The sequence below is a fragment of the Nisaea denitrificans DSM 18348 genome (genome assembly GCF_000426505.1).
In the GTDB taxonomy this organism is placed as follows: Bacteria; Pseudomonadota; Alphaproteobacteria; order Thalassobaculales; family Thalassobaculaceae; genus Nisaea; species Nisaea denitrificans.
The window spans coordinates 115,344-173,014 of record NZ_AUFM01000019.1 but is presented as its reverse complement, the minus strand read 5'-3'; the positions used below and the strand labels follow the sequence as shown (position 1 = coordinate 173,014).

The following is a 57,671-nucleotide window of genomic DNA, read 5'->3' as shown; positions in this document are numbered from 1 at the left end:
TCGCGCCGACACTCTCGCCCAGGCGCAACCCGTCCCCGGTATTTCCGGGAGGGGCTGGACTCAGATGCTCATGGCCCGACGGGGCGTGCGGAAAGAGCGCGGCGCGACGCCGGACATCCTGAGGAAATCCGCCAGCGGCCAACACGACGCCCTTGCTGGCCATAACCTCGACCCGGCCTTCGGGCGTTTCCACGACGGCGCCGACAACCCGGCCCGCATCGTCCTGCAGGATCTCGCGCACCGGTGCGCGTGTGCGGATCTCAACGCCCTTGTCGAAACAGGATTTCGCCAGCCGGGCGACCAGCGCATTGCCGTTCATCAGGCGCATGGAGCGGCCATGGAACAGCACGTCGCGCATATACTTGCAGAACAGCACGGCGACGAAGAAAGCGGACACAGGCGAGCGTGTCACGTTGAAGAAATGCAGCAACTCCTTGCCCGTGCCGATCATCATGCCGAGGAAGGTGATTTCCTTCAGCGGTTTTCGCAACCGCTTGATCTCCGGACCTAGCGCGCGGCCGTCGAAGGGCCGGGCGACGATGGACCGGCCGCCATCAAGGCCGCCCGGTGCACCCGGGTGATAATCGGCGAAGGTCGGGCCAAGATCGAATTGCAGGCTGGTCTCGCTCTCGAAGAACTCGACCGCCGTCGGGCCGGCATCGAGGAAAGCATCCACCCGTTCCGGGTCGTAGAACTCTCCGGCTTCGTGCTTGAGATAGGTTTCCGCCAAGGCGCGGCTGTCCTCCACCCCGGCGCGCTTCGCCGGCGCATTCACCGGAATCCACATCCAGCCGCCGGACCGGGCCGTGGTTCCACCGAACACAGGCTCTTTCTCAACCACCAGAACCTTGAGCCCGCGATGCGCCGCCGACACGGCACTGGCTAATCCACCTGCACCGGATCCAACCACCAAGACATCGACATTTTCCTGTCGCCCCGCCTGCCTTTTCATTCCCCGCCCTCCCGTTACGCATTTTTTCTTTTGACTCTACCCCCTTCCCTGCACCGGTCCATCGCCGTAATTGTCAAAGGGCTATTCGTGGCAGGGGAGGAATAGAATGATCGACGGTAAACTGGCGCTCGTCACCGGGGCCGGGCAAGGGCTCGGCGCCGCCATCGCAATCGGGTTCGCGAAGAACGGCGCCCGGGTGGTCTGCGCGGATATCGACATGGAACGCGCCCGCACAACGGTGCACGCCATCGAAGCAGACGGCGGCATCGCATACCCGATGCAACTCGATGTCTCCGACCGCGCGGCAGCGGATCGCGTCGCGGCAGAAACCGAGACGAAGCACGGCCCGATCGACATTCTGATCAACAATGCCGGGATCTGCCCGCGCAACCGGATCGACAGTCCGGACGTGGAGGAGACTTGGCGCCAGGCAATGGCCGTCAATCTCGACGGCACCCTGCACATGAGTCTGGCATTCGTGGCGCAGCTTCGTGAAACCCAAGGCACGATCGTGAACATGGCCTCGGTCGCAGCCTTCGTCTCGACCGCCACCTCGCTGGCCTATTCGACGTCAAAGGCAGGGGTGAAAATGCTGACCCAGAGTCTCGCCCAGGAACTCGCCGCAGACGGCATCCGGGTAAACGCCATCGCGCCGGGGCCAATGAAGACGGATATCACCCTGCCGACCCGTGAGGACCCGGAGCGATACAAACAATTCCTGACCCGGATTCCGCTCGGCCGGTTCGGCGATCCGGAGGAACTGGTCGGCCCCGCCCTGTTCCTCGCCTCGGGCATGTCGAGCTATGTCACCGGAACCACGCTGGTAGTCGATGGCGGGTATCTCGCGGTTTAGCCCAAGTCCGCTTTTTTAAACCGAAACTGCTTCACCCAGCTCGGTGGCCGCCTGATCGATAGCCGCGTCGATAGCTTTCTCCCAGTCTACCGCGCTGGCGGTATCGCCGCTGGCCGGAAACAGGATGCCGCGCGAGGAGCTGACGATCCCGCCTTCGAGGCCGTTCGGGCCTTTGACAAAGCCGTTCACGGCCGCAGCCGCACTGCCGCCCTGCGCGCCATAGCCCGGCACCAGGAAGATTGTGCGCGGCATGATCTGACGAATGCGCTCCGCTTCTCCGGGATAGGTCGCGCCGACAACGACGCCGAGGGAGGACCAGCCGGTCACCCCCCCTGTCAGCGCCTCCGCCTGGCTGTTCAGCGTGTCCGCGACAGTCTCGGCGAGGCTGCGGTTGCCGATCTTCAGGTCCTGAAAGTCCCCCGACCCCGGATTGCTGGTTTTCACCAGGATGAAGAGACCGCGCCCATGCGCCTGTGCCGTCTTGAAGAACGGCTCCAGCGTGTCCATGCCGAGATAGGGATTGAGGGTCAGGGCGTCAGCCGGGAGCGGCGCGTCATCCGTCAGATAAGCCCCGGCATAAGCATCCGCCGTACTGCCGATATCGCCGCGCTTGGCATCGAGCAGAACCAGCATGCCGAGCTTGCGAGCATGAGAGCAAACCTCCTCCAGCGCCCGCAGACCGCGCCAGCCCATCCGCTCGAAGAAGGCAATCTGCGGCTTCACCACCGCCGTCTTGCCTGCGGCCCGATCCAGCACCGCCTTCAGGAAGGCTTCCACGGCAGGTGCTGTCAGCGGATTGCCGGGCGACATGTCGCCGTCTCGAAACAGGGGCGGGATACGGTCGAGATACGGGTCGAGGCCAACACAAAGCGGGGTGCCGAGCGCGCGCACGCGTTCGATCAGGGCATCGCCAAAATGCTGCATGGAAATCTCCGGAGAAGTTTCCAGCTTGTAAAGCAAACCCATCCGCCTTGTCCAGAGGGTGCGGGCTCAGATAATGCGTTCAACCCGAAGCACGTTGGTCGATCCAGGCGTGCCCATCGGGACACCGGCCGTGATCACGATCTTGTCTCCCGCAGCGCCGAATTCCTCAGATTTCGCCACCTCAAGCGCCCGCTTCACCACCGCCGAGAAACGCTGCTCCTGCTCGACATGGACGGCGTGCACGCCCCAGGCCATGGCCAGGCGCCGGGCCGTCCGCTCGTTCGATGTCACGCAGAGGATCGGCACCGCCGGCCGTTCGCGCGAGGCGCGGACCGTGGTCGAACCGGACGTCGTGTAGGTAACGATGCAGGAGGCGTTGACCGTCTCGGCCACTTGCCGCGCCGCCAGCGTGATCGCGTCGGAGACCGTCGGCTCCGGCTCGTCATGGCTGGCATTGATGATCTGCCGATAGTTCTGGTCGCCTTCGACTTCGCGGATGATGCGGTTCATCATCTCGACCGCCTCGACCGGATACTCGCCTGCCGCCGATTCCGCCGACAGCATGACTGCATCCGCGGAATCATAGACCGCGGTCGCCACGTCCGAGGCTTCGGCCCGGGTCGGGGTCGGGCTGGTGACCATGGAATCCAGCATCTGCGTCGCCACCACCACCGGTTTGCCGAGCGCGCGGCAGAGCTTGATGATGCGTTTCTGCAGCATCGGCACCTTTTCCGGCGGCATTTCAACGCCAAGATCGCCGCGCGCGACCATGACACCGTCCGTCAGCTCGCAGATTTCCTGCAGCCGGTCGATGGCCTGGGGCTTCTCCAGCTTGACGATAATAGAGGCCTTGTCGCCGATCAGCTTGCGCGCCTCGGCAACATCTTCCGGACGCTGCACGAAGGAAAGCGCGACCCAGTCGACGCCGATACTGAGAGCAAAGGACAGGTCCGTCCGATCCTTCGCGCTCAGCGGCGAGAGCCCAAGCATGACGTTCGGGACATTGACTCCCTTGTTGTTGGAGAGCGGCCCCCCGGTGATCACCTTGGTCTCGGCGAACCCGTCACCACATTTGGTCACGGAGAGACGGATCTTGCCGTCATCTAGCAGCAGATCCGTGCCCTTGTGGATCGCCTCGAAAATCTCGGTATGGGGTAGGCAGACCCGCTTCTGGTCACCCGGAGCCCGGTCGAGATCGAGGCGGAACTTGGCCCCTGGCTTCAATTCGATCTTGCCGTCGGCAAAGCTTCCGATCCGAAGCTTCGGGCCCTGCAAATCCGCCATGATCGCAATTGGACGCCCGGTCGCCCTCTCAAGCTCCCGGATCACCCGCAAACGCTCAGCGTGATCCCGGTGGGATCCGTGACTGAAATTCAGGCGGAAAACGTCCACCCCGGCCCGGAAGAGCTCTTCAATGCGCTTCTGGGTTGAGCTCGCCGGCCCCAAGGTCGCGACGATCTTCGTGTTTCTATATCTTCTCATGACACCAGTTAAACGCGACCACGGTTACAATTCAAATCGTCATTCACGAGGATTGCCGGACGGTCGCTCCGGTCACTCGATCAGGATGGCGCGAAAATCGTTCACATTCGTCAGGGTCGGCCCCGTCATGACCAGACCGCCGGCCTTCTGGAAGAAGCCATATCCGTCATTGTCGGCGAGATAGGGCTTCGGATCGTCGAGACCATCTTCCAGACGATCGAAAATCTCGCCGCTCATGATACAGCCCGCATTGTCTTCCGTCCCGTCGATACCGTCTGTATCGCAGGCAAGCGCTGAGATCCTGTGCCGGCAATCGGGCATCCGGTCCTGCAAGGTGACGAGCAGCGAGAGCAGGAATTCAGCATTGCGCCCACCCCGGCCGGAACCGCGCACGGTCACCGTCGTCTCGCCGCCGGAAAGCAGCACCAGAGGCGCGCCCGCAGGCTGGCCATGCCGGGCGACCTGGGCCGCGATGGCCGCATGCATTTTCGCCACCTCCCGGCTTTCCCCCTCGATGGCATCGCCGAGAATAAGCGCGCCATATCCCCTTGCCGCCGCATGCTCGGCCGCCGCCTCGAGGGAGCGTTGCGGTGCCGCGACCAGATGGGTTTCGGTCCGTTCGAACGCCGGATCGCCGGCTTTCGGGGTTTCGGAGGCCGCATCCATCAACAATGCCGCGACATGCTTGGGAAGATCGATGCTGTATTTCGCCAGGATCGCCCTGGCCTCCGCCAGAGTGGACGGGTCCGGCACGGTCGGGCCCGAGCCGATCACGTCAAGATCGTCGCCCGGCACATCGGAAATCGCCAGAGTTACCAGCCGGGCCGGGGCAGCGGCCGCCGCCAGCCTGCCGCCCTTGATGGCGGAAAGATGCTTCCGGACACAGTTCATCTCGTGAATGGTGGCGCCGGATTTCAGCAGCGCCCCGTTCAACGCCTGCTTCTCCTCAAAGGAAAGGCCGTCCGCCGGCGCTGTCAGCAACGCCGAGCCGCCGCCCGAAATCAGACAGACGGCGAGATCGTCGGCATTGAGCGTTCCGGCAAGCTCCAAAATGCGCGCGGCCGCTGCACGCCCCTGCTCGTCCGGCACCGGATGGGCGGCCTCGACGATCTCGATTTTCTCGCACGGAACGGCATGATCGTAACGGGTGACGACAAGCCCTTCGAAGGCACGTCCCGGCAAGGCTTCGATGAGATAATCCTCCACCGCCTTCGCCATCGCGCCGCTAGCCTTGCCCGCGCCGAGGATGACGATACGGCCCTTTACCGGCTCCCCGAACACCCGGTCGAGGAACGGCGGCAGACAGCGGACCGGGTCCGCCGCAGCGACGGCCGCGTCGAACAATTCTCTCAAAAACGCGACCTGCGAACCCATATTCTCTCCCCGAATAAGAGGCCGGAGTCTAGTCGGGCAATCTGCGCCGTACAAGCATACGCATGTACTTGTCAGCGCGCAGTAAAGGAGCTAGATCGCAACGACAAATATTTTCCTGCTCCGGATTATCATGACCGCCATCCTGACTGACAGGGATCCTTGCGCCTTCGGCGAACGCAATTCCGATGGTCGCTCGCCTATCCTCTTCATCTCGGATCATCAACGGAACCGTGTCCCGGCCTCGCTCAATAATCTGGGTCTGTCGGAAGAAGAATTGGCGCGCCATATCGGCTACGACATCGGCATTGCCTGGATTGCGGAATATCTTTCAGACCGGTTCGACGCACCACTCGTCCACACGAATTTTTCCCGTCTGGTGATCGACTGCAACCGGGTGCCGGGAACGCCCGATGCTTCCCCGGCCATCGCGGACGGCACCCGGGTTCCCGGAAACGAGGGCCTGAGCGAGGCCGGGCTGGACGCCCGCCGGACCGAACTTTTCGCGCCGTACCATTCCGCAATCCGCGCCCGCATGGACGTGATGGAGGCGGATGGCCGCAACCCGGTAATCGTCGCCTTGCATAGCTTCACCCCGATGATGAAGGATCGCGGCACACCGCGCCCGTGGGAAATCGGCATCATCTGGAACGAGGACGACCGGCTCGCACGGCCGGTAATCGAAGCCTTGCGCCAGAACCGGCAGTTGACCATCGGCGATAACGAGCCCTATTCGGGTCGCGATGGCGGTTTCTCGCTCTATGCCCACCCCGAGGCGCGCGGACATCCCCATATCGGGGTCGAGTTCCGTCAGGACCTTGTCGCATCCGAAGCAGACGCGCACAGATGGGCGGAGATTTTCGGAAACGCACTGGAAATCGCTGTTTCGTCGCTTACTCTCTGAGAAGAGAACGGAACCGTCAGGACCGAGGGAGAAGACATCATGGGTAATCCGGCAGACAAATTCGACGACCAGACACGGCTTGAGCTGGAAGCAGCGGCTTTCCGGCGGCTGCTGGCGCACCTGGACGAGCGCAAAGACGTGCAGAATATCGATCTGATGAACCTCGCCGGGTTCTGCCGCAACTGCCTTTCGAAATGGTATCTGGCTGAAGCCGAGGCCAAGGATCTGGAACTCGATTACGGCGCGGCCCGTGAAATCGTCTACGGCATGCCATACGACGAATGGAAGGCGAAGTATCAGTCCGAGGCCAGCGGCGAGCAGAAAAAGGCCTTCGACGCCGAGATGGCGAAACAAAATCACTGAAGCCCGATGCGGCGCTTGATGGGATCGAGCGCCGCGACTATTGTCCGGGCGATTTTCCTTCTATTGACGAGGATATTCCATGACCGAAGTCGGCGGCATCGCTGCGGAGCAGCTTGTTTCCTATATTGAACGGATTGAGCGGCTCGAAGAAGAAAAGGCCGCTCTCTCGGCGGACATCAAGGATGTCTTCGCCGAAGCCAAGGGCAACGGCTTCGACGTCAAGACGATGCGTCAGATCCTGAAGCTTCGGAAGCTGGACAAGGACGACCTGCAGGAGCAGGAGCACCTGCTCGAGCTTTACAAGCGCGCCATCGGCCTAGAATAGGGTTCAGTCTAGGACCGCATGATATCCGAGGATACGGCTGATCTCGTTTCCGTCCTCGGATATCGGCACGAACGCGACTTCGAGATTTATCTCAACCAGCTTAGCCGTACGGGCCTTGTCCCAGAGTCCATGCACCGGCTTCTTTGACTCAACACAAAGCTTCAGGGCATCCAGAAGCGCGTCCCTGGTTTCGGGCGCACACTCGACTTGCGACACGATTTGCCGTGTCACCAGTCCGTAAAGCTTCGCGAGGCCGGTGCCGATAAGGCTGAATTCGAAATCCGCGCCGCCGTTGATCACCTTGATCATTGAGATGTTCGGCAGGAATTCGAACAGATCCAGCGGATCGACTTCTCCCCTTTTCGGCGCCACCCGGCCCTGGCGAAGAGTCTCCCAATGGGAAACCAGCCGCTCAACAACCGGGCTGTCAAATACGGTTGTCTCGTCAATCGCCGCGTTGCTTCTTCCGGAATCCGTCGACGTCACTTTGTCGCCATCTCGCAATTATATAGGTTGATAAAAAATCGTCTGCATATAGCACCGCACGATAACGGCAACAGAGCGCACAGCCAAGATTGCATTTTATAATAAAACAGCAGTTTACGCCCAGCCGTCAGATCCAGTCCGAGACCATGACCGGTTTGCCGGCGCAAAAGGTTGCCTTCACCGTCGCGCGCCCGCCGTCCGGTGGTGCCACGAGAAGGAAGTCGGCACGCTTGCCAACTGCAATTTCCCCGCGATCGTCCAGACCGGCCGCACGCGCCGGGTTGCGCGAGACAAGATCCCAGGCCTCTGCCAACGAAGCATCACCCGCCTCGGCGAGGATGAACGGTGCCTGTGGCAAAGCAGGGTAGTAATAATCAGAGACCAGCGCGCTGCAGCGGCCGGCACGAACCTCATCGGCTGCACGAATGCCGCCATCCTTCATATGGCTGCCGCCGCGTAGCACGTTCGGCGCGCCGAAAATCGCGGTACTCCCGAGCTTACGGCTCTCCTCCGCCGCATCCAGCGTCAGCGGAAACTCAGCGATACCGCAGCCTAGCGCGTTGAAACGCCGGCGCTCATCCGGCGTGCGATCGTCGTGAGACGCCATTGGAATGTTATTCGCCCTGGCAATCTCCGCCAGCCGGCTCACCGTCGGTGCGACTTCATCCGTGCGAGCCTCTAGGCCGCGCACCAGGGCGAGGAAATCCTCCTCGGAAAGGCCTGTACGGCCGGTATAGGTACCCATCGGATCTCCGCGGTCCGCCTTGCGCAGGATTGGCGCCATATGTTCGTTGAAAGCCAGCAGATCGACCCGGCCGCGCTGCATCCAGTCCGCCACCTCGTCCGCGACATCCAGATTGTAGAGCTCAAAGCGTAAATGAAAACGCGAGTCGGCCAGCAGCCGCGGCCGGGCTTCCTCCAGCCCATCCACAATCGCGACCACGGTATCCCGCCCGCGCAAGCCCGGCTCCCAGGAATAGGTGACGGCATGATAGGCGGTCGTGATGCCATTGGAGATCAGTTGTCTGTCGGTATCCGCGAAGGCCACCTGCATCGGGAAATGCACGCCGGGGCGCGGCATGATCTGACGCTCGAAGGCGTCCCCGTGCAGATCGACGATACCGGGCAGAAGCAGCAGACCGCGTGCATCTACGAGCCGATCTCCCGGCCCGGCATCGACACCGACGGCCGCGATCTTGTCGCCTTCGATCAGCACATTGGTCTCAACCAAACCCGCGCCCGGGACCAGCACCCGCGCCCCCTGAACCAACGCCCCCAACGCACTTCTCCAAAAGCCAGCACCATGCCATAAGAGCCCGACTATACACGGTCGGCCTGACAGTATGATGACCCTTTCGGAGCCAATCAGATCATGACCAGCAACTCGCCCCAGTTCCCGGCATTCGGTGCGGCCACCAACCCGGACGGTCCGCGCTATGCGATTTATTTCGCACCGGACAGCGACACACCGCTGCACCGTTTCGGCTCAGGCTGGCTGGGCCGCGATGCAGTGAGCGGCACGGCGCTGGATCAGCCCAAGCTCGATGAAATCACCGCCGCTCGGCAGGCCGAACTGACGGCAACGGCGAACAATTACGGTTTTCATGCCACACTGAAGCCGCCGTTTCATTTGAGGGATGGGAATACCGCTGACCAGTTGCTCGAAGAGGCATCTTCTTTTGCCGCAGCGCGCGCACCTTTCGAGATACAGCTGGTGGCCCGGGACCTTTCCGGCTTCCTCGCGCTGATGCAGAAGGAAAGCAAGGCGGAGATGCGGGAACTTGCCGCCGATTGCGTCCGCCAATTCGATCCACTACGTGCCCTGCCCGGCGAGGCGGAGCTTGAGAAGCGGCGGGCCGCCGGACTCTCCGCACAGCAGGAACAGATGCTGCAGCGCTGGGGTTATCCCTACGTTATGGGAGAGTTCCGCTTCCACATGACCCTGTCGAAGCGGATCAAGGATGAGAGCGAGCGCGAGGCCCTGATGCAGGAAATCCTGAAACACGGCGCCGAGGCACTGGCAACACCGATCGCGGTCGACGCCATCTCGGTCTTCCATCAGGAAAACAAGAAGGCGCCCTTTACCCGTCTCGGACGCTTTGCTTTCGGTGGCTGACCGGGTTAACCGGCCAGCACGTCTTTCAGGGCCGTGAGAAAGCCGTCTGTATCCTCATCGCTGCCGACGGTGACCCGGATGTAATTCTCGTATCCCGGATGCATCAAGCGTCCGATCATGACGCCCTTCTCCAGAAGCGCCGCAACGATATCCGCCGCCGGCCGATCCATCTTCGCGGTGACGAAGTTCGCAACCGTCGGGAACGGTTCCGCACCAAGCGCCGTCAGGCCCGCAACCAGACGTTCCCGCTCGATCCGGGTTTTCTCCAGCAGCATGTGGCGATGATCCTTGTCATGCCATGCCGCCAGCGCGCCTGCCTGGGCGACCGCGTTGACGTTGAACACACTGCGCATCTTCTGGAAGGCGTTCGCGATCTCGTCCGATCCGGCCAGGATATACCCAACCCGAATGCCGGCAAGGCCGTAGGCCTTGGAGAAAGTACGGAACACGGCCCAGGGGCCGCTGCGTTTCGCCATCACGGCCAAATGGTCCTCGCCTCCGTCATGGATGCCGAACTCGTAATAGGCCTCGTCCAGCACCAGCAGCGCCGTATCGGGAATGCCAAGGGCAAGCCGCTCGACCTCTTCCGAGCTCAGGACGTTGCCGGTCGGGTTATTCGGAGAAGCGGCGAAGACGAGACGGGTGCGGTCCGTCGCCGCCGCGATCATCGCGTCGACATCGTTGCTGCCGTCAGCCTTCAGCGGCACCGTCACAAGCGTGCCGCCGTTGACCGCGGCCGCATTGTTGTAGCTCGGGAAAGACGGGATCGGCACCAGCACTTCGTCGCCCGGCGAGACGGACAGGCGACCGGCGGAGACAATCGCCTCGTCGCTGCCATTGCCCATGACAATCCGGTGCTGCGGGATACCGGACTCTTCCGAGATCGCCGACGTCAGCGCACGCCATTGCGGATCGGGATAGCGGTTCACCCGGGTGCACGCTTCCTGCATCGCCGCGATGGCTTTCGGGGACGGCTGGATAGGCGATTCGTTCAGGTTCATCCGCCGGATCACCAGATCCGGATTGTTCCGCGTGATATCCGCCTCCACCGGAGGCCGTCCCGGGCTGGGCAGCGCCCGCAGCGCGGGTTTCGGGATGGTCGGCTCATTAGAATTATCGGCGGAAAATTCAGCCATTGGATGGCTCCCGGACGTCACGCAAAGGGAATAGGGAACGCGCTGCATTCCCGAAAGGATATCTGATCCTATGGTCAATCAGAGAAGCCGTACAGACGGTTTTCAGCTCTGATTGTCACCATGCCCGGACGCCTTCTTCAGCGCCTCGGTCGCCCGCGCCAGGCAGTCCAGCGTTTGCTCCGACAGATGATGCTCCAGCCCTTCCGCATCGGCTTCCGCGATATCGGCAGGCACCCCGATCGTATGCAGGAAATCGAGAACCATGTGATGCCGCTGACGGGCATGCTCCGCGACGGCCCTCCCCTTGTCCGTCAGGAAAATCGAACGGTAGGGTTTGCTCTCGACATAGCCTTCTTTCTGCAACCGCTGGATCGTGTTGTTCACGGTCGGGCGGCTGACCCCGAGCAAGTCCGCCAGATCGACCAGCCGGGCCTCTCCGTTCGTCTCGATCAGGTCTGCGATCAGCTCGACATAATCCTCGGCAATCTCGACGCTATGGTCGCGCCGGATACGTTCGAACAATGCCGCTCGCTTGCCGGAATCCTGCAGGTCAATGACCGGCATATCCCGGTCTTCCGCCATCTTGCTGTTCCGACTTCTGCCCAAAACACCGACCCTTCACCCGATTAAATGCGCATCGCAAACTTAGCATAGGCTAAATTTATATTGACCCACTAATAAAATGAGCCATATCTGTTTTACGTTTATCGTAGCACGTACCGCCTGAATAGCCTGCCCCGTCTCGCAGGCTGCCCTTGGGAGTTGATCGAAGAATGAACACCGGCAAACGCCTTCTGGCACTGGCCGCGGTTTGCGGCGTCCTGATTTCCGGAGCGGTGCTCGCCTCCCCGGTCGCGGCCAAGATGAAGGTCGTTACCACCTTTACCGTCCTCGCTGACATGGCGGCAAATGTCGCTGGCGATTCGGCGGAGGTTGTCTCGATTACCAAACCGGGCGCGGAAATTCACGGCTACGAGCCGACGCCGAGAGATATTGTACGGGCCAGCGGCGCGGATCTGGTGCTCTGGAACGGAATGAATCTGGAACTCTGGTTCGAGCAGTTCCTCTCCCACCTTGGCGACAAGCCGTCGGCCACCCTGACGGACGGCATCGTGCCCATCTCGATTGCCGCCGGTGCCTACGAAGGCAAGCCTAACCCGCATGCCTGGATGGGACTGAACAACGCTCTCGTCTATATCGACAACATTGCCGGCGCATTCTCCAAGTACGATCCGGCGAATGCGTCGACCTATGCCGCCAATGCCGCTGCCTACAAGGACAAGCTGCGCGCCACAATCGAGCCGCTTCGGGTCCGGATCGCCGGCATCCCGGAATCCGCGCGATGGCTGGTGACATGCGAAGGCGCCTTCAGTTACCTCGCACGGGATTTCGGCCTGAAAGAGCTCTACCTCTGGCCGATGAACGCCGACCAGATGGGCACGCCGCAGCAGGTCCGTAAAGTTATCGACGGCGTTCGCGACAACAATATCCCGGTCGTGTTCTGCGAAAGCACCGTGAATACCGCACCGGCAAAACAGGTCGCGCGGGAGACCGGCGCCAGATATGGCGGCGTTCTCTATGTCGACTCGCTGAGCGAGCCGGATGGACCGGTGCCGACCTATCTCGACCTTCTGACCGTCACCGCCAAGACCGTCGCGGACGGCCTTACCGCCGCCACCGCGAACTGAAACCGGATCGCACCATGCTCGCTCGCACTGATCAGAAAAACAGCCAGGACAAGGATCGGGACAACGCCGGCGGTATCTACGCCCACGACGTGACCGTGACCTACCGCAACGGTCACACGGCTCTCTACGACGCCAGTTTCGAGATCCCGCGTGGCACGGTGACCGCACTCGTCGGGGTCAACGGCGCCGGGAAATCAACCCTGTTCAAGGCCATTATGGGCTTCGTGCCCACCGCCAAGGGCGAGATCCGCTTGCTTGGCCGGACCGTCAAGGAAGCGATGCGCGAGAGCCTGGTCGCCTACGTGCCGCAATCCGAGGATGTCGACTGGGGCTTCCCTGTCCTGGTCGAGGATGTGGTGATGATGGGCCGCTACGGCCATATGGGCTTCCTGCGCCGGCCCTCTGCCGCCGACCATGAAGCGGTCGAGCTAGCGCTGTCACGGGTCAACATGCTGGACTATCGCAAACGCCAGATCGGCGAGCTTTCCGGCGGTCAGCGCAAACGCGTGTTCCTTGCCCGAGCCCTTGCCCAGGACGGCCAGGTCATCCTGCTGGACGAGCCCTTCACGGGCGTCGACGTGAAGACAGAAGATCAGATCGTCGCCCTGCTTCGGGAGCTGCGGGACGAGGGCCGGGTCATGCTGGTCTCGACCCACAATCTCGGCTCGGTCCCGGAATTTTGCGACCGTACCGTCCTGGTGAAAGGCACCGTTCTGGCCTATGGGCCGACTGAGACGACCTTCACCCGGAAGAATCTCGAGCGGGCCTTCGGCGGCGTGCTGCGCCACTTCACCCTCGGGGGCGAAGTAATACACGAGGATGGCGACCCGCGCGAAGTCACCATCTTCACAGACGACGAACGGCCGTTCGTACATTTCGGCGAGCCGCCGGAGCGCGAAGAGGACAAGCCGTGATCGCTTATCTCCTCGAGCCGTTCGGTTATGGCTACATGACCAACGCCATGTGGGTCTCGGCCCTGGTCGGCGGGGTCTGCGCCTTTCTGTCTTCCTACCTGATGCTCAAGGGCTGGTCGCTGATCGGCGACGCGCTGTCCCATTCCGTTGTGCCCGGTGTGGCCGGGGCCTACATGCTTGGCCTGCCTTTCGCCCTCGGAGCCTTTATCGCCGGCGGGCTCGCGGCCGGTGCCATGCTGTTTCTCTCCGAACGTTCCGGCCTGAAGATCGACGTCATCATCGGCCTGATCTTCACCTCCTTCTTCGGCCTCGGCCTGTTCATGGTTTCGATCAATCCGATGGCCGTCAGTATCCAGACCATCACCATGGGCAATATCCTCGCCATCACGCCGGAGGACACGCTGCAACTCGCCCTGATCGGGTTCATCTCGCTGGCCGTGCTGCTGGCGAAATGGAAAGACCTGATGGTCACCTTCTTCGACGAGAACCACGCCCGCTCCATCGGGCTCCGGCCCGGCCTGCTGAAAGCAGTCTTCTTCGTCCTGCTGTCCGCCTGCGTGGTCGCGGCGATGCAGACTGTCGGCGCCTTTCTGGTGATCGCCATGGTGGTGACACCGGGGGCGACGGCCTACCTGCTGTGCGACCGGTTCCCCCGCCTGATCATGACCTCCGTCGCCATCGGCACGCTGACCAGCTTCCTCGGTGCCTATGCCAGCTATTTCCTGGACGGCGCGACGGGCGGCATCATCGTCACCCTGCAGACCCTGATCTTCCTGGTGGTCTTCGTCTTCGCGCCCAAGCACGGTCTGCTGGCGGCAAAACGCAAGGCAGCCGAAGCGCTCAATCGCGGAAGCGGCCGTCCGGCGGGAAAGGCAGCCTGATGGATCTGTCCCTCGACACCCTGCTGATGCCGTTCAAGTTCGGCTTCATGCTGAACGCTTTCTACATCTCCCTTCTGGTTGCCGTGCCGACGGCGCTGCTCTCCTGCTTTCTGGTGCTGAAGGGCTGGGCCCTGATGGGGGATGCGGTCAGTCACGCGGTGCTGCCCGGGATCGTGCTGGCCTATATTCTCGGCTGGCCGTTGATCATCGGCGCTTTTCTGGCCGGCATGACCTGCGCGCTCGCCACCGGCTATCTCTCACACAACAGCCGGGTCAAGCAGGACACGGTGATGGGCGTGGTGTTTTCCGGCATGTTCGGGATCGGCATCGTGCTCTACGTCTCGATCAAGACGAACGTGCATCTCGACCATATCCTGTTCGGCAACATGCTCGGGGTCGATGCGGGCGAGCTATGGACGGCCGGTCTGATCTCGCTAGCCGTTTCCGGCGCCATTGTCCTGAAATGGAAGGATCTGCTGCTGCACAGCTTCGATCCGGCGCAGGCGCAGGCCATCGGCCTGCCGGTCTCCTGGTTGCATTATGGCCTGCTGGCGGCACTGTCGCTGACCATCGTCGCCACGCTCTCCGCCGCCGGACTGATCCTGGCCATCGGGCTGCTGATTTCCCCCGGCGCCATAGCTTTCCTGCTGGTGCGCCGGTTCGGCGCCATGCTGGTGGTCGCGATCGGCGTCTGCATGCTCTCCATGCTGCTCGGCACCTATCTCAGCTTCTTCATCGACAGCGCTCCCGCGCCGACCATTATCCTGATCCTGAGCGGGCTGTTCGTGATCGCCTTCGTCCGCCGGATGGTGCTGACCCGTCAGGCATCTCAGAGAAAACCTGCCTGAACGCCTAGTGTGCCAGCGAGGCTTCATATTCGGGCCGAAGGATGCCCATGATCCAATCGTCATGCCTTGCGCCATCGACGAAGGCAGACTCGCGTTCGGTCCCCTCGTGCCGGAACCCGCAGGCCCGATAACACCGGATGGCACGCTCGTTAAAGGAAAGCACGCGTAGGTCCACGCGATGCAGTCCCATGTCGCCGAATGCCTGATCCAGTACCAGACGGACCGCCGCCCGCCCTATACCGCGCCCGAGACTGCGGTCGCTGAACAATCCGATTGCCATTCTGGCCCGTTGATCCTGCCGATTGATGTTGTCCAGCCTCGCCTCGCCGGCAAGTGCACCGTCCACCTCGATGATCCAGCCACAGGGATGATCCGCGAGCTTGCGGTACCAGGCGGAAGCCTGCTCGCGGGTCATGTCCGTATGAGTTCCGGCACTGCCGCCGAACATACGGTTGATTTCCGCTGAATATCCGAGTGCAAGCCGGGCATCTATGTCCGATGGAAGCGGCGCACGTAACGTTACTGAATGCTCTGGCGTCATGGCGATGTAGCGAAAATCATGCTGAAAAACAAAAAAGGACGCTCGAAAGCGTCCTTTACAAACCTTGTTTGCGCCAGACTTCAGTCAAGCCAGTTGGCAATCACATAGGGTGCGCGATCAACCGAAACTTCCGGATGATGATGGCGATAAACCGCAACGGCGGAATTGAAGCAAATCTGCTCCTTCTGCCCCAGCATTTTCATCTGACTATAGGCCGTAATCACGGCCCTGTAACAGGTGTCCGTCGGCCCGCAGCCCAGTTCTTCGTCACATGAGCTCATGATCTGATCCACCAAAAACCACCGTTCGAATACACCGGCAGGATATGATTCCGCCTCCCGAACGCAAGGAAAATCTTTTGTCTTTCAACATTCTAGAACCATTCTAAGAATCAATCTGTGAAGTTGAAAACACGATAGAGGCCTAAAATGGTCTTATTTCAATGCATTATACTGCAGTTACTAATCGTGCGCGCTGTCCGTCCATCACCTGCTCCATGATGCCCTGCATATCGTATTGCAGGTTCCAGTCCGGGAAATGGTTCTTGAACTTTGAGATATCGCTGATCCACCAGATATGATCGCCGACGCGATTCTCTTCCGAATAGGACCAGTTGAAGGCCTTGCCAGCGATCTCTTCCGCCATGGAGATGGCTTCCAGCATCGAGCAGTTGGCGTGTCGACCACCACCGATATTGTAGACCTCGCCCGCGCGCGGTGCCTGAAAGAAGTGCCAGAAAGCATTCACCAGATCATGGGAATGAATGTTGTCCCGGACCTGCTTTCCCTTGTAGCCGAAGACCGTATAGGCCCGCCCCGTGAGAGCGCATTTGGCGAGATAGGCGAGGAAGCCGTGCAGTTCCGCCCCCGAATGACCGGGCCCGGTAAGGCAGCCGCCCCGGAACACACCGGTCTTCAACCCGAAATAGCGGCCATATTCCTGCACCAGCACGTCGGCGGCCACTTTCGAGGCACCGAACAGGGAATGCAGGGTGCCGTCGATGCTCATGCTCTCGTCGATACCATCGGCATAAAACGGATGGGACTGGTCGATTTCCCAGCGTGTCTCCAGCTCGACGAGCGGCAGGCGGTTAGGCGTATCGCCATAAACCTTGTTCGTGCTGGTGAAGATGAAGGCCGCCTCGGGGCAATGCTTGCGGGTGAGTTCCAGCAGGTTCAGCGTGCCGTTGGCGTTCACGGTGAAGTCGGTGATCGGCTCCCGCGCCGCCCAGTCGTGAGACGGCTGCGCCGCCGTGTGCAACACCAGGGCGATATCGGACCCGTATTCCCGGAACACCGGCTCCAGCGCATCAAGCTCGCGGATATCCGCCATGAAATGCCGGTACTGGCTCTTCAGGCCTGTCTCGAGCTGCTCCCGGCTCCAGTCCGTGCTGGCTTCCGCGCCGAAAAAATAAGCCCGCATATCATTGTCGATACCGACAACATCAAGACCTTTTTCTGCCAGAAAACGGACAGCTTCGGCGCCGATCAGGCCTGCCGATCCGGTTACGAGTGCAATCGCCATATCTCATCCAAGCATACCGCGTTTGCCGCGGCTCATGATTTAGAATTCAAAGCTCTCACCGAGGCTTCAAGCGCCAGCAGCATGGAGCTGTGCCGGTTGGTCAGAGATCGCGCGGACTGCAATAAGCCAAGTTCCGCAAAACTTCCACTGGGAACCGGACCGTCCTCTTTCAGCATCGCGCGCATTTCGTCGCGGGCCTGCTCAATTTCGGTGGGCGAACAACCGACAATCGAGCTCGCCAAGATGGACGCCGCGGCAGAGCCGAGCGCACAGGCATCGACTTTCTGCGCATAGTCGACGATCAGCCCGTCTTCGAGTTTTAGATAAACACTGATTTCGCTGCCGCAGGCCCGGCTGACAGCTTCCCCTTTGTGAGTCGCGTCCGGCAACTTACCAAGTCGCGGGATGTTACCCGCGTATGCGAGGATCTTGTCCTGATAGATCGCATCGATACCACTCAAGGGACTGGCCTCTATCCGCCAGCGGCGGCGCGCGCCTCGGCCTTGATCTTGTTCAGCATGGCGCCAAGACCATTCTTGCGGGTTGGGCTCAGGTGCTCCTCAAGACCTATCTCGCGGATGAAATCAGGCTCCGTCGCCAGGATTTCCTCCGCAGTCCGGTTGCTGTAAATGCGCAGAATTATGGCGATAAGGCCGGAGACGATGGCCGCGTCGCTGATTGCCTTGAAAACCAACCGGTCGCCGTGTCGCTCACCCACCAGCCAGACCTGGCTCTGACAGCCCTTCAACTTGAACTCGTCACGCTGGAATTCCTCATCCAGCGGCCGCAGCTTGCGCCCGAGATCAATCAGATACTGATAGCGGTCCATCCAGTCGTCGAAGAAGGCGAACTCGGAAATCAGCTCTTCCTGTTCCTCGGCGATGGAGTGTTCCGGAGCCGGCATGTCAGTCTCAGCAACCATGTCTCTTCCTGTGTTCTCGATCTGGTTTCGACTTGGCGCGGAACCGGGAGGATGTCAATGCTCAGAGCCTATCGTGCACCTATCTGCCGGCAAAGACCTGCGGAAAATCCTCTTCCGCACGGTCGAGGTCCTGATGCTGGCCGATGTCACGCCAATACTCCCGGATCGGAAAGGCGCTAATGGTTTCACCGCCCTCGATCATGCGAGAAAACAGATCGGGCATATCGAGTGTTTTCCCCGCTTCGATCCGGTCCAGCACGCCTGGTTCGAGGATGTAAATCCCCGCGCTGATGAAGAAATTATGAGTCGGCTTCTCACGGATCGCAACCAACCGGTCACCTTCGAGCTCCACGACACCATAGGGGATATCGATTCCCTTCTCGAAAACAGCAACAGTCGCCGTAGCCCTGCTTTCCCTATGAAAATCGAGCATGTGCCGGAAGTTAATGGAGGTCAGGATATCTCCGTTCATGACAAAGAACGGTGCTTCGGGACGGTTCGACATCAGCGACAGAGAGCCTGCCGTGCCAAGCGCATCCGTCTCTCTCAGATAGCCGATTTCAGCGCCGAACCTGTAGCCGTCACCAAAATGCGCCTCGATGGCTTCGGCCCGATAGTTCACAGAGAACTCAAAGCGATAGAAGCCTTGATCGACAAAGGACTGAACCAGAGTTTCCAGCAACGGCCGCCCTCCAACCGGCAACATTGGCTTCGGCACCGTTTCCGTCAGGGGACGCAACCTCTTGCCAAGACCGCCCGCCATCAACACGACCTTGTTTTCGAGCCGGTCGGCTGCAACGAAGGTGTCGATCGTGCGCAAGGCAACGATCCGTCCCTCTCCGTCGACGATCGGCACTTGATGAATTACTTCCCGGCGCATTAGAGCCTGAATCTCGTCGTCGGACACGTCCACCGAAACGAGTTTGGGACTCCGGTTCATGATCTTCTCGACGGTATCGTCCAGAGTCACGCCGGCTAGCAGCCCACGGCGGACATCTCCGTCCGTCACCACACCGATCACGCGCCTCTCAGCATCAACAATGATCGCGAGTTGAGACGAACCGGCATCAATTTGCGTCAACGCATCACGGACGAGCGCGTCCTCGGGGAGCAGAATGGAGTCGAGCATTTTCACCGAACAATTGCCTCTTTGACGAAGCCCGCGAGAATAGGGGGTGCGGTCACTTCAGGAAATCTAAATCCGTCATCCGGCTTCCGGAGACGGCGACAGACCGAATGTCTGCAACAACCGATCGGCGGCTGCGCTCGCGGTTTGGCGATTGCCTGCGACATCCGCTTCAAGATCGGCCACAAGCGCGCGAACGGCCTCATCTTCCTCGAAGCGTGCCATCAGTCGATCCCGAACCATGGACCACATCCAGCGCACCTGCTGGTTCTGGCGTTTTGCCTGAAACTCGCCTGTGGTGCTGAGCGTCTCGCGATGTCGCACGATCTCGGCGAGAATATCCTCGAGCCCGACCTTGCCAAGCGCGCTGCAGGTGGTCACCGGTGGCTGCCAGTTTGGGCTGGCGGGGGTCATGATCTCCAGCGCGCGTCGATACTCCGCGGCGGCCCGCCGGGCGCGCGACTTGACCTCGCCGTCCGCCTTGTTGACCGCGATCATGTCCGCGATCTCCAGCACGCCCTTCTTGATGCCTTGCAGCTCGTCCCCGGCGCCGGGCAGCATCAGGACGAGGAAGAAATCCACCATCTCGGCGACAACCGTCTCCGACTGGCCAACGCCGACCGTCTCCACCAGCACATGGTCGAAACCGGCAGCCTCGCAGATCACCATGGTCTCGCGGGTCGCACGGGCCACACCGCCGAGCGTGCCCGCCGACGGGCTTGGCCGGATATAGGCATCGGGATCGCGCCCGAGTTCCTGCATCCGGGTCTTGTCGCCAAGAATCGAGCCGCCGGTGCGGTTGCTCGACGGATCCACCGCCAGCACCGCGACCTTGTGGCCGGAGCCCGTCAGCATCTTGCCGAAAGCCTCGATGAAGGTGCTTTTACCGACCCCCGGCACGCCGGTGATACCGATCCGCCGTGCGTCACCGGAAAAGGGGAGAAGCGCCTGCAAGACGTCCTGCGCCTGCCTCCGGTGTGCCGGATTCCGGCTTTCGATCAGGGTAATGGCGCGCGCCAGCACGGCGCGGTCGCCCGCACGGACGCCGGAGACATAATCCTCTACGCTCATCTGGCGTCGCTTCGTCACCGCGACGGTTTGCTGAGAAGTCATCTAATCCACGCGAACTGGGTGAAGGCTCACGCCGCCTCGACCGAATGGCCGAGCACTTCGCCGATCTTCGCGATCAGGTCCACCGCCGCATCGCTGATCACGGTGCCCGGCGGGAAGATCGCCTTGGCGCCGGCAGCATAGAGTGCATCGTAATCCTGCGGCGGCACCACGCCTCCGACGACAATCAGGATATCCTCGCGTCCAAGCTTCTCCAGCTCCGCTTTCAGGGCCGGAACCAGCGTCAAGTGACCCGCGGCAAGCGAGCTGGCACCGATCACATGCACATCGTTTTCCACCGCCTGCCGCGCCGCCTCTTCCGGGGTCTGGAACAGCGGGCCGATATCGACATCGAAACCTAGATCGGCGAATGCCGAGGCGATCACCTTCTGACCCCGGTCATGGCCGTCCTGACCCATCTTGGCGATCAGGATACGCGGGCGTCTGCCTTCAACCGCCTCGAAGGCATTGACTGCTTTCAGCACCCGTTCCACGGATTCCGCACCTTTGCCGACTTCACTCGCATATATGCCTGACACGGTCTTCACCTCCGCGACATGCCGTCCATAGGTTTTCTCAAGCGCATCGGAAATCTCCCCGACCGTCGCCTTCGCCCGCGCGGCATCGACCGCGAGTTCGAGCAAGTTGCCTTCGCCGGAGGTGGCGGACGCCGTCAGCCGGTCCAGCATGCGCCGTGTCTCGCTCTCATCCCGCTCTGCCCGCAGGCGTTCCAGCTTCTCGAGCTGCTGGCGCCGGACTGACTGGTTGTCGACCCGCAGCACTTCGACATTGTCGGGCTCGTCCGTGCGGTACTTGTTCACCCCGACGATGGTTTGACGGCCACTGTCGATCCTAGCCTGGGTGCGGGCGGCGGCTTCCTCGATCCGCATTTTCGGGATACCGGCCTCGATTGCCTTTGCCATGCCGCCGAAGCTCTCGACTTCCTCGATATGCGCCCAGGCACGCTGTGCCAGGTCGTGGGTCAGCCGTTCGACATAATAACTGCCGCCCCATGGATCGATGACATTGCAGGTGCCGGTTTCCTGCTGGATCAGCAGCTGGGTATTACGGGCAATCCGGGCGGAGAAATCCGTCGGCAGGGCCAGCGCTTCGTCCAGCGCGTTTGTGTGCAAGGACTGGGTATGCCCATGCGTGGCGGCCAGCGCCTCGACACAGGTCCGCACCGCATTGTTGAACACGTCCTGCGCGGTCAGCGACCAGCCGGAGGTCTGGCAATGGGTCCGCAAGCTGAGGCTTTTCGGGCTCTTGGGATCGAACTGCTTCATCAGCCGGGCCCAGAGCAGGCGCGCGGCCCGCATCTTGGCGACTTCCATGAAGAAGTTCATACCGATGGCCCAGAAGAAGGAGAGCCGTGGCGCGAACGCATCGATGCCGAGCCCGGCTTCCATGCCCGCGCGGGCGTACTGCACCCCGTCCGCCAGCGTGTAGGCCAGCTCCAGGTCAGCCGTCGCTCCCGCTTCCTGCATGTGGTAGCCGGAGATGCTGATCGAGTTGAAACGCGGCATGTTCGTCGAGGTGTAGCCGAAGATATCGGAGATGATCCGCATCGAGGGCGATGGCGGGTAGATGTAGGTGTTGCGGACCATGAACTCCTTCAGAATGTCGTTCTGAATGGTGCCGCTGAGCTTTTCCGGGGAAACGCCCTGTTCTTCCGCCGCAAGGATATAGAGCGCCATGACCGGCAGCACGGCGCCGTTCATGGTCATCGACACACTCATCTGGTCGAGCGGGATGCCATCGAAGAGTTGGCGCATGTCGAGAATGCTGTCGATCGCGACCCCGGCCATGCCGACATCGCCGACGACGCGCGGATGATCGCTGTCATAGCCCCGGTGGGTTGCCAGATCGAAGGCCACCGAAAGCCCCTTCTGACCGGCCGCGAGATTGCGGCGGTAGAAAGCATTCGACTGCTCTGCCGTGGAGAAACCGGCATATTGCCGGACCGTCCAGGGCTTGTTCACATACATGGTCGGGTAAGGCCCGCGCAGGAACGGCGGCAGGCCCGGCCAGGTCTTCAGGAAGTCGAGGCCTTCGATATCCTCCGCCGTGTAGAGCGGCTTGACCGCAATACGCTCCGGGGTCTCCCAGACGGCGCCGTCCGCAGCAGGTCCGCCAGTCGCGGGTTTGCCGAGAGAGACGGTCGAGAAATCGGGTATCGTGCTCATTGTTCGATCACTCCCAATCCGGCTGCCAGATCGCGAAGGGTAGCGAGTGTCTGGTCACCGACATAGATGAAACCGTCGATCCCCGCTGCCCGCCAGGCATCTTCGTTATCGCCGGGACGGCCCGCCAGAAGAATGCGCTCCGCACCGGATTTCTTCAGGACTTCGGCAGTTTCCACCGCAGCTTCGCCGTAGATTTTATCAGACGAGCAGAGAACCGCAAAACGGCAGCCGCTCTTTTCAAAAGCGGCTCCCAGATCACCACCGCTGGTTTCCGCCGGAGTGCTTTCGATACCGCCTGCTGCGAAATAGTTCTGCGCGAAGGTTCCCCGCGCCGTGTAATCCGCCGGCGTGCCGAGATTGAGCTGGAAGATCCGGGGACGTGCGCCTGATTTCTCAAGCGCCGCATCGCTCGCGGCCCGCAGGGCTTCAAACCCTTCGCCGAGCGTGTGCCGGGCCAGCGGCGCCATCTCCACACCGGCTTTCGCACGGTCCGGCAGAGCGCCTTGACCAAGGGCGGCGCGCAGCGGATCCCGGTCACACACAACGCCTGCCGCCGTTTCCTCACTCAAGTTCGGGAAGGTGCTGACGCCAGTGACCTCGTCCTTGCGACGGGCGAGGTTCCGTTCCCGTTCGGCCCAACCATCGGCAACCATCGAAGCAACCCGGCCAGAGGCAAGCGCGGCGACCATGCCGCCATCAGCCTCTATGGATTGCAGGATATCCCATGCCCGGACCGCATATTCGTCGCTCAGATGTTCGACATACCAGGACCCGCCCGCCGGATCGGTCACGCGATGCAGGCCGGACTCTTCCATCAGGATGATCTGGGTATTGCGGGCAATGCGGCGGGCGAAGCCATCCGGCAAGCCGACCGCATGATCGTAAGGCAGCACCGTCAGACTGTCCGCCCCGCCGACACCGGCGGCAAAGGTCGAAACAGTAGCGCGCAGCATGTTGACCCAGACATCCCGCCCGGCAATCGCCCGCTCCGCCGTCACCACATGCAAGCTCATCGGCGCGGCGACCGGATCGGCCCCGGACACTTCCAGCACCCGTGCCCATAGGCGTCGGGCTGCGCGCAGCTTGGCGATGCCCTGAAAGACATCAACGCCGAGCGCGAAGGTGAATTCGATCTGCTTTGCGGCTGAGGCGACATCAAGTCCGGCTGCGGTTAGCGCACGCAGATAAGCAATGCCGGTCGCCATCGCGAAGGCCAGATCCTGCACTTCGTTGGCGCCCGCTTCGTAATACGGTGCGGTATCGACCGCTACGGATCGCACCTTCGGGTGGCTTGGCGCCGTCCGTTTGGCAATCTCCGCCATTTCCGCAAGAGCATCTTCCGCCCTCTTCGGCAGCCAGCCTTCCCGGGTCAGCGTGCCCAGAGGATCGATCCGAAAACTGCCGGAAACCTCTCCCGCATCGCAGCCGCGGCGGGCCCAAAGAGCTTCCAGCATGGAGGAGACAGCAGGCGCATAAGCGCCCGCGTCGAGCGCGACCGGCGCCATGTTCAGATGAACGCCGGCAAGTGCCTTGTCGAGATCGTCAACGGAACCGATGACCACGCCATCCACGCCGGGCCGGTCAATTCTCAGCAGAACCGACGTCGCGCCGCGCTCCAGATCCTGCTTTGCCGTCTTGGCAACTTCCGCCGGATCGCCATGCGCCTGCATTTGCCGCACATCCCAGCCGGCCTCAGTCCGGTCGCCGCCCGGAGTTGGCGCCGTTCTTCCGGCCGGTACATCCTCACCGGTATAGATCGGCTGCAGCGTCAGTCCTTCATAGGTCTGACGGGTCAGAACCTTGTCGAAAGACGCGCCTTTCAGCACCGTATCGACAGCACTCATCCAGGCATCGCGAGACGTTTCGGGAAATTCCTCCGCGAGCGTCATCAAGGTTTCTTCATCCAGGGTCTTCATCGCCATGGTCGCCTCTTTGTCACGCTATTGCGTTTGTCCTACTGGGTTGCAGCGGCTTCGGCAAGAAACTCCGGCTGCGGGTTCTGCCGATCCTGACAGAGGTCAATTTACCGCCCCGCACCGATTCCCGATTGTTTCGGACGCGCGCCTCGGCTAAGGCGTGGCATCTCCGGCACGCAAAGCCGGCGCGCAAGGAAAGCATCGACGCATGCCAACCGTGATCAAAGACGACACCCGCCCCTACTTCCTGTGGCTCCTCCTCGCCGTCGCGGCACTGACCGCGCTCCGGCTGGCGGTTCTTGCGGGCAGCGGGCTCGGCCTGCATGGCGACGAGGCACAATACTGGTCCTGGAGCCGCGATCTTGAATGGGGCTATTATACGAAGCCGCCGCTGATCGCCTTCATCATCGCCGGGGCGCAGTCGCTGTGCGGCGATACAACAGCCTGCATCCGCGCGCCGTCGCCCCTGCTGCATGCGGGAACGGCACTTGCCATCTACGGTATCGCCGAAACCCTGACAGAGAGCAGGAAAGCCGGGTTCTGGTCCGGGCTGAGTTTCGCGACGCTTCCGGCTGTCTCTCTCTCCAGCTTGCTGATCTCGACCGACGTGCCGCTGCTCTTTCTCTGGGCCGTGGCCATGCTGGCCTTCGTCCGCAGCCTGAAAAGCGATGCACCCGGATGGCCTCTGCTGCTCGGCCTCGCCCTCGGTGCCGGGTTCCTCGCCAAATATGCCATGGCCTATTTCATCCTCGGTCTGGTCCTGTTCACACTAATCACGCCCGCATACCGGTCCTGGCTGACAAGCCGGAAGCCGCTGGTCGCGCTCGTCATCATGCTTGCCGTGTTCGCGCCGAACCTGATCTGGAATTTCGAGTCCGGCTGGGTGACCTTCACGCACGTCAAGGACAACACCAACCTGAAGGGCGACCTGTTCCATTTCGGCAAGATGCTGGAATTTGTCGGCAGCCAGGCTGGCGTCTTCGGGCCGGTGCTTTTCGCTGCTCTACTCTGGCGGCTTGCCGTGCTACGCCGGGATCCGGCGGCACAAATGGAAAAGCTGTTGCTGTGCTTCTCCCTGCCGGTGCTGCTGATCATCACCGGCCAGTCCTTCCTCAGCCGGGCAAACGCAAACTGGGCGGCTACCGCCTATGTCGCGGCAACAATCCTGGTTGTGTGTTGGCTGCTCAAGCGTGACCGCCTGAAGCTGGTTGTCGCCGGTATCGGCATCAACCTCACCGCCGCCGCCGTGCTTGGCTTCTTCTTCCTCGACCTGCCCGGCGTTGATGTGCCGCTGAAGAAAGATCCGCTACGCCGCCTGCGCGGATGGGATCAGGTAGCGGACCAGCTACGCCCAGTCCTCGCGGCACATCCGGAAGCCATCTGGCTGACCGAAGACCGCAAGACCATGGCCTCCCTGCTCTATGCCCTGCGCGATCTCGAGCGCCGCCCGAAGATGTGGGACTATGACGGCCACCCGGACCATCACTACGAGCTGACGGAACGCTATCTGCCAAAAGCGGGCGCAACGGTGCTGCTGGTGTCAAAATGGGACAAGCCGTTTCCGATCCTGGAGCGGTTCGGAGAAGTTACGGAGCTGTCCCCAATCGAAGTGCATACAGGCGAAAAGACGACACGCCGCCTGCACCTCTTCTACCTGATTGAACCCAAAATCAATTGAGACCAGATCAGCCTAAAGATGCATGAGCATCGTCGGTGCCAATTCTCGTAAATGCTTCTGGAAAATCGCCGGGAATAGCAACAGCCTCAAATCCCGTGAGCCGCTCGCTGATCTGGGCGGCAAGAGCCGGAACGAGCGGGATATATATCGACGATGCCTGTTGGGCATCCGAAGGGTCTGCGATAGGTCGATCAAAGAACGTGCAGCCGACACGCGAGCGATCTTCGTCCAGATAAAAATCGACCCTGCGCTCAAGATTGGATGATGCCCACGCCGCCGAGATGGACGAGCCAAATATCCCGAACACGCCGTCACCGAAAACTTCCATCGATTGCCTGACCGTCCCAAGCCAATCCAGCGCAGCCCGAAGACCGCAAACAGTCGCACCGGCATCAACAGACGATGCCCGCCAGTTTCCCGCTCCCGGGCGGGCCACAACCGTTATCTCCCGTTTCAATACATCTACCCGTAAGGCTTCAATGTCGTAGCCAGCGCTTGCAACAACAGACGCAATACTCGCCTGCGTGAAATGGCTGCTGTGATCCGCAATCATCAGGTCAAACGGGTTGTGAGGAAAATAAGGGACCTGAATGAACAGGCGTCCCTTGGTCGGGTGAAGCAGCCTGCGAATGTCGCGAATGACCTTCGCCGGTGAGGGAATATGTTCGAAAACGTGAACGAGCGTAACGAGATCAAAGTGCTTGTCGATATCTTCGAGACGCTCATAGAGCCCGTCGACCGTCTCTATCTCGGAAAGAACATTAACGTCTTTGACGTTCGGGTCGTATCCATTGAGCCGCCAACGCGGCAGCTCCTGTGCAAAGGCCTTTAATGTTGATCCCGTTCCGCATCCGAAATCGAGCAAGAGACCATCGTCGTCCAGTTTCAGTGCCCCGCGCATCCAGTCGATCAGGTGGACAGACCTCGATTTTAGACCAGTCTCACCTGCGATCAGTTGCTCAACGCCAGACCGGGATTGATGGTAGAGCACATAGCTCTCGTAGATTCTGTCCGCTTCCCGGGACCACTCATCCGTAATCGGTTTCTGAACCAGACCGCATGCGCCACAAACAGCCAACGCGCCGCCTTTGGTCCAGCTGCGGCTATCCGACGTGACCCGGCACCAATCAGAATAACCCTCCACCGTTTCGAGTCTGGCGGAATCGCAATGGTGACAGGAAACAGAAGTCATCAAGATTCTTCTTTCTGATAGACGACCGGAAAACGCTGGTTAATCACAACCTCCCCAGCCTCCAACTCCCTGAGCCGATCCTGCTCAGCTGCACCAGATTTTGGCCGGCCGGGCCGAGAATTCTTTCCTAATTTCCCCGCTCAACAACTTATCGAAACTGATTGAATCATAGACCGAAAATCAGTCGACACTATCGTCCCGCTGATGGCTGAGTGCGTAAGTTATACGCGCGAATTGTTTTTCCCGGAAGGCAATGAAACTGTGATACGCTTTGCACGTCTTTAAACAATTGAATCAATCAGATGCAGGCATCAGCGAGAGATAAGATCAAACCTATCTCCGAACTCTCTGAGATAGCGGAGAAAATTAGGTCGTCTGGGCAGAAAATCGCTCATGCCCACGGCACCTTCGATTTGCTGCATATGGGGCATGTCCGACACCTTGAGCAGGCCCGCCGTGAGGGCGACGTACTGATTGTAACCGTGACCGCCGACGAGCATGTTCATAAGGGGCCGGGCCGTCCGGTCTTCACCGATCAACTCCGGGCGGAGATGCTGGCCGCGCTCGAATATGTCAGTTGGGTCGGGGTCAATCACGACGTGTCGGCAGAGCAAGTGATCCATGCAATCAAGCCGGATGCCTACATCAAAGGCTCGGATTATGTCGATGCGGAGCAGGATGTCACCGGCAAGATTGTCGATGAACGCAACGCTGTCGAAAGCCATGGCGGACGGCTTGTCTTTACAAGCGACATCACCTTCAGCTCAAGCGAACTGATCAACCGGCATATCGATGTCTTCGAGCCGGAAGTCCGCGACTACCTGGACCAAGTCCGGCAAACGGTCGGGTTGCAGCAGCTGCTGGAGCTGATCGAGAGCATCAAGGACATGCGCGTCCTGATCATCGGCGACACGATCCTGGACGAATACCAGTATGTCTCGCCGTCGGGACAGCCCTCCAAAGAAAACATCATGTCCACGCGCTATCAGGACATCGAGCTGTTCGCGGGCGGCGTGATCGCGGCCGCCAATCACGTTGCAAGTTTCTGCAAGCAGGTCGATATCATCACCTGTCTCGGCGAAGACGATCCGCGCGAGAACTTTATCAAGAAGCAGTGCCACGAGAATGTGAACGTCATCCCCGTCTACCGGCCGAATGCGCCGACGACGCGGAAGGTGCGCTTCGTCGACAACAGCTATCTGCGCAAGCTGTTCGAGATTCAATTCATCGAAGACTCGCCATTGCCGCCGGACACACTGGAGATCCTGCATGGCAAGATCGCCGAGCTCGCGCCGCATTATGATGTGGTCATGGCTGCCGATTTCGGGCACGGGCTGATCAGTGGAAGCACTGTCAATCTGATCTGCGAGGCAGCGCCGTTCCTGGCGATCAACGCCCAGACCAACAGCGCCAACAGGGGCTACAATCTGGTCACCAAATACCCGCGTGCCGACTATCTCTGCATTGATGCGCCGGAGGCCCGGCTGGCTGTCGGCGACCGCTTCACCGATCTTGCCAGCATCGCGCAGGACGTGCTGCCGAAACGGATCGATTGTGGCCGGATGATCCTGACCCACGGCCGCCATGGCTGTGTCGCCTACGAAGCCGGCAAGCCTGTGACACAGATCCCTGCCTTTACCCGCCGCATCGTCGATACGATGGGCGCCGGCGACGCGTTTTTCTCGATAACGTCTCCTCTGGCGAAAGTTGGAACGGATATTGCTGATATCGGCCTGATAGGAAACATCGCCGGCGCCATCAAGGTTGGCATCGTCGGGCACCGGGATTCGGTGAGTAAAGTCAGTGTGGTCAAGGCGTTGACCGCACTTTTGAAATAGCAATCCCGCAGCGGCAGAGGGACATGGCCGCAGGCGGATAAAATGTGTCGAGCAGGAAAAAAATGCCGGATACGAGTGTGACAGATTCGCCGATCCCCTATGTCGATATCGGCGCCCAGTTTGCCCAGGAACGCGACGAGATCATGCCTGTGATCGAGGATATCCTCCGCAGCGGCATGTATGTCGGCGGCCCGTGGAACGACAAGCTTGAGGGAGCACTGGCGGAACGCTGCGGCACCAAGCACGCAATCGCTTTGAACTCCGGAACAGACGCCCTGATCCTGTCTCTCGCCGCACTCGGAATTGGCCATGGCGACGAGGTGATCACACCACCCAACTCCTTCGTCGCATCCACTGCAGTCATCGCGCATGTCGGGGCGACCCCTGTCTTTGCCGACGTGCTGCCGGATCAGAATATCGACCCCGCCGAGATCAAGAAGAAGATCACGCCGAAAACCAAGGCCATCATGCCGGTGCATCTGACAGGACGCGTTTCAGACATGGGACCCATCCGCGAGATTGCCGACCGGCACGGTCTGGCAATCATCGAAGATGCGGCCCAGTCCATCGGTTCGCTCTATGGCGGCAGGCCGAGTGGATCTCTCGGCGATGCCGGCTGCTTTTCGGCGCATCCGCTGAAGAACCTGAACGCCTGCGGCGATGCCGGGTTCCTGACTACCGACCGGGACGATATCGCTGAATTCGCGCGGCTCTACCGCAATCACGGCCTGGTCGACCGCAACACGGTGGCCCGTTTCGGCTCTGTCTCCCGGATGGACCAGATCCAGGCCGCCATTCTCCATTTCAGGCTCGGCAAGATGGATGACCTGATCGAACGGCGGCGGAACAACGCGGCGCTCTATCGGGAACTGCTCGATCCCTCTCTTGCCTTCTCCCCGCCCTGCCGGGATATCGAATTCAACAGCTTCCACACCTTCGTCATCCAAGTTGATCGTCGGGATGAATTGCAGGCGCATCTCTCCAGCCTCGGTATCGGCACGGCAATCCATTATCCGGTGCCGATCCATCTGCAGCCGGCGGCGGCCTATCTGGGCCACGCGGCAGGGGATTTCCCGGTGACCGAATTGCAGTCCCAGCGGATCATCACACTGCCCATCCACCAGAACCTGACCGAGGCCGAGATCCATCGGGTCGCTGATGCGGTTAACAGCTTCCTTGCCACGGCCGCGTGACGCCGGAGAAATGCAGATGAGCGAACAGGCGATCAATTATGAAGAGCTGGTCGAGTCTTACGAGAACCGGCTGCTGAACCAGCTGCGCAGCCACGGCGTTGACCTGGAATTCCTGGAAATGTGGGTGCCGGACGAGGATTCCGTCTCGAGCATCCTGAATATGGCGGAAGCAGCAGGCGCCTTCGGGGTCGAGGGTTTCGTCATCCGGGTCAACCGGGAGACCCTGCCATCCGCCCGGACCGCCGATCTGAAAGATGCCCTTGCTCCCATTGCGGATGTCACCGTCGAAGATCACGAGGATCATTGCCTTGTCCACATCAGCAGCATTAAAGCGTGAGATAGACGTGATTCCGAATCCGGATATTCCCGAAGCTTTCGCCGGACCGGTTTCCGACCGGCTGCAGCACCTTGTGCATTACGGTCCGGTGCCGGAAACCGATGCCACTGTCATTTCCGCTGAAGCCGACGGCATGCGCCTGAGTCTCGTTCTTGACGGCGAAAACGAGACCGTCGCGGACGCCCGTTTCACGGCTCCAGCTGATGCGCCGGAGGCGGCGATCCTCGATCTGCTTTGCGCTCACGCCATCGGCGCTCCGGTCCGCGAAGTGATCGAACACGGCCTGATTTTCGCGCTGCAGGCGCTTCGGGCCCCCGAAGCGCCGTCACCGGTTGCCGGCATCCTGACGCCGCGCAACGCGGGCGCCTGCTTCAAAACGCCCTTGCGGCTCATCGCCGCCATCCGGCGCGAAACAGAAGCACGCTTCGGCCGCCACAAGGACACCAATTTTTTCGACCGACCCTATAGTGAGACCTGGAGCAAGCTGGACAAGATCGGCAAGCGCGACCTTGTCCTGCCGCATATCGACGGCTTCAAGGCAGCCAACGGTATTTCGGACGATGCCTTTGAACTGGTCGAAATCGACCAATATGATCGTCTGTTTCTCGTTTTCACCGACGAGATCCCCGTCTGGGACAAGCCCGTCCTGCTGATGAAGCTCGAACGCTGGCTGCGGAAGCAGACCGGCGAACGTATCGAACTCTTCACCGAGGTGGTGAAGGACGCGAACCGTATCCGGCGCCTCTAGAAACCGGGACCAACAGTCCAAGGAACGAAGCCATGACCGGAATGACAGATCACGTTGAACTGATCCTCGATGGCACCAAGATCGCCTGGCATCAGGATCGTATCGACGCCTGGGAGCGCGGTGAGCGGATCGCCCCGATCACGATCGACATGTCGCTGACCCGCGCCTGCAATTTCGCCTGCCATTTCTGCTACGCGATGCTGCAGGAGAACGAGCGCAAGGTGATCGACAAGAAGGCGATCTTCGAGTTTCTCGAGGACTGCGCCGAGATCGGCGTCAAGGGCATCAGCCTGGTTTCAGACGGCGAAAGCACGATCTCGCCGGTTTTCGTCGATGCCTGCAAATACGGACATGAGCTCGGCCTCTCGATGGCTGTCGGCACAAACGGCTTCGTGCTGAACCGGCGCAAGCTGGAAGAGGTCCTGCCGTCCCTGACCTATCTCCGGGTCAATATCTCGGCCGGCGAGCGCAAGCGCTATGCCGAGATCATGGGCGTGAAGGAGCACTGGTTCGACCGGGTCGCGGAAAACATCAAGGCCATGGGCGAGATCAAGCGGGAGCAGAATCTCGACGTAACCATCGGCATGCAGATGGTGCTGATGCCGGAATATCACGACCAGATCATGCCTCTCGCCCGGCTCGGCAAGGAGCTGCGGCCGGACTATCTGGTGATCAAGCATTGCAGTGACGACGAGGACGGCTCCCTCGGGGTCGATTACAGCGGCTATGCCAGCCTCTATGACACCCTGCACGAAGCCGAAGCTCTATCGGACGACACCTACCAGGTGACGGTCAAATGGTCGAAAATCGACACCGAAGGCACGCGCAGCTACCAGCGCTGCTATGGCGCGCCGTTCATGCTGCAGATGTCCGGCTCCGGCCTGGTTGCGCCCTGCGGCATGCTGTTCAACGAGCGCTACAAGAAATTCCATATCGGCAACATCACCGAGGAACGGTTCCGCGACATCTTCTACAGCGACCGCTACTGGGAAGTGATGAACTACCTCGCCAGCCCGGATTTCAACGCCCAGAAAATGTGCGGCAGTCTGTGCCTGCAACACAAGGTCAACGAGTTCTTGGACGGCTACCAGAAGGGCGATTTCGAACTTCCGGAAATGAAGGGCGAGGCGCCAATGCACCTCAACTTCATCTAACCGCGGAAAATCGACAGGATGGCTGAAAGCATGCAAACCACCACGGGCGATGATGCCGATTATCGGCTGCGCTGCCTGAAACAAATGCTGCGCATTCGTCTGGTCGAGGAGACCATTGCGGAACGCTACGCCGAGCAGGAAATGCGCTGCCCGGTGCATCTTTCCATCGGCCAGGAAGCCTCAGCTGTCGGCGTCTGCGATGCCCTCATGTCCGACGACCGGCTCTTCAGCAGCCACCGGTCCCATGCCCATTATCTTGCCAAGGGCGGGAATCTGAAGGCGATGATGGCCGAGATCTACGGTAAGCGGGACGGCTGCATCGGCGGCCGTGGCGGCTCCATGCACCTGATGGACCCGGATGCCGGCATGATGGCCAGCATCCCGATCGTCGCCAGCTCGATCCCTTTGGCGACAGGCACCGCACTGTCAGACAAGTTCGATAACAACGGGAAGGTCACCGTCTCCTTCCTCGGCGATGCCTGCCTTGAGGAAGGCGTGTTCCACGAATCCGCCAACTTCGCCAAGCTTCGCGGACTGCCTATTGTCTATGTCTGCGAGAACAATCTCTATTCAGTCTATACCAACCTCGCCGACCGCCAGCCGGACCGACCTCTGACAGACATTCCGGCCGCTCACGGCATCGAGCACCGGCATGTCGACGGCAACGACCTTGAGGCTGTCCGCAAGGCCGCACTCTGGGCCGTCGAGACCGCGCGCTCCGGGAACCCGACATTCCTGCAACTCGACACCTACCGGTGGCGCGAGCATTGCGGGCCGAACTACGATAACCATATCGGCTACCGGACCGAAGAAGAGTTCCAGATCTGGCGCGCCCGGGACCCTCTCGAACGCTATCGTAAAATGCTCGAAGAAAGCGGAACGCTCGCCCCGGCCAGCTTCGCAGGTCTCGAAAAAGACATTCAGGCCGAAGTGAACGGCGCATTTGCTTTTGCCATCGACTCCCCGCTGCCGGAACCGACCGAGGCCCTCGCCCATGTCTATGCCTGAAACAACCAGTGCGCCGGGTGCGCCGGTGATCAATATGGGCACCGCCATCCGTGACGGCTTGCTTGAAGCGGCACGGCGCGATCCGTCGGTCATCTTCTTCGGCGAAGGGGTCGAGGACCCGGCCGCCCTGTTCGGCACCCTGAAGGATATCGGCAAACAAATAGGCCACGACCGGATGATCGAGATGCCGATCGCCGAGAACGGCCTGATCGGCATTGCCATCGGCGCCGCCATGGCAGGAAAACGCCCGGTGGTCAGCCTGCAGCGCGTCGAATTCGCCCTGCTCGCGCTGGAGCAGATCCTGAACAATGCCGCCAAGACCCACTATGTCAGCAACGGGCGCCACAACGTGCCGCTCGTCCTGCGCATGATTGTCGGGCGCGGCTGGGGCCAGGGCCCGGAACATTCGCAAAGCATGGAAGCGATCTTCGCCCATGTCCCCGGTCTGAAAGTCATCATGCCGGCCTTTGCCGAGGACGCGAAAGGCATGATCGCCGCCGCCGTCGAGGACGATAACCCGGTGGTCGTGATCGAGCACCGATGGTCGCATTACACCACAAGCCCGGTCGCGGAGGGCTACGTTCACCGACCGCTCGACGGCCCGCGCACCGTGCGCGAAGGCGACGGCCTGACCATCGTTGCCACCTCCTACATGACGCTGGAAGCCGTCCGCGCCGCCGACAAGCTGGCGGAGGCCGGACACCCGGTCGAAGTGCTCGACCTGCGGGTGATCCGGCCGCTCAATCTCGATCCGATCGTCGAAAGCGTGGCCCGCACCGGGCGGCTGCTGACCGTCGATACCGGGTTCCGGATGTTCGGCATCGGCGCAGAAATCGCGTCCGAGGTGACAAGCCGCTGTTTCGATCTGCTTGACGCCGCCCCGGTCCGTCTCGGCCTACCGGATCACCCGACACCGAGCTCGCGCGGTCTGGTCAAGGGCTTCTACCCGGATGCCACCCGGATCGCCCGCACCGCGGCCGAAATGATGGGGCTGGACGACGCCAAGATCTCCGCAATCGAGGAAGACATCCTGGCCGCCCGTAAAGACATCCCGCTCGACGTGCCCGATCCCTTCTTCAAGGGCCCGTTCTGATGGCCGCCGAGACAGAGGGCCAGCCGATGCAGGTCCGCTACTCTCCCCTGGAACAGCAGTTCGCCGATGTCGATGAGATTTTCGACGAGCTGCGCGCGCTGGTCCGTTCCACCGACTTCACCCTCGGCAAGGTCGTCGGTGAATTCGAGGAGATGTTCGCTGCTGCCGCAGGATCGAAATATGCCATCGGTGTCGGCTCCGGCACGGACGCCCTCAAGATCCCATTGAAGGCGCTCGGCATCGGGCCCGGGGACGAGGTCATCACCGCCGCCAATACCTTCTACGCCACTGCGGGGGCCATTGCTGAGACCGGCTCGCGGATCGTCTTCGTCGATTGCGACGATACGTTCGGGATCGACCCTGACCTGATTGAGGCCGCGATCACCCCCCGTACCAAGGCGATCATGCCTGTCCATCTGGCCGGCGACATGGCCAACATGACGCGGATCACCGCAATTGCCGAAGAGCATGGCCTGTCAGTGGTCGAGGATGCCTGCCAAAGCCTCCTTGCGACGGAAGCGGGCCGCCCGGCGGGTACGTGGGGCATTGCCGGCGGATTCTCCATGCATCCACTCAAGATCATCAATGTCTGGGGCGATGCCGGTGTAATCGTCACCGACGATCCCGAGATGGACCGGATGTGCCGGCTCTTGCGCAATCATGGCCTGCGCAACCGCGATGAGATGGAAATCCTCGGCTACAACACGCGCCTCGATTCCGTGCAGGCGGTCGTTGGCAAATGGATCGTCGCCAGGGTTGAGGATATCGTCGCTGGCAGGATCGAGGCTGCCGAGCATTACGACGCGGCATTCGCAGATGTGCCGGAGATCACGCTTCCCGTCCGGCGTGCCACGAAAGGCCCGGAAGAACGCGCCGTCTATCTGAACTATGTGGTCTATGCCGAACGACGGGATGAACTGCTAGCGCACTGCCACGCGCACAAGGTCGACGCCAAGGTGCATTACCCGATCCCGCTCTACAAACAGGATGCCCTGCGCCATCTCGGCTATCCGGACGGTGCCTTTCCTGTAACCGACAGGCATGCGCAAACGATCATCAGCTTTCCAGCGGACCAGCATCTTTCAACGGCTGAACTGGATTATCTTATCGGCGTGGTTCGGGGTTTCTACGGACGTTAGACGGCCGGGCCGCCTGCGGCTTCAGTCATATTCTCGCTGCGTTCCGCAACCGGCCGGCTCAGCACCCATAGCAATCCGCCAAGACTCGCAGCCACAATCACTGACAGGCCCCAGAGAATGGACGCCGCGAGCGCATGTTCCAGCGGCATTCCGGTCATCGAGAAGATCCCGACCATCAGCCCCTCCCGCACGCCCCAACCACCAACAGAGATCGGCAGCAGAGTGCCGAGGATCACCAGAGGCAAAGCGCCAAGCACCATCAGGAAATCGACCTCGACCGAAATCGACTGGAACACGACCCAAAGCCCGAATGCACTGATGACATGCAGCAGGTAGCTCAGACCGATAACGATGGCGGATCGATATCCCGCCCGCCAGAGCACACGGGAATCCCGGAGCATGGCGGCCAAAGCGCCCCCGAACCGGTGATCTTCGATCATGTCCGCGATCCAGTCCGCGCTGGATAACCCCATTGCCAACAAGACAAGCGCGGCACCGACGACAAGGATCGCAACGGAACTGAGATTGGGATCTGGGGCGACCTTCGCGACTGTCACGCTGGTCACGATCAGAAGTGTCAGAATGGACACAAGGCCCGCCGTGCGGTCCAGAAGCACCGTACTTGCCGCGCGAGACAACGGCATGCCATGCCGGCTGACAAGCCAGATACGCACCGTGTCGGCACTGAGGGAGCCAGGAAGCGCCTGATTGAAGAACATTCCCGCCAACAGGATACGGAATGTCTGCCAGGGAGACAAAGGCACGCCAGTCCCGCGGATCAGCAAGAACCAGCGGCAGGCACCGATAAAGAACTGCGCAATGACAATCCCGACGACGCAGACCAGCAGCGGAAGAGACGGCGATAGCGCTGCGGAAAGCAGGCGCGAAAGATCCACCTGATAGATCAAAGATCCAATCAGGACGCAACTAACAGCAACTTTCAGGAAAAGTTTCGCTTTTGTCGTCAATATGAGGCGCCTACTCCACAGTTTACAAACGGGCCTTCTGGAAACAGCTGAATGCACCCACGAGACGCACGCCCTATTGGGTCACATCCACGAGAATTATAAAGGTAATGCCAGCAATACTGATCACAATTATATTTTCACCAATCGGCTGAACAATCGCTACCGGTACGCGGGTGTGCCGTGCGATCTTTTTGCGTCAATGAATTCCGGCCTTTGCTCCAGGAATACTCACTATGGCAAGTCAGGTGAAACAACCTTTCGACAGCTCCCTTCTCGGCGGCCCTGTCTATCGCCTGGAAATCACAAGCGAGTCCGAGCTCCAGGATATATGTGATCTGGTGCCGGACGATGCAATTCTGGTATCCGTTCGACTGCCGGAAGCTTGGGCCCATCCATCAAAGGAGAGCGGTTTCCGGGAGATCGAGACGCTCGTCCAGCTCGAGCGATATTTCATCGAAGAAGATCGCCAGCCCTCTTCCACCAACATCAGGCTTTCAAGCCCGGGTGACGGAGAGTTTTGCGCAACTATCGCCGAAGCCGTTTTCCGCTCGGACAGGTATCATGCCGACCCAATGGTCTCGGAGGAGATCGCAAACCGGGTGAAGGCTTCATGGGCCCGGAATGAAGTCAGCGGACGAACGGACAAGACCTTTATTTGGGAAGAAAATGGGGAAATTGGAGGCTTCAACGGATGCCTTCTTCAGAATCGCATCATGACCGTTGACCTGATCGCTGTTTCGCAAGCCCATCAGGGACGGGGTATCGGCGCCGCACTTATCAAAGCAGCCTTTTCCCACTATGCCGGGCTGGCTGATTGCGGCCTCATTGCGACCCAGGACAGTAATACCGGCGCGCTCGCGCTATATCGTAAGCTGGGTTTTGTCGAGACTGCCCGGTTCCGGACGTTCCACTACGTGCCGACGCCGATCGGTTTTTAATAAGAGCCCTTACTTAAAACGGCTCGGTTTTTTCCCACCGTCATGTCAGAAAGCCTGGATTTGATTCCAGATAAACCGAGCACAAACGCTGAGGCCACCGCGACGGCGTGGGTCCTTGCGTTGCCGTGCCGCGGACAGTTTCATCGAACTCGGCTGTGATTTGCAGGAAGCGGTTCAGCACTTCCAGATCCGGCGGCGTTTGCTCCTCGACAGACCGGACCATCTCCCGCACCCCTGCGAGGATTTCCTCCGCGCTATTGCTTTCAACCCGTAGCCCCGCAGCCTCCAGTGCCCCCGCAGTGGGAATCCCCTTCAGGTTGGCGAGCCCCATATCGCGATACGAGAGACGGTCTCCGTTTCCCCGCACATAGTGGGTGAAGATCGAGAGCTCATGAGGCAAGAATCCCCAGGACGAAACCGGATAGGCATTGGTCACCAGGAACGGCTTACCCAAGGACTGGAATATTGAGAAGGGTCCCGATTGCGTGCAAATGCCAAACGCAGCTCCGCCAATCAGCCCGAAATCAAGCGACCGATCATGTGCGTCGTGCCTCATGGCTTCTATGTAATTCGGGTCGGTGAGATCGAGTGCGGGGCTTGCAATATCGCCGATCCGGATCACCGCATACCCGTTTTCGAGCAGAAACTTCACTCCATCCCGGTAGGCTTCGATAGGCGTGAACCTGAACGAGTGGTACGCCATATCCGGAGCAAAACCGGCATCACGAACATGCAGCACGACATAGGGCCGTGATGGATCTTCAATTGAACTGTCGAGAAACTTTTGCGCTGCGTCACGCACATGGTCCGGCACGGAGAAGAACCGATGCGGCAGGCCATTCGCCAATTGTTTGGTGAAGTCCTTATAGAGGGTCTGTGGTGATCTTAGATAAAGATCGTAGTTGCCCAGCCCGAAGGCGCCGGCATCAATGAAACCCATTGTCGTCAAAATGATGTCGTCGGTCTCGACCACCGTGAATTCTGATTTCAGATATTCAAAGACCGCAGTGTTGGCCGCCTGCGCGCCGGGGCCGGTGACTATGACGATCTCGTCGTAGCGCTCTCGGAACATTGTGTTCAAGCACCACGGCTCTGCTATCAGATGTCCCATGCGGCTCGGCTGGGCGAGCACATAGACGAGGTAGCGTTTGTTACTATCGAGGCGCGCGTTAAGCAGCTCGACAAGCCGGCCAATATGTACTTTCAAACGTTCAGGATCGGCCAGTTCCTCACGGAACACTCTATCCCTCGGTGTTTCCTCCAAGACCAGCCTCCGGCTCTCGCACCAACATAGGTCCAGAACCTAACCCGTCTGAAGAAAGACGGGAATCCCTGAAGCTACGCAGCGGCGGCCTTCGGGTCATAGTCGAGGTTGGAGGCCAACCAGCGCTCGACCTCTTCCACAGTCGCGCCCTTGCGTGCGGCATAGTCGGCCACCTGATCACGGCCGATCCGGCCGAGGCCAAAATAGCGCGATTCAGGATGCGAGAAATAGAGCCCCGAAACGGAGGACGCAGGCCACATGGCGTTGCTTTCCGTAAGAGACACACCGGTCGCGGCTTGCGCGTCCAGCAGGCGGAACAGTTCTGGCTTTTCCGTATGGTCCGGGCAGGCCGGATAGCCCGGAGCCGGGCGGATACCGCGATAATCCTCAGCGATGAGCTGCTCGTTGCTGAGCGACTCACCTGGCGCGTAGCCCCAGAACTCCGTGCGAACCCGCTCATGCATGCGCTCGGCAAAGGCTTCCGCCAGCCGGTCGCCGATAACTTTCATCAGGATAGCGTCATAGTCGTCGTGCGCGGCCTCCAGCTTCTTCGCCCGCCCGTCGATCTCCTCGCCTGCCGTGACCACGAAGCCGCCGATATAATCAGCCACACCGGTCTCCAGCGGAGCAATGAAGTCGGACAGCGCCAGGTTCGCCCGGTCTGCGCGGCTGTGAATGCGCTGCTGACGGAGTGTGTGCAGAACGCTCCGGCGCTCGGTGCGGCTCTCGTCCGTGAAGAGAATGATGTCGTCCTTGTCCGAGGCGGCCGGCCAGAAACCGACCACGGCACGGGCCCGCACCCAACGTTCGGAAATCATCTGGTCGAGCATCCGGAGCCCATCGTCATAGAGTGATCGCGCCGTCTCCCCGACTTTCGGGTCGTCCAGGATTTCCGGGAACCGGCCATGCAGCTCCCAAGCCTGGAAGAAAGGCTTCCAGTCGATCCGTTCGGCCAATTCGCCAAGGTCATAATTGTCGAAGGTTTTAGTGCCGAGGAAAGACGGCTTCGGCGGCTCGTAAGAACCCCAGTCGATCTGGGTCGCATTCTCCCGCGCCTCTTCCAGCGTCAGGCGCTTCGCCCCGCTGTTACCCCGTGCATGATGCGCCCGGATCTTTTCATATTCGTTCGAGATCTCACCGGCGAAATTCTGGCTGTTGCTGGCCGAGAACAGGTTCCCGGTCACGCCCACCGCACGCGATGCATCGGTGACATAGACCACCGGCCCGTCATAATTCGGCGCGATCTTCACCGCCGTATGCACCTTGCTGGTGGTCGCCCCGCCGATCAGCAGCGGCAGGCTCATCCCTTCCCGCTTCATCTCCGAGGCGACATAGGACATCTCCTCCAGGCTCGGCGTGATCAGGCCGGACAGGCCGATGGCATCGACCTTCTCCACCTTGGCGGTTTCCAGGATCTTGGCGGACGACACCATGACACCGAGATCGATGACCTCGTAATTGTTGCACTGGAGCACGACGCCGACGATGTTCTTGCCAATATCGTGAACGTCCCCCTTCACCGTCGCCATCAGGATCTTGCCATTGGAACGGGCCTTGCCGTCCGCTTCCTGCTCCATATAGGGCAGCAGGATCGCCACGGCCTTCTTCATCACCCGCGCGCTCTTGACCACCTGCGGCAGGAACATCTTCCCCGCACCGAAGAGGTCGCCGACGACATTCATGCCGGACATCAGCGGGCCTTCGATCACATCCAGCGGGCGGCCAAGGGAAAGCCGCGCTTCCTCGACATCCTCGTCGATGAAGTCGGTAATACCGTGCACCAGCGCATAAGAGAGTCGGCCCGACACATCCTGTTCACGCCAGGTGAGGTCCGCTTCCCTGGCCTTGGCCTGTCCCCGGAAACTCTCGGCAATTTCCAGCAGACGTTCGGTCGCATCGTCGCGGCGGTTGAGCACCACGTCTTCCGCCCGCTCCCGCAGATCTTCCGGAATATCCTCATAGACCGGCAGCGCGCCCGCATTGACGATCGCCATGTCCATGCCTGCCTTGATGGCATGGAACAGGAAGACCGCATGAATGGCTTCACGGACCGAATTGTTGCCACGGAAGGAGAAAGAGAGGTTCGACAGGCCGCCTGAGACATGGGCGCCCGGAAGCTCTGTACGGATCCGGCGCGTGGCCTCAATGAAGGCCCGGCCGTAATCGTTGTGCTCCTCAATCCCGGTCGCAACGGCGAAGATGTTGGGATCGAAAATGATGTCTTCCGGCGCAAAGCCGACAGTCCCGACAAGCAGATCGTAGGACCGCTTGCAGATCTCGAATTTGCGATCGGCGGTATCCGCCTGCCCTTCTTCATCAAAGGCCATGACGACCACGGCGGCGCCATAGCGCCGGACTAGCCGGGCCTGTTTCAGGAACGGCTCCTCGCCTTCCTTAAGGCTGATGGAATTCACCACCGATTTGCCCTGCACGCATTTCAGGCCAGCCTCGATGATCTCCCATTTTGAGCTGTCGATCATCACCGGAACCTTCGAGATATCCGGCTCGGACGCGATCATGTTCAGAAAGCGGACCATCGCCGCTTTCGAATCCAGCATCCCCTCATCCATGTTGATGTCGATGATCTGGGCGCCGCTCTCGACCTGCTGACGGGCAACATCCAGCGCGGTCTCATAGTCGCCTTCCAGGATCAGCCGCTTGAAGCGGGCGGAGCCGGTGACGTTTGTGCGCTCGCCAATATTGACGAAACGGGCGCCGGTCTCGGTCACTTCTCCGGTCTCTGTCTTTTCCATTGTCTCGCTCATGCCGGCACCTCGAACGGCTCAAGGCCGGAAAGCCGCATGCGCCGCGGCGGTTTCGGTATCTCGCGCGGCGGCACGTCCTTGACCGCCTCGGCAATTGCCCGGATGTGATCCGGCGTGGTGCCGCAGCAGCCGCCGACGATATTGACCAGTCCATCCCGGGCCCAGGCGCCGATCTCACGCGCGGTTTCTTCCGGGGTCTCGTCATAACCGCCAAAAGCGTTCGGCAGTCCGGCATTGGGATAGGCGCTGACACAGGTTTCGGCGACGCGGGAAAGCTCGGCCAGAAACCCGCGAAGCTGATGCGCTCCGAGCGCGCAATTGAGGCCGACACTGATTGGCTTGGCGTGGCGCACCGAGTTCCAGAAGGCTTCCGGTGTCTGTCCCGAGAGCGTGCGGCCGGAGAGATCCGTAATCGTGCCGGAAATCATCAGCGGCAACCGGATACCGGTCTCTTCCGCCAACTCGTCGATCCCGAACAAAGCCGCCTTTGCGTTAAGCGTATCGAAAATGGTTTCCACCAGCAGCAGATCGGCGCCACCCTCGATCAGACCGCGCGCGGCTTCCTTGTAGGCTCCGGCCAGCTCATCGAAATTCGTGTTCCGAAAAGCCGGATCGTTGACGTCCGGAGAAATCGAGGCCGTCCTGTTGGTCGGGCCGAGGGCACCGGCAACGAAACAAATCCGTCCCGGCTCCGCCGCTTCGGCTGCATCGGCGGCCTTCCGCGCAATCCGAGCACCTTCGAAGTTCAGCTCGTAGACCAGATCCTCGGCGGCATAATCGGCCTGGGCGATCGTGGTTGCGCTGAAAGTGTTGGTCTCGACGATATCGGAGCCGGCATCGAAATAGGCCCGATGGATCTCTTCGACGATTTCCGGCCGGGTCAGGTTCAGGATATCGTTGTTCCCGCGCAGGTCGGAGCCATGGTCCGCCAGGCGCTCGCCCCGATAGCCGGCCTCGTCCAGGTTATAGCCCTGCACCATGGTCCCCATGGCGCCGTCCATCACGAAGATGCGTTCGCCAAGCAGGGTTTCGAAGGCTTTGATCCGGTCTTCCCGATTCATTTTCTTTTCCTTCTCCGGACCAGCGTCGTGGCCCCGAGGCTTGTTTTGATAACGCGGCGGAGATCTCGCGGCGACGACGACGGCAGGAAGGCAAGCCGCCCTCCCAGCATCGGGTCTTCGCACAACGTCCGCACAGTGTTGGTATCCGCCGCCGGGCTGAGGGCCACAGCCCCCTTCCAGTACGGCAATACATGTTCCAGCAGTGCCGGAGCGGTTTCAGGGATATCGCCCGGATTAACACCGATCGCCGCAACCTGCATGGTCGAAGCAAGCACGGCGGATTGTGCCAGATCTTCATGGATCTGGTCGCGGTCAAACCGGCCCGGCTGCAATGCCGGACGCAGCAGCAGCATCAGGGGAACCTTCTGCTCTGCCTCGGTCATGCCCCAGCGGGCCCCGTTCATCGCTGCCGCGACATGCGCGGGACGGGCCGCAACGTCGATCAGTACCGCGTCGACACCGCCCGCAACTTGCGCCGAGACAAGGCAACGCGCGGCGGATTCGATTTCGTCCGCCGTCATGAAGCCCGTGACCGGAACCCGCGACGGCAAGCGGACATCGCCAATCACCAGCACCTGATGAGCCGCTTCGTCCGCCACCGTCCGGGCCAGCTCAGCGCCGAGATAGCTGACAGCAAAGGCCTCGTCGAACATACGGAAGCTGCGCAGCAACTGCGGAGCAGCCCCGCCGGAATTGGTGAAAAGCACCTCGGCACCGGCCTTCACGAAACGCCTATGCACTTTCATGACCAGCTTCGGACGCTCGATATTCAGCGCCTCGACGCAGCCGCTCTTGCCGACCCAGCGCGCAAGTTGCGACGCCGGGGCGGGGGCGGCATGCGGAATGCGCTCTCCCACTCCAGTCATGCGGCCTCCGACAGGTTCGGACGCATGCCGAGCAGATGGCAGGTCGCGAAGGTCAGCGACGGCACATTGAGAGTGTAGAAATGGAAATCCGTCACGCCTTCCTCGATCAGACGATGGCAGAGATCGGCGGCAGTGCTGGCGGCAACCAGCTCGCGCGTCTCCGGATCCTCGTCCAGGCCCTCGAACCGCTCGAACAGCCAGTCGGGAACAGACGCACCGCAGCGTTTGCTGAAGTTCACCATCCGGCCAAAATGGCCAATTGGCATGATGCCCGGCACCAGCGGAGCATCGATACCCGCCTTGGTGACCTTGTCCCGGAAACGCAGGAACAGATCGACATCGAAGAAATACTGGGTGATCGCGCGGTTCGCACCATTGTCGATCTTTGCCTTGAGATTGGCGATATCCGCCGCCTCAGACGGGGAGTCCGGATGTGCTTCCGGATAGGCCGCGACGGAAATATCGAAATCGCCGATCCGGCGCAATCCGGAGACCAGATCCGCTGCATTTTCATAGCCGTCCGGATGCGGCTGATAGCGGCCGGTATCCTGGGGCGGATCGCCGCGCAGAGCGACCAGCCGGGTGATACCCGCCTCAAGCCATCCCTTGGCGATGCCATCGACCTCCGCCTTGTCGGCACCGACACAAGTCAGATGCGCCGCAGGCTCCATACGCCCGTCGCTCTTCAGTTTCTGCACCACTTTCAGGGTGCGCTCCCGCGTGGTTCCGCCGGCCCCGTACGTGACCGAGGCGAAAGCCGGACCGAGAGGGGCAAGTTTTTCCACCGTGTTCCACAGGCGCGCTTCGGCAGCCTCACTGGAGGGCGGGAAAAATTCAAAGCTGACAGAAAGTTTCTCGGCCATCAGAGCGCCTCCGCCACAAGATCATTAGCAATTTCAATCCGGCTCTTGCCGGTCCAGATACACACCGTGAGGTCTCCACCGTCGATCCGCTCGACATCCTGAATTTCGAGACCTGCCTTTGCGAACAGCCGCTCCACATCGGCATCGGAAAACCCGAGCCAGCGATGAGCATGGCGCTCGCGCAGGTCCGCGAGGTCATGAGAGGCGAAATCGACCAGCACAAGCCGGCCGCCCGGGCGCAGCACCCGCGCCGCCTCGCGCACCATATCGGCCGGGCTGTCGGCATAATGCATCAGCATGTTGGCCGTGACCGCATCAAAGCGATGTGCCGGGAACGGCAGGCGATACATGTCCGCATGCCGGACCTGGCAATTCCGCAGCACTTCCTGATCGAGATAGCTGCGGGCAATCGCCAGCATCTCGCGGGAATTATCGACACCGACCGCGGCCCGAACATCCTCACCGACAAGACGAAGCACACGTCCCGTGCCTGTTCCGATATCCAGCAAATCGCGCACCGGCGCGCTGAGAATGCGGCGCTTCAGACGCGTATCGACGCTCTCGTCATCGATATGCTGGCCTCGCATATCTTCCCAGTTCTGCGCATTGCGGCGGAAATACTCCTCCGCCACCTGGGCGCGCTGCAGCTTGATCTCATCCAGCCGCTTCAGATCGACGGAGATGACATCGTCATCATCCGGCGTCAGATCGACCAGCATGCGGGCAAGATCGGACACGTCGCTGTCTTCGCTCATCCGATAGAAGGCTCGGCTGCCTTCCTGATGGCGTTCCAGCAGATTGGCCTCGACCATCAGCTTCAGGTGACGGGAAACGCGTGGCTGGCTTTGTCCAAGCACCTGCACCAGCTCCGTCACGGACAGCTCGGCATGCGCGCACAGCATCAGAATGCGCAATCGCGTCGGCTCGGAGACGGCCCGGAGGCCTTGCAGCAAAGTTTCCATCAACTCGCCAAACAATCTGTTTAGACACAATCATATAAAGATGTCTTTATGTTTTTATATTTAAGGGCTTGGTGAGTCAAGCCGGATCGTCTACCCGAGCACCGATAGGTATGCGGAGTTGAATGAGATCGAATGGCGGGACCTAATGTCGCGGCTAAACGCGAGCGACATCGGAGTTCAGCGAAAAACAATCCGGTGGACCGTTGCACGCAGCGCCGAGCCGCTTCGCATTTCGCAAAATCTTTGACAAAGCAAACGTCAGACCACATAGAGCAGGCGTGCTTGAAGCACCCGCTTCACAGGGAACCGAGACAATGTGGCTCGAATTTTTGGAATCCGCAGGGAGCATCGCCCTGATAATTGCCGGGATCGCCGTGTTCTTCTGGATCGGCCTGACGTTCACAATCCGCCGCGTCAACAAAGGCAAGCAGCGGACGACGATGGAACATCGGGCGGAAGATCTGGAAAAAGAAATCGACGCGGAAATCGCTGAACGACGCAAGAAAAGCGGTTTGGCGAAACATCCGCCAATTACGGCATAACCCCGGCTAATAAAGAATCCCGGGACAGATCAGGACGGCGCGACAATCACTGCCGCGCCGTCATTTCCCGATCAGGAATTGCTGCCTACATCCAGCGTCCGGCCTATGGCCGTCGCAATTGGGCGCATCGCCTTCATCATGTCGTCGAATTCCGCAAAGGAACTCGCCTGCAGCGGGTCCACTGCCGCGTTGCGCGGGTCCGGATGTACTTCCAGCATCAATGAGTCGGCACCGGCGGCAACGGAAGCCAGCATCATCGACTTGACCCAAGGCTGCCAGAACGTGGCGTGAGACGGATCGGTCATCACCGGCAGGTGCGTGACTTCCTGAGCCGCCGGCACAACCTGGAGATCGAGCAGGAAGCGGGAGGTTGCCCGGTGCGTATGCGGCACAACAACACCGCGCTCGCACAGCACGATCTGCGGCGTGATGCCGAGCCTGTCATGCTCAAGCGCGATGTATTCAGCCGCCATCAGCCAGTCCCGGAGCGAGGAGCCATAACCCCGCTTCAGCATCACCGGCATGCCGGTCTTGCCGACTTCAGTCAGCAGCGGATAGTTCTGCATATTCCGGGTGCCGATCTGCAGCATGTCGGCATGTTTGGCGACGATCTCGATCTTGTCGATTTCCATCACTTCGGTAACGATCGGCAGGCCTGTTTCCTGCTTTGCTACCGTAAGCCACTTCAGGCCGTCTTCCCGCGTCTCGAAGAATTTAGGGCTGCGATATGGGAAGCTCAGCGGCTTGAAGGCACCCCCGCGCAGGAAATGACCGCCAGAGGCTTTGATCGCCTTCGCGCTCTCGACAATCATCTCCTCGTTCTCGACCGTGTTCGGCCCGGCCATGACCGGGACCAGCGGCCCGCCGATCTCGATACCGCCACAGGTGAAGACCGTCTTGTGATCCGGCGACTTCTTCGCGACGAGCGGGATCTTTCCGGCAATATCGTCTTCGGTCAGGTCTTTGCCGGGAAATTTGTTCTCTACGGCCATGGTGCATCCTCTCCTGCGGGAAATCTTTATCTTCAGCGTGCGTTTAGTGTCGATAAGACATAGTCCGTGATCCGGGCAAGCAGATTGAATGGCCCACGCCGTTCAAGGTCTACAGCTGCAATACGGGCATTCTCGGCAAACCGCTCGTGAGTGAGGGTGGCCGTAACCGCTTGGACAATATGCTCCGGTTGAAACTTGTTGCCACTTTTCATGACGGTGGCAGAACCGAGCTTGCCGAGATACTCGCCGTTCTTTTGCTGCTCGAAATGGCGCGGCACAATACATTGCGGCCGGCCGATCGCCATCACCTGCTCCAGTGTACCAATGCCTCCGTGATGAACGACAACTTTGGCATTCGCCACCGCTTGCTCAATCGGTTGCGGCGTGTCGTGGATTGTCAGACCACGCTCCCGCCATTTGGTCCGGGCTTCATCGTTTGCATCACGCAGGTAGAGGTCACCGGTCCAACTGGATCCAGCAAGAGCCTCCAGAACCTTCTGCGTTCCGGCATACCCATAGGAGAGATAAGCGAAATAATCCTGCACCGGCTCCTGCGTTGCCGGAGCGGAAAGCGGCCGTAACGGAGATGATTCCGTATTTTCGCGGAAGCTGTGGTAGGGATCGAGTTCCGGTATCGTCACGACGAAATTGCGCTCACCGTGCATCAGCGCCGGGACCCGGTCAGGCAACGCCTTGCCGCGACGGCGCTGGACTTCCCGGACGGTCTCCAGCAGCCGCTCGGGATCAACCCGGTTTGGCGCATCCTTGAACGTCCTGAACTCCGACCAGTTTCCCGGTGGCAGCGTAAACCAGTCCCCGATCGGCACCACCGGTCTCTCGCCAAAAACGGCAAGGCCGGCCGTCGGAGAGTAATCGGAGATCAATAGGTCCGGGTCGAAACTGTCGATGATCGCGGCCCAGCCATCGGTCAGAGCGGTCAGCTTGTCCGGCTCGACATAACCGACAGTCGCCAGAACATCCCCGATGGACGCGATCACTTTATCCCGGACATCCGGAGGTGCATATGGCGCCACCAACGGAGCCTGGAAGACTCTGTATCCCTCACGCGCGATCATAGAATGCGTGACAATCAGATTGCGGACAACAAAGGCGCACTCGACTCCATTGTCTCTCAGCATGTTCGCAATCGGCAGCAATCGGCTGACATGACCCAGCCCGTCACCCAGTTCCCACGCAAACAGGACTTTCTTCATCAGGAGGCCTTCGCTTTTTGCATTTCGTCAAGCGCGGCGCCGATCTTTTCAATGACGCCTGGCCAGTCACCCGGTTTGGCTTGCCGGAACAGGCGTGCGGACGGATACCACGGGCTGTCGTCACGATGCTGCAGCCAGCGCCAGTCCGGATTGTGGGACAACAGCACAAAGACCGGGCACCCCATGCCGCCGACGAGATGGGCAACCGACGTACAAGTGGTCACGGTCACGTCGAGCTGACGGACGATGGAGACCGTATCAGCGAATGATTTGACATCCTTGCTCAACGGAATAAGCGAGGGTGGGGCGCCCGCAATGTCTGCTTCGCGCGGCCCCTTTTGCAGGCTGTAGCACTGCACACCATCCATATCGAAAAGGGGTGCGTAGTAGTCGACTTTCGAGGACCGGATATCGTCCCCCGGAAAGGCCGGATTACCGCCCCAGACCACACCTACATTCAGTTTGGCCGGATCAAGATCTGGGACAGGGAAGCGGTCCGGGCCGATTGAGTTTATATAGGGGGCTTTTGGCAGGTCATCGACCGTCTTGACCCCCAGGAGCTTCGGTAAAGACAATTGCGCGATATGGCAATCGAAGTCCGGCTCCTGACCGGGCCGCCGCGGGACCAGCTCGACCATGTCCTTGTAATCAACATAGACGTCCTGAATCTCATCATGCGCCTCCAGAAGAACACGCCCTTTCTTCGCTCCCGCCTGTGCCCGCTCGACAGCCCCGGGAATGAACCGGAGGAACTGAAGGGCATCACCAACACCCTGCTCGGCGACAACTAGCAACGTTCGACCTTCGAGTGGCCCGCCGTCCCATTCCGGCTGGGTTACATCGCGCTTCTTGGTCGGGAATGACTCTGTTTCCCAGCGCCATTCATACTCATCAAACCCTTCGCCGAGCTGCCCGTCGGCCAACAAGGCAAGCGACAGGTTCCAATGGAATGTCGCCTCCTCCGGTCGGCACAACAGAGCGCGGCGAAAAGCCAGGATCGACGGCTTTAGGCTTCCAGCCTCTTTTTCCAGATTTCCGAAATTGTAGTAGCCGCCCGCATTCTCCGGCTCGGACAGCAGTGCCCGCTTGAGAGCCCGCGCTCCTTCCAGGAACTGCAAATTGTGGCGGTAGGCCGATCCCAAATTCGAATAGGCCGGGGAAAAATCCGGCTCAAGCCGACTGACCGACTCATAAATAGCCGCCGCCCCATTGTAATTCTTTGCTCGGTACCGGGCATTCCCCAGCTCCAGAAGAGCATCGCGAAGCTTCGGATCAAACTCTCGCGCCCGACGAAGAACTTTAAGCGCACGGTCCTTTTCACCTGTTTCGTAATAGAGAATGCCCAGATCACGCATAGCTGGCACGAATTTGGGCTTCAGGTTTACAGCCGCCTCATAATGCCCTCGCGCCGCTTGCGTAACGCCTTTGCGATAGCAGTAGCCTGCTGCGGCGTAGCGGATTACCGCATCGCTCGGCGTGTTCTTGAGCGCCACCCGAAACACGGCTTCAAGCAGCGCGTCATCACTCATCTGGCGCCCCAGATCAACAGCGATCCGGTTGAAGACCAGATCGCCCGCCGCCGACATTTTCAGGCCTTTCTCAAGGCATTGACGCGTGGCCTTCGCATTCTTCTGCGCCCATGCCACTTTGGCTTCCACGCCCATCAATATGGCGGTCTGCCCGACCTCCTTGCGCAAATCCGCAGCCGTCTTCTGCGCTTCATCAAGCTTGCCGTCGGCAATATGCTTGAGAGCGGCATTGGCATCTCTGAAGAGTTTCGCGCGGGTAGGAAGATCGATCGGTTTCATTGTTCACTCAACTTGATGAGGCCGAACTTCGCCAGCCAAGGCAACGTGCGATGCAATGTCGACCATCCTCGGCCGTCGATCCATTGCTCGATCTCTCCGACAGTGACAACTCCGCGTTCCGACAATCGCCGGAGTAATGCAGTCGTCTGCTCTCTCGGAAGCATGAGTTCCTGCGAAAAAGTACAGAACTCATAAGCAAGAATGGTCTGGAAATCCGCCTCCACGTTGCTGCTGTCAACAGTGACAACGGTTTCGGGCCCAAGAACAAAACTCGGATGCGGAGAGAAAATATTAAAAGGATCCGGATAGAACGGGCTGGCTGTTTCGTTGCTCTGACGCGGCGCAACTTCCGGGGCTTTTGCGCGAATTTCCCGGAGCTCCAGCCAGAGATCCTCGTAGGACCGGATGATGACGGACCAGTCGTAATGCGTCCGGGCACGGGCCCGGCCTGCCTCACCCATCCTTGCACGCAACTCCGGATCCTCCGCCAATCGGACCAAAGCGTCCGCCGCCGCGTCGAGATCACAGGACGTCATCATGCAAGCCCGGCCGATAAAGCGGTCATAATCATCCCGACCGGTCTGGTAGAGGAAGGCCAAATCGAAACCATCTCCTGTCGCAGGCGCGGTTGTGGGCACCCGGAAACCGGTTTCACCATGGACGATAGTGTCCTTATAGCCATCCCAGTCGCTGACCACCGCCGGCAGTCCCGCCGCCATCGCTTCGATCGGCGTGAGACCGAAAGTTTCCTGAATATTGTCCGAGAGAGAGAGAAATACGTCAGCACCCTGCCATGAAGCATGGACGAGATCGTCATCCTGGCCGTCAATAAAGTGCACGGCAGCAGTCTTCGTGAACTGCTCCGCTCCCTCCCGGTATATCGACATGATCCGGTCATTCGGCGCCTGGCCGACCATGACAAGATGGACCTTGCCGTTCGACATCCGTTTTGCCGCACGCTCCGCCGCGAGATACATCGGGACCGGATGTGCCTTGGCGTGAAACGTGAACCGGCCAAGGAAAAGGACGACCAAATCCTCCTCGGCAGCACCAATGCGCTCCCTCAGCATCTGCCGGGCCGTCTCGTCCTTGACGTATCGGCTGCCGTCCACGCCGAGTGGGATGACCGGCAATTGCAGCGTCGGCTCAATCCGGACCCCGGCACGGCGGCCGAGATAGTCAGCGTAGTTTTCCATCGTCCGTGTCACCACATCGCGGGCAACCTGTGACGTGCAGACAAGGGCATCCCATGGCTGCAGCGGCAGCAACAGGTAATTGGACAGACTGGCAATGATCCGGTCCGATGACAATGTGTGGGTGACGCCGCACAAGCTGTATGCGCGCTGGTTTCTGGCCCTCCGCCCCCACGCAAAGGCGTCAAAAGAAGGGCCGGCGATCATCAGGCATTCCACCGACGGAGCAGCCTGATACATTGAGTCGAGCCGCTTGACCTCTCTGTTTTTCTGATCGCGCTCCTGCGCCATTTCGGCGAATTCGGCAGCGTGCCCGTCGTTACCGGTCATGCACACGAGCTGATCAGCGCGGCCATGCTGAAACATTCCGGTCAGGAACCCGGCCCCGGCAGAGTGCCGGCCTTTTATACCCGGGCGATCTGCCCTGTAGGCGTCAGGGTGATAGTGAATTGCACAAACAGGGACAGACGACACTGAGAACCTTCCGGATTCGGAAAGACACGGGAACAAATATAAAAGCGTTGCGTTTATAGAGGATGGCTTGAGCGGTGCAAAGCACTGTAGCTTCCTGCGACAAACCGGCCCTTTCTGAGCCGACAGCGGATATGCTAATGAGACGCAAATTCGAATAGACCGAATGGAACGGTAAATGAGCACGGAAACAGCTGATTCGGGCCCCTTAAGGATATATGTCGGATGGGACAGCCGCGAGCCCATCGCCTATGACGTCTGCGAAAACTCCTTGCGGCGTCATAGTCAAGCCGCCCTCGAGATCATCCCGCTCAAACTCGACGAACTACGGGAGAAGGGCCTCTATAGCCGCGACGAGGACCCTCTGGCCTCGACCGAATTCACCTATACCCGCTTCCTGATGCCGTATCTGGCCGGTTATCAGGGCTGGGCGTTGTTCTGCGATTGCGATTTCCTGTGGACCACGGATGTCGCAAAGCTCTTCGCACTCGCCGACGATGACAAGGCATTGATCTGCGTCCAGCACGACTATCAACCGACCGAGCGAACAAAGATGGACGGCAAGGCCCAGACCGTCTATCCGCGGAAAAACTGGTCAAGCATGATGCTGATCAATTGCGGGCACCCCGCGAATGCCGCCTTGACACCGGAAGTCGTCAACCGCGAGAGCGGCGCCTACCTGCACCGCTTCCAATGGCTTTCGGACGATCTTCTCGGATCTGTAGATCATACCTGGAACTGGCTCGAAGGCTGGTACGACAAACCGGCGGACGGCTCCTACCCGGCGGCAATTCACTATACGCGTGGCGGACCTTGGTTCGAAAACTGGCAGGATGTTGATTACGGGGATCTTTGGACGGCTGAAAGCAAGCTGGTCACCCCTTCAGAAAGCACCTGACGGCATCTGACAGGCAGGCAATAGGATCATTCCATCCAGAATCGGTGCGGCGAAACAGCTGCAAACTCGGATACCAATCGGTTCTGGGCCCACTTCGTCCCCAGAACCACAGCGGCGATCTCGGCAACAGGACGAAACCGGGCCGGCGAAGCGCGCCTGCCATATGGGCATTAACGCCGGATATGGATACCGTTGCATCCAATGCCTCGATAAGGGCGGCGAGGCCCTCGATATCATTTCGGAGGTCGTCGATCGGCGACGGACATAGATTTTCCGGCCAGCCTTCGGCATCCGAAGCATCGTCATACTGAAGGCTGATGAAAGTCACTCCAGGCAACTCCAGTAAGTCTTTCCAGTCCGCCAGATCCGTCGATTTCGACCAAGATGTCCGCCTTCCCCCGCCGCCCCAGGCAAACCCGAGCTTTGGACCGCCGCCATATTGCGCCAGTTCTTCTCGGATTCCTGAAACCCGCTCCGGGTCGGCGCGCAATGGCAACAAGGCATTTCCTCTGCCGTCTCGCTCGTAGAAACGGGCCAACAATGCCGACGGCACGTGAAAATCGAAGGCTGCAAATTCGACACCCGCTTCGCCACGCGGCACCACAGTTAGGTCTGGGAAGCTACGCTGCGCGAGCGAAACAAGTCGTGCATCCGTTTCCAGCACAACCGCCGCCCCCCTCCCCGCCAGCCAGGCCGCAAGCGGAGCAAAAACGATTTCGTCGCCAACCCCGAAATCGCCCCAGACAAATATCCGCGCGCCTTTCAGGTCTTGCCCGAGCCAAAGTGGCAACGTCCCAAAGGAGAGCGTTCTGGCTTGCGGGTGCGGCTCGGTCCAGCGCACGTGGTGGCCCCTGTATCCACCATTCCGGTCGCCAGCACCTATCCGCAGCAAGGATGACAACCAGAGTGCATCCCGGTGCCCCGGATCTTCCACCAGTGTCCGGCGCAGTGCGCTTTCCGCCGCTTCTGTTTCTCCGCAATCAACCAGCGCCGCCGCCAGATTGGCGCGGGTGTCGCGCGCAGAGGGATCTGCGGACAAGGAAGCACGGTAAAGGCTCACCGACTCGCTCAAGGCACCTGCCGCATGCTTTATCGCTGCCAGATTTCGTGCAGCGGTTGCGAATTCCAGGCCGTCTGGCTGAGCACAGAAAATTGCACGGGCAAATGCGGTTTCGGCACCCGGGCCCATTTCGCTTTGCAATAAGAGCCCGCACTGGGTGTGAAGTTGGGCTGAGCATGGATGGAACACAAGGGTTTGACGAACCCTCGCTTCAGCAGCCTCCGCTCCGCTTTGACCATGCAGATAAATCGCATGCGCCCGGGTCACATCAGGGTCGGCTCCATATCTCGCAAGGAACGCTGGCACACAGTCAGGCAATGGTGCCTGCAATTCGACGCATGCCGTCAACAGCGCCACCAAAGGGCCGGGGGTATCAGGGTTCGCGAAAAGGGCATACCGCGTCAGGATGGAGAGGTCTGGTATCGGCATGCCGCGCCTGCGCGCGACGGCAAGCAGATTGGCGTATCCCGCACCGTCCTCAGAAAACAGGCAGACATATCTCTTAAGCTCGACTTGTGCCGCCGCCAAATCGCCGGCCCGGAAAGCGGCACTGGTCCTTGCCTTGAGCGCTGCGCGCTCCGCCTCCGATACTGGAATGTGGATCACGCACCCATCTCGGACCACAGCGCCAGGTCGCGGGTCTTCGTTGCATGCCAACCCATCGCCTTTGCGATATCGGACGGAACATCAGCAGTCGCTTCGGGCAGTTCCCCCCGGCCGAGCTTCTCGATAATTTCTTTTTGTATAGGGAGGCAGACCTTCTTGAGGTCATAGCGCTCGACCACGGTCTTCCGCGCCGCCTTGCGCACAGAGTCTAGCTTCTTGCCTTTCGCCAGCGCTTCCACAACTGCTTTTGCAAGCGCATCGTCATCGCCATACTCAACAAGAATACCGTTCTTCCCATGCCGAATCACTTCACGCACGGGTGCTGTGCCACTGGCCACCACGAGACATTCCTTCGCCATGGCTTCGAGCATCGACCACGACAGCACGAACGGATAAGTCAGATAGATATGCGCCCGTGAAATCGACAGCATCCGGCCGAACTCCTCATAGGGCAGCCGTCCGAGAAAATGCAGCCGCGAGACGTCAAGCGAGCGATGCGGGATCAGGGCGTCTTTCCAGCTTTCGGCATAGCCCGGACCATTTCCGTAGCTCACCTCTTCACCCCCGGTGATCAGGATGTGTGCGTTCGGCCGGCCTTTCAGAATTTTCTCAAGAGATCGTGCAACTACGTCGAAACCACGATAGGGCTCAAGGTTACGGGCAACATAGGTCACGACCTCATCCTTGGCGGTAAGGCGACGCCCATCGGCGAGGTCGATATAGGCATCCCTGTCCCTGACACAGACTTCCGTATCAATCCCGTCATGCACAACCGTCATGTTTTCCCGAAAGGCTTTCGGATGTGTCGACCATTGCCAGTAGGTCGGAACATATCCCCAGTCAGACGCAGCCATGCTCAAAAGCATGTGGGCATTCCTGACCCGGGTCCGGCAGTCGCGGTCGATATCAGACCCTTTATTGACAAAGTCGGTATCGGTGCCGTGCGAGCGATAGAAGAACTCATTGAAGCTCAAAAGCCGTGCCTGCGGGAACACGTCTTTCAGGAACATGGCCTCACCCCATCCCGTATGAGCGCAGATCACGTCCGGCTCAAAGCCCGATGACTTGATCTTGAGGCAGGCCTTCGTCACCCCTTGCCCGTGCAAAATCTGATCCTCGTATCGATCAAAATACCGGTGCGGGGCCTGCCCGGCCTGGCGGTGCAATTCATATTCGACCTTGCGGATACCGGGCAGGTTCGGCTTGCCTCGCTTCGTCAGAAACACGACGTCATGTCCATCCGCGGCCAACGCCGGCGCCAGATGCTTGAACTGGCCGGGCATGTTCTGATGTACGAACAGGACTTTCATGGATCGTGTACCTTGTTGTCACAGGAGACGAATTATCATTGATACTCTAACCGCACGCGCTTATGAATTCCCGGAAGCTGCGATGCAAGTTCGGCGTCAGAGAAGTGTGTGGAATTATGCGATGCATTCTCAACTCAGATAGCGTTGCGTTATTCTGCTATACTCAAGCAGTATATCAATAAGTACGGACAAGATCTTTATGGCGAAAGCAAAAACGCCGTCAGAGGCCAGTTCGGCGCTCGACGATCCAATGCGGCATATTTTTGAAGGGTGCCGTAGCGCTTTCGTGACCGCTGGCGTGTTCAGCTTTGTCGTGAACATGCTGATTCTGACAATGCCACTTTACATGTTCTCGTTGTTCTCCCGAGTGCTCGGGACTGGCAACATGGCAACCTTGACGATGCTGGCGCTCATGGCTGCTGCAGCACTGCTTGTGCAAGCGCTGGTCGACATAGCCAGAACGTATGTTTTTACGCATGTCAGCGCCTGGATAGACGAGCAAGTCTCCCCGCAGCTTTTTGAAAAATCCGTATTAGGTGGTCTAGCAAGAGGTAAAGGTGGTAGCGACGCGCTTGATCAGCTGCAGGGGCTCCGTCAGTTTCTCTCTGGCCAAAGCATTTTCATGCTTATGGACGTACCGTTCATCCCCATCTTCATGATGGTGTTGTTTGCGCTGAACTTTGGCATCGGCATGACAGCAACGATCGGCGGCTTGATTCTGCTGATTCTTGCTGCTGTCAATAAAGCGATCTCTGACGGAAAACTGCAGCGGGCTTCCGCAGCCGCGGGCCGCGCCAGAAAAATCAGTCGATCCGCCATCGAGAACGCCGACATCGTAGAAGCTATGGGGATGCGAAAGACCCTCATGGCCGGCTGGTCTGTGTACAATGAGCTTTCGCTTAAGCTCCAAAACGATGCCAGTCAGGCATCCGGGATCATCCAGGCCTTGATCAAGATGATGCGTATGGGCGTCATGATGGCGGTGATGACCGTCGCTGCCATTCAGATCGTAGACCCGACAAGTGGCCTTTCACGCGGAGCAATGATGGCGTCGGTCATCCTCGTATCCCGCGCGCTCATGCCTCTGGAAGCGGTTGTATCATCCTGGGCTCAGGTATCAGATGCGATCCAGAAATACAGATACTTGTCCGATCTACTGACCAATACGAAAAGCAAACCGGAAGACAGCGTTTTTCCACTTGAGCCGAAAGGTGCGCTCTCTGTCGAAGGCGTTCACTTCCAGATCCAAGGCATGAAGCGACCTATCCTTTCCCGGGTTTCTTTTGACCTTAAAGCAGGGGAATCAGTCGCGATCATCGGCCCTTCAGCAGCAGGTAAAACCTCTCTCGCCCGCCTGCTTGCCGGCATAGAACAGCCGAATGCCGGTGTTGTCCGTCTGGATGGTGCCGATGTCTATCGCTGGCCGAGCGACGATCGCGGACGACATGTCGGCTATCTCCCTCAGCAAGTTCTCCTGTTCGAGGGTACAATCAGAGACAATATAGCGCGATTTGACGATACCATTACCAATGAGCAGGTCATTCAGGCCGCCGAAATGGCTGGTCTGCACAAAATGATTCTGCAGATGGAACAAGGTTATGACACCGAAGTTGGCTTCGGCGGAAACTTGCTTTCCGGGGGGCAGAGGCAACGCGTCGGCCTGGCGCGCGCTCTGCTCGGTGACCCAAAGCTTGTAATTCTCGATGAACCTAACGCGAACCTAGATACGGAGGGTGACAACGCCCTGCGTAACTCGATCGAAATCATGAAAACACGTGGCGCGACGGTTGTCGTGATCCTACATCGGCCAAATATCCTTCAGATCGTCGACAAGATCCTCGTTCTACGCGACGGCATGGTGCAAAAATTCTCCGACCGCGACGAAGTTATGCCCCTGATTGGCGGCGTCGGAAGTCAGCAGACCATTGAAAAACCATCTGTT

At 60.1% G+C, this 57,671-nt stretch carries 53 protein-coding genes (2 of these 53 cut by a window edge); 22 read left to right on the top strand and 31 right to left on the bottom strand.

The features are described from left to right. Positions 1-952 carry the 5' portion of an FAD-dependent oxidoreductase gene (locus K328_RS0114845; protein WP_028466645.1) on the bottom strand. 764 nt of this gene lie to the left of the window's left edge, so only the first 952 of its 1,716 coding nucleotides appear in the window; the start codon lies at positions 950-952; the stop codon falls past the left edge of the window. A 106-nt stretch (positions 953-1,058) separates the two neighbouring features. Between K328_RS0114845 and K328_RS0114840 the strand changes: the two genes are divergently transcribed. Continuing rightward, positions 1,059-1,805, top strand: a complete 747-nt coding sequence (locus K328_RS0114840) for an SDR family NAD(P)-dependent oxidoreductase (RefSeq protein WP_028466644.1) — start codon at positions 1,059-1,061, stop codon at positions 1,803-1,805. 15 nt (positions 1,806-1,820) lie between these two features. Here the strand turns inward: K328_RS0114840 and pyrF are convergent, their stop codons facing one another. The 3 genes from pyrF to K328_RS0114825 all read right to left on the bottom strand — a co-directional run bounded on the left by pyrF (position 1,821) and on the right by K328_RS0114825 (position 5,585). After that, a complete protein-coding gene (gene pyrF / locus K328_RS0114835) occupies positions 1,821-2,771 on the bottom strand; it encodes an orotidine-5'-phosphate decarboxylase (RefSeq protein ID WP_205620678.1) in 951 nt (316 codons plus the stop codon). A 24-nt stretch (positions 2,772-2,795) separates the two neighbouring features. Beyond that, positions 2,796-4,211, bottom strand: a complete 1,416-nt coding sequence (pyk, locus tag K328_RS0114830) for a pyruvate kinase (protein WP_028466642.1) — start codon at positions 4,209-4,211, stop codon at positions 2,796-2,798. A 72-nt stretch (positions 4,212-4,283) separates the two neighbouring features. After that, a complete protein-coding gene (locus K328_RS0114825) occupies positions 4,284-5,585 on the bottom strand; it encodes a glycerate kinase type-2 family protein (RefSeq protein ID WP_028466641.1) in 1,302 nt (433 codons plus the stop codon). A 130-nt stretch (positions 5,586-5,715) separates the two neighbouring features. On the opposite strand from K328_RS0114825, the gene K328_RS0114820 reads away from it, so the two are divergent. The 3 genes from K328_RS0114820 to K328_RS0114810 all read left to right on the top strand — a co-directional run bounded on the left by K328_RS0114820 (position 5,716) and on the right by K328_RS0114810 (position 7,174). Then, positions 5,716-6,486 carry an N-formylglutamate amidohydrolase gene (locus K328_RS0114820; protein WP_036554435.1) on the top strand — a complete coding sequence of 257 codons (771 nt, stop codon included), beginning with the start codon at positions 5,716-5,718 and terminating at the stop codon, positions 6,484-6,486. 39 nt (positions 6,487-6,525) lie between these two features. Beyond that, complete coding sequence (locus K328_RS0114815) at positions 6,526-6,849, top strand: DUF1244 domain-containing protein (RefSeq protein WP_036554434.1); 324 nt, start codon at positions 6,526-6,528, stop codon at positions 6,847-6,849. A gap of 79 nt (positions 6,850-6,928) precedes the next feature. After that, positions 6,929-7,174, top strand: coding sequence for a DUF2312 domain-containing protein (locus K328_RS0114810; protein ID WP_028466638.1), 246 nt, complete (start codon positions 6,929-6,931; stop codon positions 7,172-7,174). Positions 7,175-7,177: 3 nt separating this feature from the next. Here K328_RS0114810 and K328_RS0114805 read toward each other — a convergent pair whose 3' ends face one another. Together K328_RS0114805 and K328_RS24240 are read right to left on the bottom strand one after the other, a co-directional pair. Beyond that, positions 7,178-7,660: a PAS domain-containing protein gene (locus K328_RS0114805; RefSeq protein ID WP_028466637.1), complete on the bottom strand. Its 483-nt coding sequence runs from the start codon at positions 7,658-7,660 to the stop codon at positions 7,178-7,180. Positions 7,661-7,787: 127 nt separating this feature from the next. Then, positions 7,788-8,939: an alpha-D-ribose 1-methylphosphonate 5-triphosphate diphosphatase gene (locus K328_RS24240; RefSeq protein WP_051284949.1), complete on the bottom strand. Its 1,152-nt coding sequence runs from the start codon at positions 8,937-8,939 to the stop codon at positions 7,788-7,790. A gap of 93 nt (positions 8,940-9,032) precedes the next feature. On the opposite strand from K328_RS24240, the gene K328_RS0114795 reads away from it, so the two are divergent. Beyond that, complete coding sequence (locus K328_RS0114795; protein WP_051284948.1) at positions 9,033-9,776, top strand: DUF1045 domain-containing protein; 744 nt, start codon at positions 9,033-9,035, stop codon at positions 9,774-9,776. A gap of 5 nt (positions 9,777-9,781) precedes the next feature. On the opposite strand, the gene hisC is transcribed toward K328_RS0114795, so the two are convergent. Both hisC and mntR read right to left on the bottom strand, forming a co-directional pair. Then, positions 9,782-10,912, bottom strand: coding sequence for a histidinol-phosphate transaminase (gene hisC, locus K328_RS24235; protein WP_051284947.1), 1,131 nt, complete (start codon positions 10,910-10,912; stop codon positions 9,782-9,784). Between the two features lie 102 nt (positions 10,913-11,014). Continuing rightward, positions 11,015-11,494 (bottom strand): manganese-binding transcriptional regulator MntR, encoded by a 480-nt coding sequence (mntR, locus tag K328_RS24230; protein WP_084608328.1) that lies wholly within the window; start codon positions 11,492-11,494, stop codon positions 11,015-11,017. 191 nt (positions 11,495-11,685) lie between these two features. Here mntR and K328_RS0114780 point away from each other — a divergent pair, with 191 nt between their 5' ends. From K328_RS0114780 to K328_RS0114765, 4 genes are read left to right on the top strand one after another with little or no spacing between them, the layout of a single operon-like run. Next, positions 11,686-12,600, top strand: a complete 915-nt coding sequence (locus K328_RS0114780) for a metal ABC transporter substrate-binding protein (RefSeq protein ID WP_036554432.1) — start codon at positions 11,686-11,688, stop codon at positions 12,598-12,600. 14 nt (positions 12,601-12,614) lie between these two features. Next, the gene (locus K328_RS24225; RefSeq protein WP_036554430.1) at positions 12,615-13,514 is read left to right on the top strand and encodes a manganese/iron ABC transporter ATP-binding protein; all 900 of its coding nucleotides are present in this window, start codon (positions 12,615-12,617) and stop codon (positions 13,512-13,514) included. Continuing rightward, positions 13,511-14,395 (top strand): metal ABC transporter permease, encoded by an 885-nt coding sequence (locus K328_RS0114770; protein WP_028466634.1) that lies wholly within the window; start codon positions 13,511-13,513, stop codon positions 14,393-14,395. Before K328_RS24225 ends, K328_RS0114770 begins: the two co-directional genes overlap by 4 nt. Then, entirely contained in the window at positions 14,395-15,243 is an 849-nt protein-coding gene (locus tag K328_RS0114765; RefSeq protein ID WP_036554428.1) for a metal ABC transporter permease, read from the top strand. The genes K328_RS0114770 and K328_RS0114765 overlap by 1 nt, the downstream gene beginning before the upstream one ends. A gap of 4 nt (positions 15,244-15,247) precedes the next feature. Here the strand turns inward: K328_RS0114765 and K328_RS0114760 are convergent, their stop codons facing one another. The 9 genes from K328_RS0114760 to K328_RS0114720 all read right to left on the bottom strand — a co-directional run bounded on the left by K328_RS0114760 (position 15,248) and on the right by K328_RS0114720 (position 24,574). Then, positions 15,248-15,784, bottom strand: coding sequence for a GNAT family N-acetyltransferase (locus K328_RS0114760; RefSeq protein WP_028466632.1), 537 nt, complete (start codon positions 15,782-15,784; stop codon positions 15,248-15,250). 80 nt (positions 15,785-15,864) lie between these two features. Beyond that, positions 15,865-16,065 carry a hypothetical protein gene (locus K328_RS24220; protein WP_036554427.1) on the bottom strand — a complete coding sequence of 67 codons (201 nt, stop codon included), beginning with the start codon at positions 16,063-16,065 and terminating at the stop codon, positions 15,865-15,867. Between the two features lie 166 nt (positions 16,066-16,231). Further along, complete coding sequence (locus K328_RS0114750; RefSeq protein WP_028466631.1) at positions 16,232-17,308, bottom strand: NAD-dependent epimerase/dehydratase family protein; 1,077 nt, start codon at positions 17,306-17,308, stop codon at positions 16,232-16,234. 32 nt (positions 17,309-17,340) lie between these two features. Continuing rightward, positions 17,341-17,769: an iron-sulfur cluster assembly scaffold protein gene (locus K328_RS0114745; protein WP_205620677.1), complete on the bottom strand. Its 429-nt coding sequence runs from the start codon at positions 17,767-17,769 to the stop codon at positions 17,341-17,343. An 11-nt stretch (positions 17,770-17,780) separates the two neighbouring features. Beyond that, on the bottom strand, positions 17,781-18,230 hold the full coding sequence (locus K328_RS0114740; protein WP_036554426.1) for a SufE family protein: 450 nt from the start codon (positions 18,228-18,230) through the stop codon (positions 17,781-17,783). Positions 18,231-18,309: 79 nt separating this feature from the next. Continuing rightward, complete coding sequence (locus K328_RS0114735; protein WP_036554512.1) at positions 18,310-19,359, bottom strand: nucleotidyltransferase family protein; 1,050 nt, start codon at positions 19,357-19,359, stop codon at positions 18,310-18,312. Between the two features lie 75 nt (positions 19,360-19,434). Further along, entirely contained in the window at positions 19,435-20,469 is a 1,035-nt protein-coding gene (gene meaB / locus K328_RS0114730; RefSeq protein WP_205620676.1) for a methylmalonyl Co-A mutase-associated GTPase MeaB, read from the bottom strand. 26 nt (positions 20,470-20,495) lie between these two features. Further along, a complete protein-coding gene (scpA, locus tag K328_RS0114725; protein ID WP_028466626.1) occupies positions 20,496-22,652 on the bottom strand; it encodes a methylmalonyl-CoA mutase in 2,157 nt (718 codons plus the stop codon). Next, positions 22,649-24,574, bottom strand: a complete 1,926-nt coding sequence (locus K328_RS0114720; protein WP_245577554.1) for a methylmalonyl-CoA mutase subunit beta — start codon at positions 24,572-24,574, stop codon at positions 22,649-22,651. Before K328_RS0114720 ends, scpA begins: the two co-directional genes overlap by 4 nt. Before the next feature lie 202 nt (positions 24,575-24,776). Here K328_RS0114720 and K328_RS24215 point away from each other — a divergent pair, with 202 nt between their 5' ends. Next, positions 24,777-26,246 (top strand): ArnT family glycosyltransferase, encoded by a 1,470-nt coding sequence (locus tag K328_RS24215; protein ID WP_051284946.1) that lies wholly within the window; start codon positions 24,777-24,779, stop codon positions 26,244-26,246. A 7-nt stretch (positions 26,247-26,253) separates the two neighbouring features. Here the strand turns inward: K328_RS24215 and K328_RS0114710 are convergent, their stop codons facing one another. After that, positions 26,254-27,438: a class I SAM-dependent methyltransferase gene (locus K328_RS0114710; protein WP_084608327.1), complete on the bottom strand. Its 1,185-nt coding sequence runs from the start codon at positions 27,436-27,438 to the stop codon at positions 26,254-26,256. 302 nt (positions 27,439-27,740) lie between these two features. On the opposite strand from K328_RS0114710, the gene K328_RS0114705 reads away from it, so the two are divergent. From K328_RS0114705 to K328_RS0114670, 8 genes are all read left to right on the top strand, one after another. Then, positions 27,741-29,276 (top strand): PfkB family carbohydrate kinase, encoded by a 1,536-nt coding sequence (locus K328_RS0114705; RefSeq protein ID WP_036554424.1) that lies wholly within the window; start codon positions 27,741-27,743, stop codon positions 29,274-29,276. A 77-nt stretch (positions 29,277-29,353) separates the two neighbouring features. Continuing rightward, the gene (locus tag K328_RS0114700; RefSeq protein ID WP_028466622.1) at positions 29,354-30,469 is read left to right on the top strand and encodes a DegT/DnrJ/EryC1/StrS family aminotransferase; all 1,116 of its coding nucleotides are present in this window, start codon (positions 29,354-29,356) and stop codon (positions 30,467-30,469) included. A 16-nt stretch (positions 30,470-30,485) separates the two neighbouring features. Then, positions 30,486-30,806, top strand: a complete 321-nt coding sequence (locus K328_RS0114695) for a hypothetical protein (protein ID WP_028466621.1) — start codon at positions 30,486-30,488, stop codon at positions 30,804-30,806. A 7-nt stretch (positions 30,807-30,813) separates the two neighbouring features. After that, positions 30,814-31,554 (top strand): hypothetical protein, encoded by a 741-nt coding sequence (locus K328_RS0114690; protein ID WP_028466620.1) that lies wholly within the window; start codon positions 30,814-30,816, stop codon positions 31,552-31,554. A 32-nt stretch (positions 31,555-31,586) separates the two neighbouring features. Continuing rightward, positions 31,587-32,708: a radical SAM protein gene (locus K328_RS0114685; protein ID WP_028466619.1), complete on the top strand. Its 1,122-nt coding sequence runs from the start codon at positions 31,587-31,589 to the stop codon at positions 32,706-32,708. 30 nt (positions 32,709-32,738) lie between these two features. Beyond that, the gene (locus K328_RS0114680; RefSeq protein WP_051284952.1) at positions 32,739-33,716 is read left to right on the top strand and encodes a thiamine pyrophosphate-dependent dehydrogenase E1 component subunit alpha; all 978 of its coding nucleotides are present in this window, start codon (positions 32,739-32,741) and stop codon (positions 33,714-33,716) included. Further along, positions 33,703-34,809 carry an alpha-ketoacid dehydrogenase subunit beta gene (locus K328_RS0114675; protein ID WP_084608326.1) on the top strand — a complete coding sequence of 369 codons (1,107 nt, stop codon included), beginning with the start codon at positions 33,703-33,705 and terminating at the stop codon, positions 34,807-34,809. The genes K328_RS0114680 and K328_RS0114675 overlap by 14 nt, the downstream gene beginning before the upstream one ends. Next, entirely contained in the window at positions 34,809-35,948 is a 1,140-nt protein-coding gene (locus K328_RS0114670; RefSeq protein ID WP_205620675.1) for a DegT/DnrJ/EryC1/StrS family aminotransferase, read from the top strand. Before K328_RS0114675 ends, K328_RS0114670 begins: the two co-directional genes overlap by 1 nt. Here K328_RS0114670 and K328_RS0114665 read toward each other — a convergent pair. Next, positions 35,945-36,973 carry a lysylphosphatidylglycerol synthase transmembrane domain-containing protein gene (locus K328_RS0114665; RefSeq protein WP_084608325.1) on the bottom strand — a complete coding sequence of 343 codons (1,029 nt, stop codon included), beginning with the start codon at positions 36,971-36,973 and terminating at the stop codon, positions 35,945-35,947. The two genes, K328_RS0114670 and K328_RS0114665, sit on opposite strands and share 4 nt — an antisense overlap. Before the next feature lie 176 nt (positions 36,974-37,149). On the opposite strand from K328_RS0114665, the gene K328_RS0114660 reads away from it, so the two are divergent. Beyond that, positions 37,150-37,854, top strand: a complete 705-nt coding sequence (locus tag K328_RS0114660) for a GNAT family N-acetyltransferase (protein WP_028466614.1) — start codon at positions 37,150-37,152, stop codon at positions 37,852-37,854. A gap of 40 nt (positions 37,855-37,894) precedes the next feature. Here K328_RS0114660 and K328_RS0114655 read toward each other — a convergent pair whose 3' ends face one another. From K328_RS0114655 to K328_RS0114625, 6 genes are all read right to left on the bottom strand, one after another. Next, a complete protein-coding gene (locus tag K328_RS0114655) occupies positions 37,895-39,118 on the bottom strand; it encodes a TIGR04372 family glycosyltransferase (protein ID WP_156901372.1) in 1,224 nt (407 codons plus the stop codon). 74 nt (positions 39,119-39,192) lie between these two features. Continuing rightward, the gene (gene metH / locus K328_RS0114645; protein ID WP_028466611.1) at positions 39,193-41,883 is read right to left on the bottom strand and encodes a methionine synthase; all 2,691 of its coding nucleotides are present in this window, start codon (positions 41,881-41,883) and stop codon (positions 39,193-39,195) included. After that, positions 41,880-42,944, bottom strand: a complete 1,065-nt coding sequence (locus K328_RS26935; RefSeq protein ID WP_051284944.1) for a homocysteine S-methyltransferase family protein — start codon at positions 42,942-42,944, stop codon at positions 41,880-41,882. The genes metH and K328_RS26935 overlap by 4 nt, the downstream gene beginning before the upstream one ends. Then, on the bottom strand, positions 42,941-43,810 hold the full coding sequence (locus tag K328_RS0114635) for a homocysteine S-methyltransferase family protein (RefSeq protein WP_028466609.1): 870 nt from the start codon (positions 43,808-43,810) through the stop codon (positions 42,941-42,943). Before K328_RS0114635 ends, K328_RS26935 begins: the two co-directional genes overlap by 4 nt. Beyond that, entirely contained in the window at positions 43,807-44,673 is an 867-nt protein-coding gene (gene metF, locus K328_RS0114630) for a methylenetetrahydrofolate reductase [NAD(P)H] (RefSeq protein ID WP_028466608.1), read from the bottom strand. The genes K328_RS0114635 and metF overlap by 4 nt, the downstream gene beginning before the upstream one ends. Next, positions 44,673-45,635: an ArsR/SmtB family transcription factor gene (locus K328_RS0114625; protein ID WP_028466607.1), complete on the bottom strand. Its 963-nt coding sequence runs from the start codon at positions 45,633-45,635 to the stop codon at positions 44,673-44,675. The genes metF and K328_RS0114625 overlap by 1 nt, the downstream gene beginning before the upstream one ends. Positions 45,636-45,838: 203 nt before the next feature. On the opposite strand from K328_RS0114625, the gene K328_RS0114620 reads away from it, so the two are divergent. Beyond that, complete coding sequence (locus tag K328_RS0114620; protein WP_156901370.1) at positions 45,839-46,177, top strand: hypothetical protein; 339 nt, start codon at positions 45,839-45,841, stop codon at positions 46,175-46,177. Between the two features lie 71 nt (positions 46,178-46,248). Here the strand turns inward: K328_RS0114620 and aroF are convergent, their stop codons facing one another. From aroF to K328_RS24210, 4 genes are read right to left on the bottom strand one after another with little or no spacing between them, the layout of a single operon-like run. Then, positions 46,249-47,169 (bottom strand): 3-deoxy-7-phosphoheptulonate synthase, encoded by a 921-nt coding sequence (gene aroF / locus K328_RS0114615; protein WP_036554418.1) that lies wholly within the window; start codon positions 47,167-47,169, stop codon positions 46,249-46,251. Positions 47,170-47,201: 32 nt separating this feature from the next. Next, positions 47,202-48,383 carry a glycosyltransferase gene (locus K328_RS0114610; RefSeq protein WP_028466604.1) on the bottom strand — a complete coding sequence of 394 codons (1,182 nt, stop codon included), beginning with the start codon at positions 48,381-48,383 and terminating at the stop codon, positions 47,202-47,204. Then, positions 48,383-50,191, bottom strand: a complete 1,809-nt coding sequence (locus K328_RS0114605; protein ID WP_028466603.1) for a tetratricopeptide repeat protein — start codon at positions 50,189-50,191, stop codon at positions 48,383-48,385. Before K328_RS0114605 ends, K328_RS0114610 begins: the two co-directional genes overlap by 1 nt. After that, the gene (locus K328_RS24210; protein ID WP_051284943.1) at positions 50,188-51,714 is read right to left on the bottom strand and encodes a glycosyltransferase family 4 protein; all 1,527 of its coding nucleotides are present in this window, start codon (positions 51,712-51,714) and stop codon (positions 50,188-50,190) included. The genes K328_RS0114605 and K328_RS24210 overlap by 4 nt, the downstream gene beginning before the upstream one ends. Before the next feature lie 319 nt (positions 51,715-52,033). Between K328_RS24210 and K328_RS0114595 the strand changes: the two genes are divergently transcribed. Continuing rightward, positions 52,034-52,753 (top strand): glycosyl transferase, encoded by a 720-nt coding sequence (locus tag K328_RS0114595; protein WP_028466602.1) that lies wholly within the window; start codon positions 52,034-52,036, stop codon positions 52,751-52,753. Here K328_RS0114595 and K328_RS0114590 read toward each other — a convergent pair. After that, positions 52,731-53,942, bottom strand: coding sequence for a tetratricopeptide repeat protein (locus K328_RS0114590; RefSeq protein ID WP_028466601.1), 1,212 nt, complete (start codon positions 53,940-53,942; stop codon positions 52,731-52,733). The genes K328_RS0114595 and K328_RS0114590 overlap by 23 nt on opposite strands. 473 nt (positions 53,943-54,415) lie before the next feature. Next, a complete protein-coding gene (locus tag K328_RS24205) occupies positions 54,416-55,729 on the bottom strand; it encodes a glycosyltransferase family 4 protein (protein WP_051284942.1) in 1,314 nt (437 codons plus the stop codon). A gap of 199 nt (positions 55,730-55,928) precedes the next feature. Between K328_RS24205 and K328_RS24200 the strand changes: the two genes are divergently transcribed. Continuing rightward, positions 55,929-57,671, top strand: partial view of a type I secretion system permease/ATPase gene (locus K328_RS24200; RefSeq protein WP_051284941.1) — the 5' portion only. Its footprint extends 21 nt past the window's final position; only the first 1,743 of its 1,764 coding nucleotides appear in the window; it begins with the start codon at positions 55,929-55,931; its stop codon lies beyond the right edge, outside the window.

Excerpts from the sequence above, each read along its gene's own strand:
- K328_RS24205 (WP_051284942.1), bottom strand. The coding sequence starts at position 55,729 with ATGAAAGTCCTGTTCGTACATCAGAACATGCCCGGCCAGTTCAAGCAT.
- K328_RS0114590 (WP_028466601.1), bottom strand. The coding sequence starts at position 53,942 with ATGGGCCCGGGTGCCGAAACCGCATTTGCCCGTGCAATTTTCTGTGCT.
- K328_RS0114695 (WP_028466621.1), top strand. The coding sequence starts at position 30,486 with ATGAGCGAACAGGCGATCAATTATGAAGAGCTGGTCGAGTCTTACGAG.
- aroF (WP_036554418.1), bottom strand. The coding sequence starts at position 47,169 with ATGGCCGTAGAGAACAAATTTCCCGGCAAAGACCTGACCGAAGACGAT.
- pyk (WP_028466642.1), bottom strand. The coding sequence starts at position 4,211 with ATGAGAAGATATAGAAACACGAAGATCGTCGCGACCTTGGGGCCGGCG.
- K328_RS0114840 (WP_028466644.1), top strand. The coding sequence starts at position 1,059 with ATGATCGACGGTAAACTGGCGCTCGTCACCGGGGCCGGGCAAGGGCTC.
- K328_RS0114680 (WP_051284952.1), top strand. The coding sequence starts at position 32,739 with ATGCAAACCACCACGGGCGATGATGCCGATTATCGGCTGCGCTGCCTG.
- K328_RS0114815 (WP_036554434.1), top strand. The coding sequence starts at position 6,526 with ATGGGTAATCCGGCAGACAAATTCGACGACCAGACACGGCTTGAGCTG.
- K328_RS0114765 (WP_036554428.1), top strand. The coding sequence starts at position 14,395 with ATGGATCTGTCCCTCGACACCCTGCTGATGCCGTTCAAGTTCGGCTTC.
- K328_RS0114810 (WP_028466638.1), top strand. The coding sequence starts at position 6,929 with ATGACCGAAGTCGGCGGCATCGCTGCGGAGCAGCTTGTTTCCTATATT.
- K328_RS26935 (WP_051284944.1), bottom strand. The coding sequence starts at position 42,944 with ATGAATCGGGAAGACCGGATCAAAGCCTTCGAAACCCTGCTTGGCGAA.
- K328_RS0114670 (WP_205620675.1), top strand. The coding sequence starts at position 34,809 with ATGGCCGCCGAGACAGAGGGCCAGCCGATGCAGGTCCGCTACTCTCCC.
- K328_RS0114705 (WP_036554424.1), top strand. The coding sequence starts at position 27,741 with ATGCAGGCATCAGCGAGAGATAAGATCAAACCTATCTCCGAACTCTCT.
- K328_RS0114720 (WP_245577554.1), bottom strand. The coding sequence starts at position 24,574 with ATGGCGATGAAGACCCTGGATGAAGAAACCTTGATGACGCTCGCGGAG.
- K328_RS0114760 (WP_028466632.1), bottom strand. The coding sequence starts at position 15,784 with ATGACGCCAGAGCATTCAGTAACGTTACGTGCGCCGCTTCCATCGGAC.
- hisC (WP_051284947.1), bottom strand. The coding sequence starts at position 10,912 with ATGGCTGAATTTTCCGCCGATAATTCTAATGAGCCGACCATCCCGAAA.
- scpA (WP_028466626.1), bottom strand. The coding sequence starts at position 22,652 with ATGAGCACGATACCCGATTTCTCGACCGTCTCTCTCGGCAAACCCGCG.
- K328_RS0114660 (WP_028466614.1), top strand. The coding sequence starts at position 37,150 with ATGGCAAGTCAGGTGAAACAACCTTTCGACAGCTCCCTTCTCGGCGGC.
- meaB (WP_205620676.1), bottom strand. The coding sequence starts at position 20,469 with ATGACTTCTCAGCAAACCGTCGCGGTGACGAAGCGACGCCAGATGAGC.
- K328_RS0114825 (WP_028466641.1), bottom strand. The coding sequence starts at position 5,585 with ATGGGTTCGCAGGTCGCGTTTTTGAGAGAATTGTTCGACGCGGCCGTC.
- K328_RS0114750 (WP_028466631.1), bottom strand. The coding sequence starts at position 17,308 with ATGGCGATTGCACTCGTAACCGGATCGGCAGGCCTGATCGGCGCCGAA.
- mntR (WP_084608328.1), bottom strand. The coding sequence starts at position 11,494 with ATGGCGGAAGACCGGGATATGCCGGTCATTGACCTGCAGGATTCCGGC.
- pyrF (WP_205620678.1), bottom strand. The coding sequence starts at position 2,771 with ATGGGTTTGCTTTACAAGCTGGAAACTTCTCCGGAGATTTCCATGCAG.
- K328_RS0114675 (WP_084608326.1), top strand. The coding sequence starts at position 33,703 with ATGTCTATGCCTGAAACAACCAGTGCGCCGGGTGCGCCGGTGATCAAT.
- K328_RS0114740 (WP_036554426.1), bottom strand. The coding sequence starts at position 18,230 with ATGGTTGCTGAGACTGACATGCCGGCTCCGGAACACTCCATCGCCGAG.
- K328_RS24215 (WP_051284946.1), top strand. The coding sequence starts at position 24,777 with ATGCCAACCGTGATCAAAGACGACACCCGCCCCTACTTCCTGTGGCTC.
- K328_RS0114735 (WP_036554512.1), bottom strand. The coding sequence starts at position 19,359 with ATGCTCGACTCCATTCTGCTCCCCGAGGACGCGCTCGTCCGTGATGCG.
- K328_RS24210 (WP_051284943.1), bottom strand. The coding sequence starts at position 51,714 with ATGACCGGTAACGACGGGCACGCTGCCGAATTCGCCGAAATGGCGCAG.
- K328_RS0114710 (WP_084608327.1), bottom strand. The coding sequence starts at position 27,438 with ATGACTTCTGTTTCCTGTCACCATTGCGATTCCGCCAGACTCGAAACG.
- K328_RS0114625 (WP_028466607.1), bottom strand. The coding sequence starts at position 45,635 with ATGGAAACTTTGCTGCAAGGCCTCCGGGCCGTCTCCGAGCCGACGCGA.
- metH (WP_028466611.1), bottom strand. The coding sequence starts at position 41,883 with ATGAGCGAGACAATGGAAAAGACAGAGACCGGAGAAGTGACCGAGACC.
- K328_RS0114820 (WP_036554435.1), top strand. The coding sequence starts at position 5,716 with ATGACCGCCATCCTGACTGACAGGGATCCTTGCGCCTTCGGCGAACGC.
- K328_RS24220 (WP_036554427.1), bottom strand. The coding sequence starts at position 16,065 with ATGAGCTCATGTGACGAAGAACTGGGCTGCGGGCCGACGGACACCTGT.
- K328_RS0114595 (WP_028466602.1), top strand. The coding sequence starts at position 52,034 with ATGAGCACGGAAACAGCTGATTCGGGCCCCTTAAGGATATATGTCGGA.
- K328_RS0114780 (WP_036554432.1), top strand. The coding sequence starts at position 11,686 with ATGAACACCGGCAAACGCCTTCTGGCACTGGCCGCGGTTTGCGGCGTC.
- K328_RS0114605 (WP_028466603.1), bottom strand. The coding sequence starts at position 50,191 with ATGAAACCGATCGATCTTCCTACCCGCGCGAAACTCTTCAGAGATGCC.
- K328_RS0114610 (WP_028466604.1), bottom strand. The coding sequence starts at position 48,383 with ATGAAGAAAGTCCTGTTTGCGTGGGAACTGGGTGACGGGCTGGGTCAT.
- metF (WP_028466608.1), bottom strand. The coding sequence starts at position 44,673 with ATGGCCGAGAAACTTTCTGTCAGCTTTGAATTTTTCCCGCCCTCCAGT.
- K328_RS24225 (WP_036554430.1), top strand. The coding sequence starts at position 12,615 with ATGCTCGCTCGCACTGATCAGAAAAACAGCCAGGACAAGGATCGGGAC.
- K328_RS0114795 (WP_051284948.1), top strand. The coding sequence starts at position 9,033 with ATGACCAGCAACTCGCCCCAGTTCCCGGCATTCGGTGCGGCCACCAAC.
- K328_RS0114685 (WP_028466619.1), top strand. The coding sequence starts at position 31,587 with ATGACCGGAATGACAGATCACGTTGAACTGATCCTCGATGGCACCAAG.
- K328_RS0114635 (WP_028466609.1), bottom strand. The coding sequence starts at position 43,810 with ATGACTGGAGTGGGAGAGCGCATTCCGCATGCCGCCCCCGCCCCGGCG.